The organism is Mesorhizobium sp. B3-1-6 (assembly GCF_006439555.1).
GTDB lineage: Bacteria > Pseudomonadota > Alphaproteobacteria > Rhizobiales > Rhizobiaceae > Mesorhizobium.
The window spans coordinates 1-46,595 of sequence record NZ_VFTM01000043.1; the positions used below are offsets into that span (position 1 = coordinate 1).

41 protein-coding genes, 1 tRNA gene and 2 pseudogenes are annotated in these 46,595 nt (G+C 61.2%); 25 read left to right on the forward strand and 19 right to left on the reverse strand.

Annotation, left to right across the window (positions count from 1 at the left end; all coding sequences use genetic code 11):
* Positions 1-299: 299 nt before the first annotated feature.
* Positions 300-374, forward strand: a tRNA-Glu gene (locus tag FJ414_RS28080).
* 1,087 nt (positions 375-1,461) lie between these two features.
* Here FJ414_RS28080 and FJ414_RS28085 read toward each other — a convergent pair.
* The 3 genes from FJ414_RS28085 to FJ414_RS28095 all read right to left on the reverse strand — a co-directional run bounded on the left by FJ414_RS28085 (position 1,462) and on the right by FJ414_RS28095 (position 3,893).
* Complete coding sequence (locus FJ414_RS28085) at positions 1,462-1,755, reverse strand: hypothetical protein (protein WP_140647620.1); 294 nt, start codon at positions 1,753-1,755, stop codon at positions 1,462-1,464.
* Between the two features lie 150 nt (positions 1,756-1,905).
* Positions 1,906-3,150 carry an ATP-binding protein gene (locus tag FJ414_RS28090; protein WP_140647621.1) on the reverse strand — a complete coding sequence of 415 codons (1,245 nt, stop codon included), beginning with the start codon at positions 3,148-3,150 and terminating at the stop codon, positions 1,906-1,908.
* A complete protein-coding gene (locus FJ414_RS28095) occupies positions 3,147-3,893 on the reverse strand; it encodes a response regulator (protein WP_140647622.1) in 747 nt (248 codons plus the stop codon). Before FJ414_RS28095 ends, FJ414_RS28090 begins: the two co-directional genes overlap by 4 nt.
* Before the next feature lie 241 nt (positions 3,894-4,134).
* On the opposite strand from FJ414_RS28095, the gene FJ414_RS28100 reads away from it, so the two are divergent.
* The 8 genes and pseudogenes from FJ414_RS28100 (at position 4,135) to FJ414_RS28135 (ending at position 13,508) form a co-directional block, all read left to right on the forward strand.
* The gene (locus FJ414_RS28100; RefSeq protein WP_140647623.1) at positions 4,135-4,797 is read left to right on the forward strand and encodes a hypothetical protein; all 663 of its coding nucleotides are present in this window, start codon (positions 4,135-4,137) and stop codon (positions 4,795-4,797) included.
* Positions 4,798-4,904: 107 nt separating this feature from the next.
* Positions 4,905-5,108, forward strand: coding sequence for a hypothetical protein (locus FJ414_RS28105; RefSeq protein WP_226891765.1), 204 nt, complete (start codon positions 4,905-4,907; stop codon positions 5,106-5,108).
* Positions 5,089-6,246 carry an efflux RND transporter periplasmic adaptor subunit gene (locus FJ414_RS28110; protein ID WP_140647624.1) on the forward strand — a complete coding sequence of 386 codons (1,158 nt, stop codon included), beginning with the start codon at positions 5,089-5,091 and terminating at the stop codon, positions 6,244-6,246. Before FJ414_RS28105 ends, FJ414_RS28110 begins: the two co-directional genes overlap by 20 nt.
* Positions 6,247-6,266: 20 nt before the next feature.
* Positions 6,267-6,773: pseudogene (locus FJ414_RS28115) on the forward strand (efflux RND transporter permease subunit); the annotation flags it as partial.
* A complete protein-coding gene (locus FJ414_RS28120) occupies positions 6,757-8,049 on the forward strand; it encodes an efflux RND transporter periplasmic adaptor subunit (RefSeq protein ID WP_140647625.1) in 1,293 nt (430 codons plus the stop codon). The pseudogene FJ414_RS28115 and the gene FJ414_RS28120, both read left to right, overlap by 17 nt.
* 4 nt (positions 8,050-8,053) lie before the next feature.
* Complete coding sequence (locus FJ414_RS28125) at positions 8,054-11,197, forward strand: efflux RND transporter permease subunit (RefSeq protein ID WP_140647626.1); 3,144 nt, start codon at positions 8,054-8,056, stop codon at positions 11,195-11,197.
* Positions 11,198-11,210: 13 nt separating this feature from the next.
* Positions 11,211-12,704, forward strand: a complete 1,494-nt coding sequence (locus tag FJ414_RS28130) for an efflux transporter outer membrane subunit (RefSeq protein WP_140647627.1) — start codon at positions 11,211-11,213, stop codon at positions 12,702-12,704.
* A 117-nt stretch (positions 12,705-12,821) separates the two neighbouring features.
* Positions 12,822-13,508 (forward strand): aspartyl/asparaginyl beta-hydroxylase domain-containing protein, encoded by a 687-nt coding sequence (locus FJ414_RS28135; protein WP_140647628.1) that lies wholly within the window; start codon positions 12,822-12,824, stop codon positions 13,506-13,508.
* A 32-nt stretch (positions 13,509-13,540) separates the two neighbouring features.
* Here the strand turns inward: FJ414_RS28135 and FJ414_RS28140 are convergent, their stop codons facing one another.
* Positions 13,541-13,846: a DUF982 domain-containing protein gene (locus tag FJ414_RS28140; protein WP_140647629.1), complete on the reverse strand. Its 306-nt coding sequence runs from the start codon at positions 13,844-13,846 to the stop codon at positions 13,541-13,543.
* Between the two features lie 206 nt (positions 13,847-14,052).
* On the opposite strand from FJ414_RS28140, the gene FJ414_RS28145 reads away from it, so the two are divergent.
* On the forward strand, positions 14,053-15,096 hold the full coding sequence (locus tag FJ414_RS28145; RefSeq protein WP_140647630.1) for an ABC transporter ATP-binding protein: 1,044 nt from the start codon (positions 14,053-14,055) through the stop codon (positions 15,094-15,096).
* 1 nt (position 15,097) lies between these two features.
* Here the strand turns inward: FJ414_RS28145 and FJ414_RS28150 are convergent, their stop codons facing one another.
* The 4 genes from FJ414_RS28150 to FJ414_RS28165 form a co-directional block, all read right to left on the reverse strand.
* Complete coding sequence (locus FJ414_RS28150) at positions 15,098-16,717, reverse strand: iron ABC transporter permease (protein WP_140647656.1); 1,620 nt, start codon at positions 16,715-16,717, stop codon at positions 15,098-15,100.
* Between the two features lie 140 nt (positions 16,718-16,857).
* A complete protein-coding gene (locus FJ414_RS28155; protein ID WP_140647631.1) occupies positions 16,858-17,832 on the reverse strand; it encodes an ABC transporter substrate-binding protein in 975 nt (324 codons plus the stop codon).
* A gap of 146 nt (positions 17,833-17,978) precedes the next feature.
* Entirely contained in the window at positions 17,979-18,215 is a 237-nt protein-coding gene (locus tag FJ414_RS28160; protein WP_140647632.1) for a hypothetical protein, read from the reverse strand.
* 113 nt (positions 18,216-18,328) lie between these two features.
* Entirely contained in the window at positions 18,329-18,661 is a 333-nt protein-coding gene (locus FJ414_RS28165) for a hypothetical protein (RefSeq protein WP_140647633.1), read from the reverse strand.
* 232 nt (positions 18,662-18,893) lie between these two features.
* Here FJ414_RS28165 and map point away from each other — a divergent pair, with 232 nt between their 5' ends.
* From map to FJ414_RS28180, 3 genes are all read left to right on the forward strand, one after another.
* Entirely contained in the window at positions 18,894-19,721 is an 828-nt protein-coding gene (gene map / locus FJ414_RS28170) for a type I methionyl aminopeptidase (protein WP_140647634.1), read from the forward strand.
* Between the two features lie 32 nt (positions 19,722-19,753).
* The gene (radC, locus tag FJ414_RS28175; protein WP_140647635.1) at positions 19,754-20,413 is read left to right on the forward strand and encodes a DNA repair protein RadC; all 660 of its coding nucleotides are present in this window, start codon (positions 19,754-19,756) and stop codon (positions 20,411-20,413) included.
* A 147-nt stretch (positions 20,414-20,560) separates the two neighbouring features.
* Positions 20,561-21,814 carry a tyrosine-type recombinase/integrase gene (locus FJ414_RS28180; protein WP_140647636.1) on the forward strand — a complete coding sequence of 418 codons (1,254 nt, stop codon included), beginning with the start codon at positions 20,561-20,563 and terminating at the stop codon, positions 21,812-21,814.
* A 307-nt stretch (positions 21,815-22,121) separates the two neighbouring features.
* On the opposite strand, the gene FJ414_RS28185 is transcribed toward FJ414_RS28180, so the two are convergent.
* Both FJ414_RS28185 and FJ414_RS28190 read right to left on the reverse strand, forming a co-directional pair.
* Positions 22,122-22,646 (reverse strand): helix-turn-helix domain-containing protein, encoded by a 525-nt coding sequence (locus FJ414_RS28185; protein ID WP_246672517.1) that lies wholly within the window; start codon positions 22,644-22,646, stop codon positions 22,122-22,124.
* Between the two features lie 106 nt (positions 22,647-22,752).
* Positions 22,753-23,397, reverse strand: coding sequence for a hypothetical protein (locus FJ414_RS28190; protein WP_181181736.1), 645 nt, complete (start codon positions 23,395-23,397; stop codon positions 22,753-22,755).
* Between the two features lie 173 nt (positions 23,398-23,570).
* Between FJ414_RS28190 and FJ414_RS28195 the strand changes: the two genes are divergently transcribed.
* Positions 23,571-23,825, forward strand: a complete 255-nt coding sequence (locus tag FJ414_RS28195) for a transcriptional regulator (protein WP_140647637.1) — start codon at positions 23,571-23,573, stop codon at positions 23,823-23,825.
* Positions 23,826-24,024: 199 nt separating this feature from the next.
* On the opposite strand, the gene FJ414_RS28200 is transcribed toward FJ414_RS28195, so the two are convergent.
* Both FJ414_RS28200 and FJ414_RS28205 read right to left on the reverse strand, forming a co-directional pair.
* Positions 24,025-24,321 carry a hypothetical protein gene (locus FJ414_RS28200; protein WP_140647638.1) on the reverse strand — a complete coding sequence of 99 codons (297 nt, stop codon included), beginning with the start codon at positions 24,319-24,321 and terminating at the stop codon, positions 24,025-24,027.
* Positions 24,322-24,357: 36 nt separating this feature from the next.
* Positions 24,358-25,869: a Gfo/Idh/MocA family oxidoreductase gene (locus FJ414_RS28205; RefSeq protein WP_181181737.1), complete on the reverse strand. Its 1,512-nt coding sequence runs from the start codon at positions 25,867-25,869 to the stop codon at positions 24,358-24,360.
* A 266-nt stretch (positions 25,870-26,135) separates the two neighbouring features.
* On the opposite strand from FJ414_RS28205, the gene FJ414_RS28210 reads away from it, so the two are divergent.
* Positions 26,136-29,777 carry a hypothetical protein gene (locus FJ414_RS28210; protein ID WP_140647640.1) on the forward strand — a complete coding sequence of 1,214 codons (3,642 nt, stop codon included), beginning with the start codon at positions 26,136-26,138 and terminating at the stop codon, positions 29,775-29,777.
* A 256-nt stretch (positions 29,778-30,033) separates the two neighbouring features.
* Here FJ414_RS28210 and FJ414_RS28215 read toward each other — a convergent pair whose 3' ends face one another.
* Positions 30,034-30,339 carry a hypothetical protein gene (locus FJ414_RS28215; protein ID WP_246672518.1) on the reverse strand — a complete coding sequence of 102 codons (306 nt, stop codon included), beginning with the start codon at positions 30,337-30,339 and terminating at the stop codon, positions 30,034-30,036.
* Between the two features lie 1,288 nt (positions 30,340-31,627).
* On the opposite strand from FJ414_RS28215, the pseudogene FJ414_RS28220 reads away from it, so the two are divergent.
* Positions 31,628-32,356 (forward strand): annotated as a pseudogene (locus FJ414_RS28220) (IS110 family transposase); the annotation flags it as partial.
* 478 nt (positions 32,357-32,834) lie between these two features.
* Here the strand turns inward: FJ414_RS28220 and FJ414_RS28225 are convergent.
* The 5 genes from FJ414_RS28225 to FJ414_RS28245 all read right to left on the reverse strand — a co-directional run bounded on the left by FJ414_RS28225 (position 32,835) and on the right by FJ414_RS28245 (position 38,227).
* On the reverse strand, positions 32,835-33,074 hold the full coding sequence (locus FJ414_RS28225) for a hypothetical protein (protein WP_140647642.1): 240 nt from the start codon (positions 33,072-33,074) through the stop codon (positions 32,835-32,837).
* Entirely contained in the window at positions 33,061-34,107 is a 1,047-nt protein-coding gene (locus FJ414_RS28230) for a hypothetical protein (protein ID WP_140647643.1), read from the reverse strand. The genes FJ414_RS28225 and FJ414_RS28230 overlap by 14 nt, the downstream gene beginning before the upstream one ends.
* 261 nt (positions 34,108-34,368) lie before the next feature.
* Positions 34,369-36,213, reverse strand: a complete 1,845-nt coding sequence (locus tag FJ414_RS28235; RefSeq protein WP_140647644.1) for a serine protease — start codon at positions 36,211-36,213, stop codon at positions 34,369-34,371.
* Positions 36,214-36,353: 140 nt separating this feature from the next.
* Positions 36,354-37,130, reverse strand: a complete 777-nt coding sequence (locus FJ414_RS28240; protein ID WP_140647645.1) for a hypothetical protein — start codon at positions 37,128-37,130, stop codon at positions 36,354-36,356.
* A gap of 41 nt (positions 37,131-37,171) precedes the next feature.
* Positions 37,172-38,227, reverse strand: coding sequence for a hypothetical protein (locus tag FJ414_RS28245; RefSeq protein ID WP_140647646.1), 1,056 nt, complete (start codon positions 38,225-38,227; stop codon positions 37,172-37,174).
* A 208-nt stretch (positions 38,228-38,435) separates the two neighbouring features.
* Between FJ414_RS28245 and FJ414_RS28250 the strand changes: the two genes are divergently transcribed.
* Together FJ414_RS28250 and FJ414_RS28255 are read left to right on the forward strand one after the other, a co-directional pair.
* Positions 38,436-38,891: a MucR family transcriptional regulator gene (locus tag FJ414_RS28250; RefSeq protein WP_140647647.1), complete on the forward strand. Its 456-nt coding sequence runs from the start codon at positions 38,436-38,438 to the stop codon at positions 38,889-38,891.
* 348 nt (positions 38,892-39,239) lie between these two features.
* The gene (locus FJ414_RS28255) at positions 39,240-39,662 is read left to right on the forward strand and encodes a hypothetical protein (protein ID WP_140647648.1); all 423 of its coding nucleotides are present in this window, start codon (positions 39,240-39,242) and stop codon (positions 39,660-39,662) included.
* 229 nt (positions 39,663-39,891) lie between these two features.
* Here FJ414_RS28255 and FJ414_RS31600 read toward each other — a convergent pair whose 3' ends face one another.
* Positions 39,892-40,101, reverse strand: a complete 210-nt coding sequence (locus FJ414_RS31600; protein ID WP_181181738.1) for a hypothetical protein — start codon at positions 40,099-40,101, stop codon at positions 39,892-39,894.
* A gap of 61 nt (positions 40,102-40,162) precedes the next feature.
* On the opposite strand from FJ414_RS31600, the gene FJ414_RS28260 reads away from it, so the two are divergent.
* The 7 genes from FJ414_RS28260 to FJ414_RS28295 all read left to right on the forward strand — a co-directional run.
* Positions 40,163-40,423: a hypothetical protein gene (locus tag FJ414_RS28260; RefSeq protein WP_140647649.1), complete on the forward strand. Its 261-nt coding sequence runs from the start codon at positions 40,163-40,165 to the stop codon at positions 40,421-40,423.
* A 506-nt stretch (positions 40,424-40,929) separates the two neighbouring features.
* The gene (locus FJ414_RS28270; protein ID WP_140647650.1) at positions 40,930-42,477 is read left to right on the forward strand and encodes a hypothetical protein; all 1,548 of its coding nucleotides are present in this window, start codon (positions 40,930-40,932) and stop codon (positions 42,475-42,477) included.
* 704 nt (positions 42,478-43,181) lie between these two features.
* A complete protein-coding gene (locus FJ414_RS28275) occupies positions 43,182-43,973 on the forward strand; it encodes a hypothetical protein (RefSeq protein WP_140647651.1) in 792 nt (263 codons plus the stop codon).
* Between the two features lie 210 nt (positions 43,974-44,183).
* A protein-coding gene (locus FJ414_RS28280) for an IS630 family transposase (protein WP_246672519.1) occupies positions 44,184-45,132 on the forward strand; the annotation gives its coding sequence in 2 pieces (ribosomal slippage) (positions 44,184-44,527 and positions 44,526-45,132; 951 coding nt in all).
* 505 nt (positions 45,133-45,637) lie between these two features.
* Positions 45,638-46,018 carry a hypothetical protein gene (locus FJ414_RS28285; protein WP_140647652.1) on the forward strand — a complete coding sequence of 127 codons (381 nt, stop codon included), beginning with the start codon at positions 45,638-45,640 and terminating at the stop codon, positions 46,016-46,018.
* A gap of 97 nt (positions 46,019-46,115) precedes the next feature.
* Entirely contained in the window at positions 46,116-46,331 is a 216-nt protein-coding gene (locus tag FJ414_RS28290; RefSeq protein ID WP_140647653.1) for a hypothetical protein, read from the forward strand.
* A 9-nt stretch (positions 46,332-46,340) separates the two neighbouring features.
* A partial coding sequence (locus FJ414_RS28295) for a hypothetical protein (RefSeq protein ID WP_140647654.1) occupies positions 46,341-46,595 on the forward strand: 255 nt, incomplete at its 3' end.

Here is a 46,595-nt window from a genome sequence, read left to right on the forward strand (position 1 = left end):
TGTCCGAAAGGACGACCAGGATTCATTCGGTCTCCTTCCCACTTCAAACCATACACCAGAACCAACACACAGGATTCTATGGTCTGCGCCGCGTCGCTGCGCTCCTTGCTCCGCCATAGAATGACGACCGCGAGGGATGTCCCGGCTAATCTCCAAGGGTGCGCCACCAAGCGAGGCCGCGAAACGCACCCTGGCTCGCCGAAAGAGCGCCTTTCCCGCTTTCGAAAAAAGTTGTCGCATGTGGCTGCGGATGGGTTGCCGGTTGGCAACAACGCAATTATAAGCCGCTTCGTCTGAGCGCGCCCATCGTCTAGCGGTTAGGACACCGCCCTTTCACGGCGGTAACAGGGGTTCGATTCCCCTTGGGCGTACCAGTCTTTTCAAAGACATGTGAGGACCGTCGAGCGGCGATCAGGGGCTTAACGCTTGAGGACTATCTGAGGCAGAAGCTACCGACCGATCCGCTCAACAGCCAAATCGGCAGTTTCATTTCTGTGTGCGATCGCTTCGATGAGCCTTTGGATAGCCTCACCGGAGGCGGCGCGGCTGGAAACTTCACCCCGGATCAGACCTTCATGCAATTGATGAAGCAGCCAGAAACCCTCTTGGGGTTACATCCGTGGTTGGGTTGGCAAGGGCCTGGCCACATGGCAGCCGGGCCGTCGTTTCACTTTGCGGAATTCATCAGGACTTCTTGTTGCCGTCGGGATTTGGTGCCGGTGCCTCTCGTACGTCTCGCGGTGGCTTATCGACATGTTCAGGCTCTGGCGATCCTTCCTGATCGGGAACAGGGCCCTTTTTCTGGTCGGACTTCGGCTGCGGTTCTTTGACCTTGGTAGGCATATCGACGTAACTGGTTAACCCGCACTCTCGTTCCGCTTGCGGAGTGAAATTGCACGTACAGATGGCCGAGAGATGCCCATTGTACTCCCTCTCGACGGAACAGGCCTCGGACGTCTTGTTCGCTTCGGATTGGCAACCGACAGGAGGCGTCATGGAGCGGCCAGGTCTGGTTCATTGCGGCAGTCGGCGCGACAATGGGCTCTCGGGGGGCAGAAACCCGCCGTTAACGCCATTCACGGCTGACGGGGTGTAGGCTCCCAACCGGAGGTGTAGCTTCTCCCCGCTCCCAACCGTGGAGGCAAGAATGAACTTGCTTCGGATAGCGCTGCCGTGCGCGGCGATAATTGGCCTGGCAGGCACTTCGCCTGTTCGCGCCGACGATCAACCTGTCCAGCCGAATAGCCAGCCAGCGACGGAACCATCGCCGGCAATTCATTGCGAGGGGCAAAATTGCCTGCCCCCGGCCGAGGATCCGGTCCTCGACTGCAAGGGCCCGGATTGCACGCCGGCTCCGGCGACTGACCAGACGCCTGCCCCGGAGATGCAAAAGGTCAAGTAAATGGCATCAGCCGGCGTCTGGGATTACGTGCAAGCCGGGAAAGCGGCGCTGGCTGCCGATCAATCCGGAACCATGGGCGCCGGCTCTTCGCACCGATAAACCATGCACCGACCGTCGCTCGCCGGGACATAGTCGACCATCGGCACGTAGGGAGCATCGCACTCGTTGCCGAACTGGCGGACATAGCGATCATAGGTGTTCGCTCCGGTGCTCAGCACCGCCGCATGCCGGCTCTGGATCAGCGCCTGGGTCTGCGCGCAGGTCATCTTGCGTGTGTCGGGCCTCGCATCGGCGAAATTTGTGACGGCAACGATCATCGCTGCCGCGCAAAACGCAATCTTGCGTATGGGCATGGTGGCATCCTCGCAAAACATCGTATCGCAAATTCGCATCTTGCGACGCCGCTCCGCAACAGCGGTGCGGTCACGATGCAGCGAGCAAAGCCTTGAAAAAGCGTTTGAAAGCCGCGCCAAGGGTCTGGAATTGCCGGAGGACGAACGACGTCAGGTTGTTGCAAACACCACCGTCTGCAGTAACCCTCCCCCCTGCCTGTTCTCCAGCGTGATCGTGCCGCCGTAGCGCTCGATGATCTCCTTCGCGATCGCGAGCCCCAGCCCCGCGCCCGGAATGAATTGCGTGCGCGCCGGATCGACCCGGAAGAACGGCTCGAAGGCCTTGTTCAACAGGTCCGGCGGAATGCCGGGGCCGCGGTCGGCGATGGTGAGAACCGCTTGGCCGCCCCGCCCCGCAAGCGCGACGGAGCAGCTCTTGCCGTGCGTGGCGGCGTTGACGATCAGGTTGCGCAGCGCGCGGCGCAAGCCAAGCGCGCCGGCTTTGACCGATACGTGATCAAGGTGGTCGATCGTCACCGCGTGGCCAAGCGAGACCATCTCGACCTCGATATCGCGGACCAGCCTGTCCAGTTCCACCGGCTCGACCGCGTCCTGGTTCACCTCCTCGCGCACCAGGCGGATGGCGCTGTCGGCGATGCGATCGAGCTCGTCGAGATCGCTCAGCCATTTTTCGCGGTCTTCGTCGAGGAACTCGGCCCTGAGCCGCATCCTGGTCATCGGCGTGCGCAGGTCATGACCCGCGGCCGCGACAAGGCGCATGCGGCTTTCCATCGCGGTCTTGAGCCTTTCCGACAGCTCGTTGAGCGCACGCGCCGTCGCCCTGACTTCGGCGGGTCCTTTCTCCGGCACAGCCGCCAGCACCCCATCCGATCCGATCTTGCTGACGGCGGCTTCCAGCATTTCCAGCGGCCGCACCAGCACACCGGTAAAGTAGATCGACACCGGCGTGGCGCCGAGCACGATCAGCGCCATCCAGCCCGCCAGCCCGTACCAGACATCGCGCGGCGGACCGAAATCGGGAACGTCGACGATCATCCAGCGATTGCCAGGCAGAGCGACCGAGGCGACCATGCCCGGCCCGCCGACGTTACGGGTGACGACAGCCGAAACATCGACGCCGTCATGCTGCAGGATATCGTTCAGCACGCGCGTGTGCTTGCGGTCCTCGATACCGGGGGCCGGACTGCCGCTGACGGTGATCGGCGCGTCGCGCGCGGTCTGCGCGTGGCCGGGAGCCAATTGCACCATATACTGGATCTGGTGGGCCAGCGGCCCCATGATCAGTTCGGGCGACGGACCGCCGAGCACCTTGACGGCAACGAATGTCGCGAGGCCCACGACACCGAGGATCGAAACGACGAGGAGGATGATCAGCCGCCGGCGCAGCGAGGTCATGTGCCCGCCTCCGTCGTCGGGGCGCGGTACTCCATCGTCTCGACGCGCGCGGTCAGCTGATAGCCGCCATTGCGCACCGTCTTGAACAGCGCCGCCTCGCCCGCTTCGGCAAACTTCTTGCGCAGCCGGCTCACCAGCACGTCGACGGAGCGCTCCAGCGGATCGCGCTCGCGGCCCTGCGTCAGGTCGAGCAACTGGTCGCGCGACAAAAGCCGGCCGGGACGGTCGAGGAAAACCTGCAGCAGGTCGAACTCGGCGCCGGTAAGATCGATCAAGGCGCCATCGGCATCCATTACCTTGCGCGTGTCCGGCTCCAGCCGGTAGCCGGCGAACTGGTAGACGCGCACCTTGGGCGGAGCGGCCTCCTCGGGCGCCGAGCGCCTGAGCACGGCGCGGATGCGGGCCGACAGCTCGCGCGGGTTGAACGGCTTGCCGAGATAGTCGTCGGCGCCGAACTCCAGCCCGATGATGCGGTCGACATCCTCTTTCAGCGCCGTCAGCAGGATGACCGGGATGTGCGGCTTGCGGTCACGCAGGCTCCTGCAGATGTCGAGACCCGAGCCATCGGGCAGCATGACGTCGAGCACGACAAGATCGAACTGGCCGGCGCCCAGCTTCTGCTCGCACTCGCGCCTGTCCGCCGCCACCGAGACGCGAAAGCCCTGGCCGTCCAGATAGCGCCCGAGCAGCGTGCGGATCTCGCGGTCGTCGTCGACGACGAGGATGTGGGGTTGTGCCTGCATATCCGGCCCGTTTCACCTTGCCCGTTGTCGTTGCCCGTCTGTCACTGCTTGTCCCTGATTATAGGAAGTGCCGCGCGCCAACGGCACGAAAAATTGCAACCGAACGTTTCCCGCAAGGCGCCGGAAACGTTCGGAAACAAATCTCCTTTTTGCGGAAACCTTCGGCAACACGCCGACGCGAAGCGGCAAAAGTCCCTTCCTATCCTCCCTGCATCCGAAGCATGCAGGAAAGGATAACGTCATGCGAAGCAGACTTTTGGCGCTCGGCCTGTTCTCGGTCGCGGCGATCCACCCGGTGCTGGCCGCCCAGCCCGAGCCCGGCGCACCGGGCGACCAGCCGCCGGCCTTCGATCGGCAGGACGATGCGGGCCCAGGTCCGATGCGCTGGCACGGACAGCGCTGGGCGATGCGGCATGGACCGGAGGATTTCGGCCCTCGTCGCATGGGACCGCCGCCCGAAATGCTCGCGGCGCACCTTTCGTTGCTGGAGACCCGCATCGGCATCCGCTCCGAACAGCTTGACGCCTGGCGCGATTACACCAGCGCGCTGCAGGCGGTGCTGGCGCCGCCGGCACGACCGGACTTCGGCCTGGGCGGCACCGGCGGTCCGGGTCCCGACAGACCTGCGCCAGGTGCTGCCCGCGATCCCTTCGCGTTCCAGGAAAAGCTGGCCGACGATGTCACGACGCGCGCCGCCTCGGCGGCCAAGCTGAAGGACGCGATCGCTGCGCTCCGCTCCAAACTGACACCCGAACAGCTTGAAATCCTCGCTTCGGCGGATCGGCCGCATGGCCCGCCCCCCGGCCCGTGGGGTGATCCGCCGGATGCAGCCGGCCCCGGAGGTCTGCCCGATCACGGCGGACAGCTCCCTCCACCCCTACCCCGGAATGGCGAGCAACTCTGACCGGCTGCGCCGGCCGGCCCCCTGACCCACCCGTTCAAGGGCCGGCCGGTACTTTCTGCGAGTTGGCGGACGCGTCCGCGCGACCGCCAACTCGCATGGAACGCATTATGATGTGGGAAGCCCTGATGATGCTGCGGCTGCTTGCCTCCCTGGGCTCGCCCTTGACGACCCGCCCCGGCGCCGGCGCCAGGCAGCAGATCCTGTCGAAGCAGGTGCTGCAGGGGGCGATCCGGCTGAGCTTCGCCGCTTACCGCCTGTCGCTTCCGATCTCGCCTTCGAACACCGAAAATCATGACCAGAAAATTGCGTAAAAGCCATCTTCTCCTCGTCGCCATACTGGTCGCGGCCGCTGTCGCCGCGATGCTGAAGGCCTATGGCCGCGGCGCGCCGGAGCCGGACGTCGGGAAAGCCGCGCCTGCTCAGGCTGCCACGCTCACCGTTTCGGCGGAGCGGGTCCATCCCGAGGCGGTCACATCTTCCGTCAGCGCCACCGGCACGGTGGCAGCCTGGCAGGAAGCGATGATCGGCGCGGAAGAGAGCGGCCTGCGCCTGACCGAGGTCCTGGTGGCCGAGGGCGACCGTGTGAGGGCCGGCGATGTCATCGCCCGGTTGGACGACTCGCTCCTCAAGACCCAGCTTGCCGAGCAGAAGGCGGCTGTCGCCCAGGCGCAGGCGACGCTCGACTCCGTGCTGTCAGCCGCCGCGCGCGCCGACAAGCTGCTCGCCAGCAATGCCGTCAGCGCGGAGACCGCCGAGGAAAAGGCAACCGCCGTCAAGACCGGTAAGGCAGGTGTCGAGCAGGCCGAGGCCGCCGCAGACAGGTTGCAGGCCGAGCTCGACAGGACGACTATCCGCGCACCGTTCGACGGCATCGTGTCCAGCAAGCCGGCCGTGACGGGCTCCATCGTCCAGGCCGGCACTGAGTTGATGAAGATCATCCGCGACGGCAGGCTGGAGGTCGGCGTCCTCGTCCCGGAAAAGGATCTGGCGGCCATCTCGGTTGGCCAGGCGGCGAACATCGTCGACGCCTCGGGCCGCGCTTTCTCCGGCAGCGTTTCCTCGATAGCGCAGACGGTTAATGCGACCACCCGGCTCGCCACCGTCTATGTCGCGGTCGGCGAAGGTTCCGGGCTGAAGCCCGGCATGTTTGCCCGCGTCACGATCGAGACGGCGTCGTCCCGGCGGCTTGCCGTCGCCGAGACGGCCCTGGTCTGGCATGACAGCAAGCCGGCCGTGTTCGTCATTGACGGTGAAAGCAAGGTCAGCGCGCGTCCCGTCGCGACCGGCACGCGCCAGAACGGTCGGGTCGCCATCGAAAGCGGCCTGTCGGAAGGCGACCAGGTCGTCGTCGCCGGCGCCGGCTTCCTCAATGACGGCAATCTCGTGCGCGTCGCCGCCGGCGAAGCGACGGCTGTCGATGCCGCAAGCGCGGCGGAGCAGACGCAATGAACGCCATCTCCTCCTGGTCGATGGTGGCGCTGCCGCTGTCGGTTGGCGGCGCGCTTGGCTTCCTGCTCGTCACGGGCAAGGCACTTGGCATCTCGCCGTTGATCGGCATACTGATGCTGATGGGCATCGCGGCCAAGAACTCGATCCTGCTCGTCGAATATGCCCTGGTCGCCGAGAAGGAGCATGGCATGAGCCGCTTCGAGGCACTGCTCGACGCCGCCCGCAAGCGAGCCCGGCCAATCGTCATGACATCGATCGCCATGGGCGCCGGCATGTTGCCGGTCGCGCTTGGCATCGGCGCCGACGCCGAGACCCGGGCGCCGATGGCGATCGCCGTGATCGGCGGTCTCATCTCCTCGACCGTGCTCAGCCTCGTCTACGTGCCGGTGGTCTACACTTTCATGGACGACATCCAGGGCTTCCTCGCCCGCCATCTCGGCAAGCTGTTGGTCGAAGCGCCCGGCGCGACCGGCCAAGCGGGAACCGCAACTCCAGCGAAAGATCCAGCCAATGCATATCAAGCCTGATCGCTCTCTGTTGCTGGCGAGGCCTCGCCGCCTGTCTCCCTGGGCGGGAATTCTGTGCGCCGCGCTTCTCCTGGCGGCCTGCTCGCAGGAAAAGAGCCAGGTGCCGGCCGGCATGGGTGGCGTCGGCAGGCCCGAGGTCGGCGTCGTCACGCTGCATCCGCAATCGGTTGCGATCACCGCCGAATTGCCGGGCCGCACGGCTGCCTCTCTCATTGCCGAGGTGCGCCCGCAGGTCGACGGCATCATCCAGCAGCGCCTGTTCCAGGAAGGCGCCGAGGTGGTGGCGGGACAGCCGCTCTACCTTATTGACCCGGCGAGCTATCAGGCGGCCTATGACAGCGCCGTCGCCACCCAGCAGAAGGCGGAAGCCGCGGTGCCCACCGCGCAGGCCAAATTCGATCGTTATTCCGGGCTGCTGAAGCAGAACGTGGTCTCGAAGCAGGATTACGACGATGCCGCCGCGACCCTGGCGCAGGCCCAGGCCGATGTCGCGTCGGCCAAGGCCAGCGTCGAGACCGCGAAGATCAGCCTCAACCGCACCTCGATCACCGCGCCGATCGCCGGCCGGATCGACAAATCGTCATTGACGCCGGGCGCGCTGGTCACGGCCAACCAGGAGACGGTGCTGACCACCATTCGCTCGCTCGACCCGATCAATGTCGACGTCACGCAATCGAGCACCAACCTGCTCAATCTGCGCCAGGCGATCAACGAAGGCCGGCTGAAGTTCAGCGGGGCCAATGTCAGCGTCAAGCTGAAGCTCGACAACGGCACCATCTACGCCCAGGACGGCAAGATGGAATTCGCCGGCGCCAATGTCGACCAGTCCACCGGCACCTTCGCGCTCAGAGCCCAGTTTCCCAATCCCGACCGCCTGCTCTTACCCGGCATGTATGTGCGCGCCATCGTCGAGGAAGGCGTAGCCCAAAACAGCTTCCTGGTGCCGCAGCGCGGCGTCACCCGTGATCCCAAGGGCCAGGCGACGGCCATGGTGGTCAATACCCAGGGCAAGGTCGAGCAGCGTACGCTGAGCGTGCGCAACAGCGTCGGCAACAACTGGTTGGTGGATTCCGGCGTCGGCGACGGCGACCGCGTCATCGTCGAGGGCCTGCAGCTGGTGCGCGCCGGCGGCGACGCGACGGCGGTCGAAGTGACCATCGACGAAACGACCGGCGAGATCAAGGACCGCGAGCAGAACTCCGCCTCAGCCGCACCGGCGGGCGGCAATGCCGCCGGTGCCGCAAAGCAGCCGGCCTCCGGCGCAACCGGGAACTAAAGCGATGTCGGGTTTCTTCATCAACCGGCCGATCTTCGCCTGGGTGATCGCCATCGTGATCATGCTGGGCGGCCTGCTCGCGCTGCAATCGCTGCCGATCTCGCAATATCCGCAGATCGCGCCGACCACCGTCAACATCAGCGCCACCTATCCCGGCGCCGATGCCCAGACCGTCGAGAACTCGGTGACCAAGGTCATCGAGCAGGGCATGACCGGCATCGACAATCTCGATTACATGACGGCGACGTCGACCTCGACCGGTCAGGCTTCGATCACGCTGACCTTCACCAGCGCCGCCAACGCAGATACGGCCCAGGTTCAGACGCAGAACAAGCTGCAGCTGGTGCAGTCGCAGCTGCCCCAGGTCGTCCAGAGCAACGGCATCACCGTCTCCAAATCCTCGACCGGCTTCCTGATGGTCATCGGCTTCGTCTCCAGCGACGGCAAGATGAACTCGACCGACCTTGCCGATTATGTCGACAGCACCGTCAACGACACCCTGAAGCGCGTCGAAGGCGTCGGCTCGACGCAGCTCTTCGGCTCCGGCTATGCCATGCGCATCTGGCTCGACCCCGACAAATTGGCGCAATATGCGCTGATGCCGAGCGATGTCGCCACCGCCATCGAGGCGCAGAACACGCAGGTTTCGGCGGGCCAGCTCGGCGGCTTGCCGGCGCGCAAGGGCCAGCAGCTCAACGCCACGGTGACGGCCAAGAGCCGGCTGCAAACCGCCGAACAGTTCCGCAACATCATCCTCAAGAGCAATACCGACGGCTCGCTGGTTCGGCTGAACGACGTCGCCAAGGTCGAGATCGGCGCCGAAAGCTACACCACGCAGGCCCATTACAACGGCAAGCCTGCCGCCGGCGTCGCCATCAACCTGGCGACCGGCGCCAACGCCATCAGCACCGCCGAGGCGGTGCGCGCGACGATCAATCGCCTGAGCTCGACCTTCCCGCAAGGCGTCGAGGTCGTCTACCCATACGACACCTCGCCCTTCGTGCGCCTGTCGATCGAGGAAGTGGTGAAGACGCTCGCCGAAGCGATCGTGCTGGTTTTCCTGGTGATGCTGCTTTTCCTGCAGAACCTGCGCGCCACCATCATCCCGACGATCGCCGTGCCGGTGGTGCTGCTCGGCACATTCGGCGTGCTTTCCTTCTTCGGCTATTCGATCAACACGCTCACCATGTTCGCCATGGTTTTGGCCATCGGCCTGCTCGTCGACGACGCCATCGTCGTGGTCGAGAATGTCGAGCGCGTGATGCAGGAGGAAGGCCTGCCGCCGAAAGAGGCGACGCGCAAATCGATGCACGAGATCACGGGCGCGCTGATCGGCATCGCCACCGTGCTGTCGGCCGTGTTCGTGCCGATGGCCTTCTTCGGCGGCTCCACCGGCATCATCTACCGGCAATTCTCCGTCACCATCGTCTCGGCGATGGTGCTCTCGGTGCTGGTCGCGCTGGTGCTGACGCCGGCGCTATGCGCCACGATCCTGCGCCCGGCCAAGAACCATGCGACGCAGAAAGGTCCGTTCGGCTGGTTCAACCGCGTCTTCGATCGCGGCACGATCGCCTATCGCGACGGCTCGCACGGCATCATCAACCGGTCGTGGCGCTTCCTTGCCGTGTTCCTGGCCATCGTCATCGCCATGGGCTGGATGTTCGCCCGGCTGCCGAGCTCGTTCCTGCCGGACGAGGATCAGGGCATCCTGATCACCAGCGCATCGCTGCCGGTCGGCGCGACGCAGGATCGCACCGAGCGCGTGCTGGCTGAGGTGACCAACCACTATCTGAACGAGGAGAAGGACGCGGTCGAAGGCGTGTTCACCGCTTCCGGCTTCGGCTTCGGCGGCGCCGGACAGAATGTCGGCATCGCCTTCGTGCGGCTGAAGGACTTCGACCAGCGCAAGACGCCGGCTCTCGCCGCATCGGCGGTCGCCGGCCGCGCCATGGGCGCCTTCTCCAAGATCAGGGACGCGCAGGTTTTCGCGCTCGCCCCGCCCGCCATCCAGGGGTTCGGCAACACCAACGGCTTCGATTTCTACCTCCAGGACGTCAATGGCGCCGGCCATGAAGCGCTGATCCAGACACGCAACCAACTGCTGGGCTTGGCCGCGAAGAGCACGCTGCTCGCCAACACCCGTCCCAACGGCCAGGAGGATCAGCCGCAATTCTCGGTCGATATCGACCAGGAAAAAGCGAGCGCGCTGGGCATCAGCCTTGCCGACATCAACAACACGCTGTCGACCGCCTGGGGCAGCGACTACGTCAACGACTTCATCGATCGCGGCCGGGTGAAGCCGGTCTATCTGCAATCGGACCCGGACTTCCGCATGCAGCCGGAAGACCTCGACAAATGGCAGGTCCGCAACTCCGGCGGCGCCATGGTGCCGTTCTCGGCCTTCGCCTCCAGCCACTGGACCTACGGATCGCCCCGGCTCGAACGCTACAACGGCTCGGCCGCGGTGGAGATCCAGGGCGCGGCCGCGGCGGGCCAAAGCTCCGGCGCGGCGATGGACGAGATCGACAGGCTGGTCGCGCAACTGCCCGCCGGATATTCGCATGAATGGACCGGGCTGTCGCACCAGGAGAGGCTTTCCGGCAACCAGGCGATGTCGCTCTACGCGATTTCGGCGCTGGTCGTCTTCCTCTGCCTTGCCGCGCTTTACGAGAGCTGGTCGATCCCGTTCGCCGTCATGCTGTCGGTGCCGATCGGCATCTTCGGCGCGCTGGCGGCGGCAAGTCTGTTCGGGCAGACCAACGACGTCTATTTCAAGGTCGGGCTGCTGACCACGATCGGTCTTGCCGCCAAGAACGCCATCCTCATCGTCGAGTTCGCCATTGAGCGGCAGTCGGCCGGAATGGGATTGGTCGAGGCGACGCTCGAGGCGGCGCGACAACGCCTGCGGCCGATCCTGATGACGTCGCTGGCCTTCATCCTCGGTGTCACGCCGCTTGCGATCGCCAGCGGCGCCGGCTCGGGCGCGCAGAACTCGGTCGGCATCGGCGTCATGGGCGGCATGATCGCGGCGACCGCGATCGGCGTCTTCCTCGTGCCGCTGTTGTTTGTCACGGTGCGCCGCATCTTCAGGGGCAAGGCGGCCAAGCAGGATATGGGCGGGACACAAGCCACAGCCACTCCGGAATAAAGGTTTCTCTCAAATGTTTGATTTTGAACGCGGTTTCGCGACCGCGAAGGGACTCTTTTTGCCCGCGCTTGCCGCTGCCGTGCTCTCGGGATGCGTCGTCGGTCCGGATTACCGGAAGCCTCTGCTGGCAATGCCGGCGAGCTGGAGCGGGCAGAAAGCGGCGAACCCGGCCAAGCCGGCGCAATTGTCGAAATGGTGGCAGCGCCTGCGCGACTCCGAGCTGAACGCGCTTGTCGACGAAGCGGTTGCCGGCAATCTCGATGTCGCCACCGCCAAGGCCAAGATCCGCGAGGCGCGGGCGAGCTACCGCCAGTCGGTAGGCACATTGCTTCCATCCGCCGACGGTTCGGCCTCGGCCACCCGCAACAGGGTCTCGGCCGCCACTGCCGGAACGACGGCCAGCGAGACCTACAGCCAGTACCAGGCAGGCTTCGATTCCAGCTGGGAACTCGACCTCTTCGGCGCCAACCGCAGGGGCGTCGAGGCGGCGAGCTACGGACTGGACGCCTCCGAAGAAGAACTGCGTTCAGCCCTTCTCACGCTGGTTGGCGACGTGACCTCGAACTACGTCCAGGCACGCGGCTATCAGGCCCGCATAGCGCTTGCCCGGCGCTCTGCAGCGTCGCAGCGGCAAACCGCCCAGCTCACCCGCACGATGGCTCTGGCCGGCTCGGCGACCGCGGCGGACGTCGCCAAGGCGGATGGACAGGCCAGCGGCACGGAAGCCGGCATTCCGAGCCTGGAAGCGAGCTATGCCGAGGCTGTGCATCGCCTTTCCGTGCTGACCGGGCGGCCGCCGGCGGCGCTCACCGAGCGCTTGAAGCGCGCCGGACCGATCCCGGCGCCGCGCCTGCCGATCCCGACCGGCATCCCGGCCGACATCCTGCTCACCCGTCCGGACGTGCGCTTGGCCGAACGGCAATATGCGCAGTCCACCGCCAAGATCGGCCAGGCCGAGGCGGCACGTTATCCGAGCGTCAGCCTGACCGGCGACATCAGCACCACGGCCCTCAAGCTCGGCGATCTCGGCAAGAACTCCACCATCGGCTGGTCCTTTGGCCCCACGCTCAGCGTGCCATTGTTCAACGCCGGCCAGCTGCAGGCGGCCGTGGACGTCGCCAAAGCCCAACGCGACCAGTATTTCGTCGCCTACAAGTCCGCCGTGCTGACGGCTCTGGAAGACGTGGAAAACGCCACGGTTTCGCTGTCGCAGGAGCGCATCAGAAACGGCAAGCTCGCCTCCTCCGCGAAGTCCTATGGCGATGCCGCGCGGCTTGAAGGAACGCTCTACAAGGCTGGAGAGACCAGCCTTCTCGATGTGCTCGATGCCCAGCGGTCGGCCTATTCCGCCGACGACTCCGTCCTGCAAAGCCGCGTCTCGATCGCCACCGATTATATAGCCCTCAACAAGGCGCTCGGCGGCGGCTGGAACGGCGCGATCGACACCGCCAGGCCCGAAATCATCGATGTCCGCACCGGTCCGCGGCTGGCATCGAAGACGCAATGACCGGTGAGCCGTGCTGCCTATCCGTCACGAACGGCCCGAACAAATTCCCGTGAGCCATGCCCGCAAGCAATATCCCACTATATACCCACTACATAATAGCGTCGTTGAGGTAATGAGATGTCAGGCGCCTACGATCTGGGAACCAATCTGGTCCGCCGTATCTATGAGAAGCGCATAGATGCACCGGCCATTCTTGATGCCGGCACGCATTTTTCCAATGCCGCGAAGTTCACCGCCGCCTGGCGGGATATCCGCGACGAGGCGCTGGCGGCGAAGCTGAACAACGCGCCGCGCTTCCACGACATCATGCCGGAGCAGGCCGATATCTCGGCCAATGACGGTCTCGACTGGCGCATGTTCGTGCTCAAGGCCTATGACATGACGGTCCCGGAAAACCTCGCGCGCATGCCGGTCCTGAGCCGGCTGCTTGCGGAGTGCCCGGAGGTCAAATCGGCAGCTGTCTCATTCCTGGCCCCGCGCAAGCACATCCCGGCGCACCGCGGACCTTTTCGCGGCATCATGCGGTTCCATCTTGGCCTGGTCATCCCGAAACAGCCGGACGGCCGTCCGGCAACGATCATGATGATCGATCACGAGGAACGGCGCATCGCCGACGGCGAGTGCATGCTATGGGACGACACTTTCGAGCACGAAGTTATGAACAACTCGGATCAGCCCCGCGTCGCTCTCCTCCTCGACGTGTGGCGTCCGCAGATGCCGCTGGACATGGAAATCCTGTCGCGCGTGATCGTGCGCGGCGTGCAGGTGGGGATGCGCTATCGTGGCGTGTCGTTCGGCGGCTGAACCAGTTGCAAAGGCTCAAAGCACGCCGCGCTTTAAGCGCGCGCCTCGCGATACGTCCCTGTCGCGCTGCCACGCTTGCCGGGAAACATCGCGTCCCTCGCCAGCAATCCGCTGACGCGGCAGAAGGTAGCGAACGCGCGGCAGGCTTCCTCGGCGCTGGCCACGTCGACCGTCGCGCCGAAACAGGCGTTGAACGCGGCTTCGTAGACCTTGCCCTGCCGGCGCTTCGGCCAATCCTGCAGGAAATCGAGCGCCTGCTCGACGCTGTAGATTTCCTCGACCGGCAGGCCGGGCGCGGGCGTGATGCGCACCGGCACCTCGAATTGCAATCTGTCCATTCCCTGTCTCCCGAACTGGCGCAGCCCTGAGCAACGCCGCTCGATGTGAAAAGTTGCTTTTGCGGCCTTCTGACTCGCAAATGTGACCTCAGTGCGATGAAGAGTCGGTGCGGCGGATCGGCGTCAGTCCGGATCGGTACCGGCTGCATTGCCAATGCCGGATTTCCACCGTATTGCCGGCCATTACAGCTGCCGCGGGCGAAAATATGAGCGAAATCCGGGTCGAGTCTCTGGTCAAGCGCTATGGCGGCACCACCGCGCTGGACGGCGTTTCGTTGGCCTTTCCGCAGGGATCTTTCACGGCGCTGCTCGGCCCTTCCGGCTGCGGCAAGACGACGATGCTGCGGTTGATCGCCGGCTTCGAGGCGCCGAGCGAAGGCCGCGTTTTCCTTGGTGATGCGCTTGTCGCCGACCCGAAGCGGCAGCTGCCGCCGGAGGCGCGCAATGTCGGCGTCGTTTTCCAATCCTACGCGCTGTGGCCGCATATGGATGTCGCCGAAAACGTAGCCTATCCGCTGAAGGCCAGGCATGTTCCCTCCGCCGCCATCCCTGCCCGCGTCGCTTCGGTCCTCGATATCGTTGGCCTCGGCGGTTTCGCCAAGCGCCGCATCGACGAGTTGTCGGGTGGTCAGCGGCAGCGCGTCGCGCTGGCCCGCTGCCTGGTCGCCGAGTCCGGCATCATCCTGTTCGACGAGCCGCTCGCCAATCTCGACATGCATCTGCGCGCGGCCATGGTCGACGCCTTCCGCGATATCCATCGCCGCACCGGCGCGACCATCGTCTATGTCACGCATGACCAGGCCGAGGCCCTGGCGCTTGCCGACCGCGTCGCCGTGATGAGCAAAGGCCGACTGCTGCAGGCGGCACCCCCGCGGGAAATCTATCGCTCTCCCGCCGACGCCGCTGTCGCCGGTTTCGTCGGTCGCGGCAGCCTGGTCTCAGGCAACACCGTCGGCCATTCGGACAAGGCCTCGATCATCGATATCGCCGGCCACCGGCTCACGGCGCGCAGCCACGACAAACCGGCCGGTGCGGTCAAGGTCCTGCTACGCCCGGAAGCCTTGCGCATCGCGGCCGAGGGACTGCCCGCGACGGTGCTGGACAGCGTCTACCGCGGGCCGGTGCATGAAGTGCGGCTGGCGCTGGCCGAGCCCGGCCAGCACCTGCTCGTCGACAGCGCGGAGGCACTGGCGGCGGGACAGCGCGTGCATGTCGCCGTGTCGGACGCTTGGGTGGTACCGAGCGCCTGATTTAGCGCCAGGGCAACACGCCGGCCGGCAAGCGGCGCCCGAACCGATCAAGCGCCAGAAGCAGCGCGATCACGACGATGATCGTGGATACCGCGATTGCCGCTGCCTGCGTGCCGAGCCCGGCCTCTTCCAGGCTGAACAGCACGACGCCGAGCGTTTCCTTGCCGCTCGACCAAAGCAGCGCCGAGACCGTCAACTCGTTGAAAGCACTCATGAACACCAGCAGCCCGCCCGCCACGGCCGCGGGCGCCGCGAGCGGCGCGGTGATCGTTGCGAGCCGCCGGAACGGACCAGCGCCGGACACCGCCGCCGCCTCTTCGAGATCACGCGGAATCTGCCCGACGGCCGTCGTCACCGGTTTCATTGCCAGCGTCAGGAAGCGCATCGCATAGGCGACGAGGATGATCGACGCGGTCGCATAGAGGCTGCCGATCAGCGGCAGCGGCCGCAAGAACAAAAGGATGCAGGCGATCGCCAGCACCACGCCGGGGATCGTGTAAGGCAGGTCGACGATGCCGCCGAGCACACGCCGCCAGCGCTTGTCGAAACGTTCGAGCCGCGCGGCCATCGGAATGACGCCAAGGGCGAGGATAAGCGCCGCGCCGCCGGCAAAGAGCAGTGAATTGCGGAAGGCCCGCGCCGTCGACGCCTGCCGGACAAGCACTTCCACATAGTTGGCGATCGTTGCCGTCCGCGGACTGAGCGGCACGCCGAAGGACGGCACCAGCGACGTCGCCAGCAACGCGCAGGCCGGCAGAATGAGGATCAGGCCGATGACAAGCCAGCCCGCGCCGGCGAGCGGCATGCGCAAGCCTCCGAGCTCGAATTGCGCCGGCGTGCCGGCAACGATGCGATGCCCGGTGCCGCGCAGCGCCAGCGACTGGAAGACCATGCCGGCCAGCGCCAGGGCGCCGACCAGCACCGACAGCGCCGCGATCTGCGGCAGCACGCCGGGCCCGAAGCTCGACAGGTCCTGGTAGATCAGCGTCGGCAAGGTCAGATAGTTGACGGGCATGCCGAGCAGCGCCGGTATGCCGAAATTGCCGACGCCGGAAACGAAGGTGAGTGCTGCGGCCGCCACGACATAAGGGCGTACCACAGGCAGCACGATGGTCCGCAACACGGCGACAGGCCTGGCGCCGCAGGATCGCGCCGCCTCGACCAGATCGCGCGGCATCCGCGACAGACCCGCCCGCATGGTGATGAAGACGATCGGCGCATGCTGGACGCCGTAGAGAAGGATGATGCCGCCACGGCCAAGCATGGGATTGCCGGCCCCGGGCGCAGGCGCCAGCCCAAGCATACCGAGCAGCGTGCTCGACGGGCCGAAGAGATGCAGCCAGGCGAGCGCGGTGACCTGCGGCGCGATCATCAGCGGCAAAAGCAGAAGAAACCCGAGGATCTTTCGTCCCGGCAGATCGGTCATCGTCACCGCGACGGCGAACGGAATGCCGAGGCAAAGCGCCAGCAGCGCGCCGAAAAAAGCCGTGTCCAGCGTGTGCCACATCGCCTTGAGCGCGGCAGGGCTGGCAAGCCGCCCGGCGAAGGCGGCGAAATCGGCCTCGCCGCCCGGCGCGATCGCCGCAAGCACGAGACGCGCCATCGGCAACAGGCAGAGCATGGCGATGACCAGCAGGACGGCCAGCGCCGACAGACGCTGGCCGAATATCGGGCCCGGCACCGTGAAGCCCCCCGCCTGCGGCGACGCCACGCCTCGCCTGGCGATGTGATGTTCCGCGGAGGCCAAAGTTTCCAGGCCGCTTACTGGCTCATCACCGCGCTGAACTTTTCCTTGTTCTGCGCATCGTTGGCGAGCGCGGCCGCCGCATCATAATCGAGCACCTTGATCGAGGCGCGGTCCGGATAGCCGGCCGGCAGCGCGACGTCGGCGCGCGCCGGGATGTAGCCCATCTTGGCCGCCACTTCCTGCCCGTCCTTCGACAAGAGGAAATCGACGAAGGCCTTGGCGGCTTCCTTGTTCTTGGCGGTGGATAGGATAGCGACCGGTTCGGTGACGGCGGACACGCCTTCCTTCGGGAAGACGAACTCTACCGGCGCGCCCTTGGCCTTCTCGCGGATCGGCATGTAGTCGACGATCATGCCGAACAACTTGTCGCCGCCGCTGACGGCCTTCAGCACGTCGCCATTGCCGCCGCTGGCCTGCGCGCCGTTCTTGGCGAGCGCGCCATAATAGTCCCAGCCCTCCGGCAGCTTGCCGGTCAGCGTCACCGTGTGGATCATCGCCGCGCCCGAGGTCAGCGGACTGGGCATCGCGATCAGGCCCTTGGCTTCCGGCTTCTTCAGGTCTTCCCAGCTTGTCGGCACGAAAGGCGCCTTGGTATTGTAGACGATGCCGGTGGTGATCAGCTTGGTCGAGAAATAGGTCTTGTCCTTGTCGTAGAGCGCCGCGTCGAGGCCGTCGACTTTGGCCTCCGGATAGGCGAGCAGCCGGCCTTCCTTCTTCAGGCCCTCCATGGTCACGACATCGGCGATCAGCAGCACGTCGGCCTGCGGCTGGCCGGCCTCGATCTCGGCATGCAGCTTGGCCAGGATCTTCGGCGTGCCGTCGCGCACCCAGTCGACCTTGATCCTCGGGTTCTTCGCCATGAAGGCGTCGACGGTCTGCTGGGCGTCGGTGTTCGGCTGGCTGGTGTAGAGCACCAGCGTGCTGTCGGCGGCGGCGGCTCCCGCTACGGTGGATGCCAGCAACATGGCGGCGAAAACGATCTGGCGCATGGAAATACCTGTTGTTGATCAAGGCTGGGCGAGGTCCGGCAGGCGCCGGGGCTGGAAAACCTGAGTAAGGCCGCAGGATAACCATTGTGTGACAGGGCAACGCAACTCGCATCGCCCTGCCTTGCGCCTGCTCCGTATCACAGGTGCTACTGGTTGGCCGGGTCGGTCTCGGCATCATAGGCCATGCGGGTAACCACCATCAGCACATAGGCCGACGGCAGCGCGAAGATGGCGCCGAGCATGATCGCCGCCGTTCCTTCCATGCGAAGGGTGGCGGCAACGGCCCAGTAGACGGTGCCGATGCAGATTACCGCCTGGACTGCCAGAAAAGAGGCCGCGGCAGCCGCGCGGGTAAGCGTCTTGAATGTCTTGATGCGTTGCATTGAACGGAATCCGAACTGACGCGCACGCAACCGGCGGACAGCCAGCGGCCGTCGCCGGATCGCGACGCGAAGGAATGTCTTTGGTTTGAATGCCGCGCTCGGCGGCCAAGGCCTTACGCGGCGGGCGGCGCGCGTGGCTGGTTGGCGCGCGAAGCTGCTGCGCTTGCCGATACCGGAGCGACGCCCATTTCGGCCGGCAATACATGGCCGATAAGCAGGAAATCGGATGCGGGCGCGAGCACGCCGGGATTGCCGCTGACGAGTTTTATCGGCAGTGGCCGGCCGGCCCGGATTTCAAGCGCCTGCGCCTTGCCGGTCGTTCTGAGCAGCGCGATCGTGTCGCCCTGACGAGCGGCGCTGACGCTGGAACTGCCCGGGAGCGAAACGGCCGACGCAGAAATTTCGGCCTGCGCGAAGCCCAGCAGCGCGAGCATCAGCAGCGCCATCAGGCCCGCGCAGGCTGTCCTGACCGGCAACAGCATCGGTCTTTCGCGTTCAGGTGCCGTCAAGGCAATCTCCGGACATCAGGACGGACCTAACCGATGGAATGGCCGAAGGAAAGCCGCAATGGACGCCGCAATCGCACTTCGTCCTTGAACCTTGCGGCTTCCGGTGCCAAATCTGGAGCAGATTTTCGCATTCGGCTCCTTTGGAGCCAACGCCGGCAAACGGACAAAAATGGTTACCTATCTCGACGCCTCCACGGCCCCCCTTCGAAACACCGGCCAGATCCGCCTCTATGGCGAGGAAGGTTTTGCCGGCATGCGCAAGGCCTGCGACCTCACGGCGCGCTGCCTTGACGAACTGGTGCCGATGGTGAAGCCCGGCGTGACGACGGAAACGATCGACCGCTTCGTCTTCGAATTCGGCATGGACCATGGCGCGCTGCCGGCGACGCTCAATTATCGCGGCTACACCAAGTCGTCCTGCACCTCGATCAACCATGTCGTCTGCCATGGCATTCCCGACAACAAGCCGCTGAAGGAAGGCGACATCGTCAACATCGACGTCACCTATATCCTCGACGGCTGGCACGGCGATTCCTCGCGCATGTATCCAGTGGGCACGATCAAGCGCGCCGCCGAGCGCCTGCTCGAGGTGACCTATGAGTGCCTGATGCGCGGCATAACCGCGATCAAGCCCGGCGCCCGCACCGGCGCCATCGGCGCCGCGATCCAGACCTATGCCGAGGCCGAGCGCTGCTCGGTGGTCCGCGATTTCTGCGGCCACGGCGTCGGCCAGCTTTTCCACGACGCCCCGAACATCCTGCATTACGGCACAGTCAATGAAGGCGTCGAGATGCGGCCGGGCATGATTTTCACGGTCGAGCCGATGATCAATCTCGGCCGCCCGCATGTGAAGGTGCTGTCCGACGGCTGGACGGCGGTCACGCGCGACCGCTCGCTGTCGGCGCAATACGAGCACACGATCGGCGTCACCGACACCGGCTGCGAGATCTTCACGCTGTCGCCGAAAAAGCTCGACCGCCCCGGCCTGCCAGCCTAGTTTCAGCCGAAGCCTGAGGGGAGCGGGCGAGCATGGGGAAAGTCGAGGACGAGCGGGCGTTCTTTTCCGAAGGCTGGATCGAGCCGCCCAAGACGGCGCTGAAAAAGGCCACGGCAGCAGAAAAGCCCCATTATCACGGCCATCGCGACCGTCTGCGCGAACGCTTCGTCGCCGGCGGACCGGACGCCCTGCCCGACTATGAACTGCTCGAACTGCTGCTCTTCCGGCTGATCCCGCGCGTCGACACCAAGCCTATCGCCAAGGCGCTGATCGCCCGCTTCGGCTCGCTGGCCGAAGTGCTCGGCGCGCCGGCACCCTTGCTTGAAGAAGTCAAAGGCATCGGGCCGACCGTCGCGACCGATCTAAAAGTCATCGCCGCCACCGCCCAGCGCATGGCGCGCGGCGAGGTGCGCGGCCGCGAAGTCCTGTCCAACTGGACGCAATTGCTCGATTATTGCCGTTCGGCCATGGCCTTCGAGGCCCGCGAACAGTTCCGCATCCTGTTCCTCGACAAGAAGAACGGGCTGATCGCCGACGAGGTGCAGCAGACCGGTACCGTTGACCATACGCCGGTCTATCCGCGCGAGGTGGTGAAGCGGGCGCTCGAACTCTCCGCCAGCGCCGTCATCCTGGTCCACAATCATCCCACTCGCCCCTTTTCGATCACGCGCCATCACGCTCTAGCACATTGATGCATAATGTTTTCCCGGCTTGTCGTAGAGTCGGATATTGTGGCATATTGGGATCGGTTTTAGGGGGATCGAAGCCCGTTTTGAACCCAACCGCAGACCCCTACTACCCGTCAGCCGATCCCACTCGAAAGCCTACGGGAGATCCCAGTGCCAAGCCTTACCGATGGAGAAATTCGCCGTGCTTTGAAGCAGGTCGAGGAAACCGGAAAGCAACAGAACCTTGTCGATGGCGAGGGCCACGGAACAGGCCGCCTCGTTCTCGTGGTGAAGCCAATGCCGACCCGCGTAACGGCGGACTGGATGGCCCAGCAATGGCGAGACCAAAAGCGTCTCAAGAAAAAGCTAGGCTCGTATCCGTCAATGGGCCTTGGCCAAGCTCGCGAGATTTTCAAACGCGACTTCGCCGATATGATCCAGAAGGGACGCAGCATCAAGATTGCGGGCGACACGCGACCCGGCACCATCGCCGATCTGTTCGAGGCTTATGTCGCATCGCTGAAGGCAGATGGAAAACCGTCTTGGAAGGAGGCTGAAAAGGGGTTGAACAAGATCGCCGACATGCTCGGCCGCAACCGCCCGGCCCGCGATATCGAGCCTGAAGAGATCAGGGACATCATTCGCCCGATTTACCAGCGGGGCAAACGGTCCATGGCCGATCATGTTCGTAGCTATATTCGATCGGCTTACAGTTGGGGACTGAAATCCGAGCACGACTACCGCTCGACCTCTGTCCGTCGCTTTCGTCTCATCTACAATCCGGCTGCTGGTATTCCAACAGAACCAAAAAACGTGGGAACGCGCTGGTTGGACGAAGAGGAATTTGTCCGTCTCTATCGCTGGCTCGAATATCCCGATACGCCGGTCCATCCCCCCTACACGCGTGCCGTAAGAATTCTTATGCTGACCGGCCAGCGCGTCGAGGAGATCGCTCGGCTACACGTCGATCAATGGGATGCCGCTGAGCGCATCATCGACTGGTCCAAGACCAAGAATGGAAAGCCTCACGCCATCCCCGTGCCCAAAATCGCGGCCGAGCTTATCGGGTCGATCAAGCCAAATGAATTTGGTTGGTTTTTCCCATCCGCAACCGACCCGTCCAAGCCTGTCAGTCATGGAACGCTCTATTCGTTCATGTGGCGCCAGCGCGATCGCGAGGTCATTCCCGTCGTGACAAACCGCGATCTCCGGCGAACCTGGAAGACGCTTGCCGGCAAGGCAGGTCTCTCGAAAGAGATCCGAGACCGATTGCAGAACCACACCCTGCAGGACGTCAGTTCCAAGAGCTACGATCGCTGGAACTACATGCCTGAAAAGCGCGCTGCCATGGCTAGGTGGGATAAGTTCGTCCGCGAACTCCTGACGAAGAAGAGGCGTAAAGCCGAGCTCAAGGAAGCTGCATGAGCTAACATCCTCACCGCCATCACCGACGGAGGCAAAGCTCACCGTGGGGGACCAGACTACGAATCTGGGGTCAGGAGTTCGAATCTCTTCGGGCGCGCCATTCCATCCAATTGATTTCCAACGGCTTTTTGACCTACCCGGCGAACCGGCACCGGCTTGATTTTCGGAATTCAGCCGGCTTTTCAGCCGGTTTTGGACAGTCGGCTACTCCCGGCGACAAAATCGCACCACAGGTGGGGTGCCCTGTCGCAATGGCGGTTATTTCAGCGCGGCGGCAGCAGATTCGCTTGCGTGACCGCCTGTCGGCCTAAGCCGTCTTGCCCGCGTCCAGCGCCGGTTCTCCGATCGTGACGCTGCCCCGGTCCGTATCGAGGATCGCCACTTCTTCCCTCAACGCGGCGATCAAGGCCGCCATCCGGCCGCGCACGCGCGGATGAAGATTCATCAAGCCCTCGATGAGACGCCGGCCTTCCGCACTGGCGATGAAGTCTATGCGCTCGTCCACCGGCAGAGGTCCAGTTTCCCGGGCGGCGTCGTTGCCTGGCAGGCCTTCGAAGAAGCGGCTGACGGGAACGCCGAGTGACGTGGCGATCTCGTAGAGCATGGAGGCGCTGACGCGGTTCCTCGCGTTCTCGTATTTCTGAAGTTGCTGGAAGCTGATGCCGACAAACCGTGCAAGTTGCGCCTGCGACACGTCTGACTGCACACGGACCGTCGCGATCTGCCTGCCGACATGCATATCTGCGGAATGAGGGCTCGCAGGTTTATGCTTTGCCCATATCATCACAGCAGGAGGGCGTTTCGATTCCAACAAGGCGTCTCGCTTTTGCATCTGTTCACTTCCGGGAATGTGAGCCTGTGGCGGTGCGCCGCCGGGAATTCAGCAAATTTCCGATGAATGGGGAGTTGCAAAACGGCGCGAAACACTATGAGCGCCTTCAAGTCGGCTCTCCCGGTCGGCTAATTCCATCAATATCCTTGAGGACTGAGCGGATTTGAGGCCAGGGAAACTCGGTGTCGCCTTCCGAAGGCTGACCTTCTTTAAGTACGGCATCCAGCTTGGCCGCCACACCGGCAAGGGTAGTCGCAGGCGTTTCGGACAATACCTCAAGCAACTCCTCCGCTCGATCAGCGGCTTCGCGTTCAGCGCGCAACGCGGCGGAATAGCCGATGTCTTCAGCAGCGGCATCCCAGCGAAGCTGATGGGCCGCGAAGTCGGCTTCGGCCTTCGCACGGACTGTTGCGTCGATGGAATCGGCGCTTGGCAATTCGCGAATTGCCTTCAGAGAATGCAGTGTCAGGCTCTCACCATTGGCCTGCAGGATCATCGCGCACGGAAAACCAATAGTTTCGGCGAGTTTCCGCTCTAGGCGCTGTTGCTCTCGGCACAGCCGTTCGGTCAAGTTGTGGGCATCCTGCCACTCGCGCCACACAGGTACCACGCGATCGGAAGTTTGGTCCTTTTCCAAGTCGGCTCGCGCAAGCTCAGTGGACTGTGGTCGCAGCTCTACATTTGCCGTTCGCGCAAGTTCCTTCCTGTGCGTGACGAAAGGCAAAGGCGTGGTATTGTCGGAATCACCCATGATCCGAGCTCCCAACAGCTTGGCGTGGTTAGGCTGGGCTATGTGCAGTCGCACATCGCCTGGCCGTACTTGCGCGCAACCGGCACCTGCAGGGCGTTGAGTCAACTGCAGCCGGTTCGTGTGAATGTCTGTCATAATCTAGCCCATCAGAGATTACTTTGCAATCACATGATATGAAAGATATCACTGGCGCGCAGATGCGAGCAGCACGCGCGCTGGTGCGTTGGAGCGCAAAGGATCTGGCAGACGCCGCCAGCGTGGGGGTTGCGACTGTTAGACGCGCGGAATCCGACGACGGCATGCCGGCTATCACCTCCGCGAATCGAAAGGCGATTCGCAGTGCACTTGAGGCGGCCGGCATCGAGTTCATTCCAGAAAATGGCGGCGGCCCAGGTGTAAGGCTTGCCCGTCGATTTGATGGCGGATGAACAGTAGACAGCGCTACCGCTTTCGAGCGACTTCGCAGTCGACCAACGCGTCATGGGTCTAACCCCGCGACAGTTCCGGACATTGTGGGCCAAAATAGAAACGTCCGCATCTGGGCCGGTAGCGGACTGACCGCTGTCAGTATCCGCGCGTCGAACTGGGGGTAATTCGGTTGGTCGAGGAGGTCGGCAAAGGCATCCGCTAGGTCGTTTTCGCCCGGGCGCGATGGTGCGCGAGCGAACGCGTGCAAATCATGCTTTCCTGGATTCGTACCGCGCGGGGCGGCCGAAACCACGCCACGTCGAGTGCGGCTGCCGCGAGGTAGGCGTGGCCGAGGTGTCGGCTGTCGAGGCCGTAGGCCCGACGAAGGTCATCTGCCGCCACATAGAGCGTGTTCTTCCCGGCAAACGCATTGCGACGGTACTCGAGGCGCGGCTGAAACCGCGCCATCAAGCTCTTGCAGGCCGAGGTCTTCCCTCTGAGATCGATGCCTTCCACAAGGAAGAGCTTTCCGGTCTTGCATCTGGGCCTCAATCATTCGGACCATTCGACGCGGACCATTCCGGCGCCCATGCGGTCCGGGCCCCGGCGGATGTGGCTTTCGTACGCCGCCGCCATGATCGCGACGCCCAGCCGGTGCGTCGAGAGATCCGAGGTGAGCTGCGCGACCGGCAGACGCCCCTCTGCACATGCGACGAACTCGGTCAAGGACGCCATCTTCGCCCGTTCCGACAGCAGATGTTCGCCCGTCTCGCCGGCAAAAGTCGCCGCGCTGTAGCGCGACAGCCGGTCCGCACCCTTGATGAGCCCGCTGTTCTGTACGCGGACCAGTTCGAGGTGGTTCGGGTCCCCGAGCTGGTCGCCTTTCGCTTCGGCTCGGTCATGCCGGTCTTCGGCCTGGAGGGTCTCGATACGCAGACCCTGCATCGGTCCCTGGTCGATGTGCCACAGCTCGCGTTTCAGCCGGCCGGAGCCTTTGTACCAATTCTTCGGCGGGTCCAGGGTCGCGCGGGCGGAGACCGTGTCATGTTGAAGATGAAGGTTGACGGTGGTCATCACGCTGCCGTCGCGGATGGCCTCCATTGAGACATGGGCGTCGACCTCACCCATCCGGCGGCCAAGCATCACCAATTCGGCGTCGTCGTAGTCTTCCAGGCTCGCGTGGCTGCCGCCGATGAGCTTGTGCCACCCCAGCCGCGGCATGGCGGCAACCAGAGCATCGGGCTGGCGAAGGCTGGCATGCACGAGCAGATAGTCGGGCCGGGCGTGGACCCAGGTCCCGGTCTTGAGCAGGCGGGCGATGACATCGATCACGTGGTAGCCCGAATGGGCCAGCTTCCCGCTGCCGGTGCTGTAGCCGTGGTAGGCAACATCGACAAGCTCGCCGCCGACCCGCATCTGGCCGTCGGCATGGGCTGCGGTAATGTTCGTCACGGGCTGCCCGGTCGCTTCGCGGACCTCCGCTACACAGTCGAAGACCTTGGCGAAGACCGGCATGAAGGGCCGCTGCGCGTTCAGCATCGCGCAGACCGGATGCTCTTGCTGGGCGCGGGCGTAGGCCAGGGCCAGTTCATCGAAATCCGACAGGATCCCGCGCGCCGCCGACAACGAGGTGACTGCGTTGGGCCGGGTGGTCACCGGCTTGTCTAGAAACAGGTGGAGTCCCCTCTGCAGCGCCCAGAGCGCATAGGCCAGATGCGCCTCGGGCGGCACGCTGACCGCCACGGCGCTGATGCCGTGCTTCCGGACGAGCCGATCGAGCTGGGCCTCGGTCCGGGCGTCAAGATGGTAGGGAGAGATGGGCTCCAGATAGACGATCTCATGGGGACGGCCGTCTTGAATTTCCGACAGGCGCGCCTCGACGGCGGGACCAGCGGATGCCAGTTCCACCGCGGCCGGGCAGGTGACATCATAGCCCTCTGCACGAAGCTCCTGCAGGTGCTTGCGAATGGTCCGGACCCAGTGCGGCCCGAGACCTATCTGAAGCAGGACAACCGGGCGCAGAAGCGCTTGGGCCGAGGCTGCAAACTTGGGGGAGTGTTTCATGGCGGTCAGTTCCGTTGGCCGATTAGCGCGGCCGAGCGGTTGGGGACCCATTCACCAACTGCCCGGAGCCTGCGGCAGCGCCGAACAGACCGCAGCCAACGGGGTGTCAAGGAGGTGTAAAGACCGCCGATCCCGGTGAGGTTTGAGTGATCGGGGAGAACTTGGCCCAACATGGCTGGAGCCCAACTGCGGCCTCGCACTATGGACAAACGAGGAAAGAGCAATGAACATTGATTAAATAAGTTTGCTAGGAGCCCCCTTCGGGCATGTATAACGGACCCCCCTTGCCGCCGGAGCGGGAGCTCCCCCTCAGCCTTCTTGTAGAATTCCTGATGGCGGCCGGGGCCGGCAGGGACGACCAAGAATTCCTTTCACTTCCGTGGACGGATACGGAACTTCAGCAGGCCCGAGTGGCAAGTCGTCAAGGAATTCGAGATTTCTTGGAGGAAGGTACGGCAGGATCGACTTTTGCCGGCGGGTTGTTCACCGCCCTCACGGATAATGAGGACCCGGCGATCCTCGACCAGCTAAAGTTGGCGCAGAAGACTTGGGTGGCAGCATCGCCGACCGAGCGTAGGCAGCGGGTGAAGGATGCCGTCGCCAGCTACGGGCTGCCGGAGACGTGGCAAACGCGGCGGTCCGTCTTTTCACAATGGGCTCGCCGACTGCGTGAGAAGCCCTATAAACTCCAACTCGCTCTTCACGACCTTTCCATGATTGGGTTCGCCGACGCGCGCAGCCCCTATCGGCTCGTGAAAGGCTTCAAGAAGTTTCTTGACCAGGACGCGCTGCCCTATTTTTCCAGGGACTATTACATGGAAGACATGGGGGCGCAGGGCGAGGTTTTCTCCGAGACGGACCTAATTCGAAAAATTGACGAGGCGGACGAAACCCGCGCGATTCTCATTCACGGACCCGGCGGGCACGGAAAGACCCGTTTGGCCCATCAACTTTGCAAGGCGACCAAGGCAGACCTTGCATTGCTGATCGAGCCATTGGCGGCTGACTACTTGAAACTGAAGGATTACCTAAAAGGATTTAGGGAGGGCAGGCGCGAGCCAGCCGCGTTGAGACATGTTCTGCTGTTTCAAGACTATGCGGAGAATGTCAGGACCGCGACGCCTGTCAGGTCTTTCTGCGACGTTGTCCGAAATGACCTCGACATTCGTACCACGCTCATACTTTGCAGCCGTTCGAGCGGTGTGCGCCTCGTCGAGCAGACCTACGACGATTTCGAAATCGATGCGTATTCCGTGGGAGTTCAAAAGGACAATGGCACAACTTACGAACATTGGCTGGTCGCGCAGATTCTGAAGCACTTCGACCTGGACAACGACGCCGGTCTGGTTGCGTTGACTCGGGACCTTCCTTTCCTTGCGGCATTTGCGGGTTTCCTAAAGACGGAACATCCAAGCCTATTCGACAAGCAGTTTCGAATTTCGGTCGACAACCAACATTTCGCGGCTTGGGCCCGAAAGCGGGCTGATTCACTTGCTGGCCTCGAATCGACCGCGAGGCGACGCTTGGCGGAAATCGCCCTGGCCCTCCCCGTGGCAAAGGCGGAGGTGGACCACATCACGGAAGACCGGAACGAGGTCGGCACAAAGATATTCGAAGCTCTTGAGGGGGACTTCTGGATCGAAGAAGAGGCGGACACCTACGCCCCTGTGCACGACGCCTTTGCCGACGCGCTTGTGACGCAGCATCTGTTCGGCACGGAGAAGCCAGCTAACCGGATGGCCGAATTACTCTCTACGGCTTGCGAAAAGGAGTATTTTGGCAGGGCCCTGCATGCCTTAGGCCGTGTGTCCGGGGCGGAAGAGTTAGAGGTGATAGACCCGGTGTCCGTTCTCGCCAAGCTCGAGAAAAAGCACGCCTTGGCTATTCAGCAGAACGCATTGGAGGTGGTCAGCAGCGCCTTGGTGCCGACGCAGAGGCTTCCATCTGTGCTAAACGCAATCGACAGTCTTTACGAAGGCTTGCGGGGCGATCTCGAAGCTTGTCGCTTCCTGAGCCATTCCGTCGCTTCCCTTCGCAAGCGGGAGAGGGCGACCGAAGCGGAGACGTGTCCCCGGCTCGATGATCTGCTCAAAAGCATTTCATTCGATTCCGATCTGCGGATCATCTCGAATCTTGTTTGGCACGATCCAGGTTCATATCGGGAGAGCGCGACAGCGCTTATGCTGAAATCCGCCGATGACTGGGACGTCTCGTATCTGATTGGTGCTGTCCTTGCGAATGGTGGGTCACTTCAGCGGGTGGGTCCTAGTGTTCTGCGATGGCTCCAGCGCTTTTCCACCGCGTCTGCAACGGCGTTCGTTCTAGTTGCCTGGTTTGAGGCAGTCAAAGAACAGGCCCAAGAGGCGGACTCTGCTGGCACGCCGGTGAATATCGTCTCTGGGAAGGTTGCCAATTATCTTGCGCCTTGGTGTCTCCTGCACGGTCGGAAGTACTTTGCGGCAAAGGTCCTGGCTGCCTGGGCGTCCGAATCGCGGGGATCGACCCAGGCGATGTCCGCGTTGGACGACTGGCTTGACCTGTACGCCGATCGATTTATGGCAACCCACGTGCTTCAAACCGCACTCAAGCTTGGCAGGAGTCTCGACGCGAAGTTTCAGGATTACGTCAAAAGGTGGCTATCCGAGAACAGCCGACTTTCCCCGGTTGCAACGTTGTATTTGTTTCGCGAATTGAGGGATGCGGGCGTGTCTTGGCGCGCCTTTTCGTCAGAAGCGCTTGCCTTTATCGGATCGGATCTCCCCCCCAAAGCGCACCGGGATATGTGCATCTACTGGCTCCAGATGGGTGGAGACGCTGACTCGATCAGAGGCCCGTTGCGTAGCGCCGTTGACCTAGATCCCCTTGATGAGCACGTGAGATTCGTGTTCCAGACTTGGGAACTTGCCGCGCCCCGAGATATGGGTTTCTGGGCCTCGAACATGGTGCTCTGGCTGAGGGGGCATTTTGCCCACCCGCGGGCAGCTTATGTTTTCAATCTCTGGTACAAGCACAAGCTCGGCGTGGCGGCTGTGCGCGCACCTCTGATTGCATGGCTGAAGCACAACGGGTCGGACCATCAGTATCCGGTCGTCTTATCCAATCATTACCGGCAAGAGACGGCGTCGAACCCCGAAGTTTTTCCTTTTGCCGAGCTCGCGCTGTTCTGGTTAAAGACCCATGCTGGGCATCCTCATTCCAGCTTCCTTTTCCTAGCTTGGATTCATAGAAGGCAAGATCTTACGACCATCCGGCTAGCCCTTCGTACCTGGCTCGGGCAGAATGACGAACATCCGGCCTTTCCCGGCTTGCTGGCAACATACGCCCTAGATCCGGCATCCCTCGAAGAGATCGGCGTCTCGGAGGATCGCGCGCGAGCATTCCTAAAAAGGAAAAGGTTCAGCAAGGCCGACTGCCGGCTCATTGAATTCATTCTGTCATCCCCCTTCGGTTCGAATCCACAGTCGGAAATCGGCAGGACAGCGATCGAGGGCGCACAAGACTATCTTCAAGAGTTCGGCTCAGACATCGGCAGTGCGTTCTTGATTGCAAAGGTTATTCGTTTGATTGGTGCGGAGGGCTGGATTATTGCGGTGGCAGCGACTTGGCTTGAAAGTTTCAGCCTGCGCCACCGAGCCAACCTCGTGCTTCAGGCTCTGCTTACCGTGAATCCACGAGCGTCGACCTACGAAGCTCAGGTAAGGTCGTGGCTGACCCAGAACCAGGAATACATATTTGCCGGGGCCTTGCTGCTAGAATGGGCGCGCGCGGGAGGGGATGTTATGCTTTTTCAAAGGCAAGCCGCCGCTTGGATCGATACAGCTCACGCGCAAGATGACTTTCCTGATGTCGACGAGGTAGAGCGTCTCTACTGGCAGGCGAATATCCAGATGAGCCGGGATCAGGGCTGACGACCGGATACAGGTCAACAGGCTCCTGAAACTTCGCCGACCACCCAGCGGCAAGGTCAGCCTGTCCTGACGCGCGGCCAGTGACCGCTTGTGGCGCCAATATGCCGCTTCAGCCGTCCGTTTCATGTCCGCGTAGGCGGTACGGTATGGTTATCCTGCTTAACGACCGACTTGAAGGCGCATCGCCGACATTCCCGGTCTGACCGGCTACGCGCTCGGAAGTCTCATCACTTTACATCGTCGAGCGGAGAACAGCCTAGATATGTTCCGCGAGGTCGAGCTCGCCGTGCGCCTCGATCTCCAAAAGATAGTGAGCCTTGGTCAAGCAATCGCCTTCCCTGAACGCGGGATAGGCGCAGATCGCCAATAGCGCCATCTCCTCCTCTCGGGCAGCCTCGATGTGCTGGCGGCTGCGGCTGCCCCTTTCGTGGACGGCCTTGCCGAACGCTGCGTATGCTGCCTTGTGCGCCTCAATCAGCGCCGGCAGGTCGTTGGATGGTTGCCGGTCACGGCTCAGCGGCTCGGTGCCGAGAGCGTTTGCTGTAACGGTCGAGGCGACCACTGCGCTGCCGGAGTGGAAGAACAAGGCGCGGCGGTTGGTGACCTCACCTCTTCACTTCACGGCAGGCCAGAGCGATGCGTGAAACTCACCGGCACCGTAACACGACGGTTCGCGCATTCATGTCAGGATGGAAAGCCCGCGATGGCCCTACAGCTTGCCAGCGAGGCTGATGCGTCGAGGCATCCGCATCGTCAGTGGGCGTGCCACGCGCTCGGCGTCCAGGTAGCAGGCTCAGACCCACGGCAAGCTTTTGCCCTGAACGGAGCGCCTCAACGCGGATGAAGAAACTCGGCAACCTTCTCTGCGAGAGCGACAACCGCAGCAGACAAGCCAGCGCTCGGCCGCCATCCTACGGCCGACGCTGGCGGCTCGGCGCCACCCGGGTCGCAGACGGGGGCGCCGCGCCAACTTTATCGACAGCCATAGCGAGCAAAGCACGGCCATGTCCTGACGCGATCAACCTCGCAACTCAGTGACGCTCCGCTGAAGCCCGTCTCAAAGAGATCTTGTCCGCACGCCGCTATCGGCCATGGTTGCTGTTGATCATGCCGAGGCACTGCACCCTGCGCTAAGCCGCTGTAACGAATGAAAAAACGCCGTTTCCGCAACGTGCGCACTATGCGCACACATTGCGAAATCTAAACGCAACTAATTGAAAATAAACAACCGCCAAGGGGCAGCACATTTCTGCCTTTTATCCTGCCATCCTAATCGGTTGTTCTGCGCGACACTTGGCATACATCGTCGTTTTTCCTTGTCGCTACGATAATATACGAATCTGTTCTCTGGGTTACGATCCCGCGTTCTGGCGTTGAGCTCCGATGCGCCGAGCAGTCCTCCGCGCTCTGCGACGAGATATTTAGGCTGCAGCCTTGCAGCGCTCGAGTCGTCGCGGCGCACTTTTCCATCGCACTGACGGAAGCAGCGTCACAGGCAATCGAGCGCGATCCGGCCGTCTTGCAATCGGCGCGGCCGCAGGCAAGGTAACGTGCGTTCCGTCGTTGTTGGTCTGCATCGGTCCTCATCCGCCGGGGCGGATTCCTATGTGTCAGTTGGCGCCGCTCATCGTGCCGACGCCATGCGTTTCAATTTCCGTCGCGCCGCTCATCGATGCGCTCCCAGCAGACGCCGGTCCTTGGTGTGGACGCGTTGCGCGGCCGCGGTCTCGGTAGCAGTCGCATCGCCGACATAGAACGTGCCATCGCTCCACATAATGGAATGGACCGGCCGCGCTGCGACGGCGCGACGGCAATGCTGCAAGCGCAGCTAATCGCAAAAGGAGCACGCCATGTCTGACATCGCTCGGTATGCCGAAAGTGTCGCCACGATCGGTATGGATCTCGGCAAGAACAGCTTCCATCTCATCGGAATGGATGCGCGTGGAAAAGTGATCATGCGCGAGAAACTGATGCGTGGACGATTGGATCGGTATATGGCCAACCTCCCGCCGTGCCTGGTGGGTGTCGAAGCCTGTGCAGGCGCACACCACATTGGCCGTCGACTGGGAGCCTTCGGACATGACGTTCGGCTGATCCCGGGACAGTACGTCAAGCCCTTCCGGAAAGGGCAGAAGAACGACTACCGCGACGCCGAGGCCATCGCCGAGGCGGTGCAGCGGCCCACTATGCGCTTCGTTCCAATCAAGAGCGCCGAGCAGCTCGACCTTCAGGCCCTGCATCGGGTTCGCAGCAGGCTCGTTGGCCACCGCACCGCGGTCATCAACCAGCTTCGCGGTTTCCTCCTCGAGTGCGGGGTCATTGTACCGCAAGGGCCTGCGAGACTGCGCGAAATACTTCCATCGGTGCTGGCTCAGCGCACCGACGTGCTGTCGCCGCGCATGGTTCGTCTTGTCGAGGAATTGGCGCAGGACTGGCGCCGGCTCGACGATCGGGTTGATGCAGTGACTGGCGAAATCCAGACGCTCGCGCGCCAAGACGAAAGCTGCCAACGTCTGATGAGCGTTCCGGGGATCGGCCCTATGACCGCGAGCGCAATGGTCGCCACGATCGGCAATGGCGCAGCCTCGGCGCTGACCGTCGGAGATTTCGGGAGGCGCAGCATACTGTGTTGGATGCCGCACATGGCCCATGTCGAAAGGCAGCTGCTCGGCCGGGCCGAAATGCGTGTTCATCACCGGCATCATCGCCTTGAACGTCAACGCCCGCAGCGCGTAGCCGTACTCGATCATGACATTGGGATTCGGGATGAGCTTGCCAGCCTCTGTTTGCGCAACAAACGTCACGTCGGGAACGAAAACGTCGGCCGTGGCGATCTTGGCCAGGATCGTCTCGGTAACCGGCGGCGTTCCGACGACGCCCTCGGTATCGGCATCGATCATGACGTCGACCCCAGGCTCGGCGTCCGACGTAATCCGTCCTGCCGCTTCGTCCAAAGCTCCGCGTATGAAGTTCCTATTGATTTTCGTCGGCCGATCACTCTGCCAGGCGTAGAAGACGGTGATTTTGCGACGTGTCATTTCGCTCTCAATACGACGGTCAGCGCAAACGCACGCCGTCGATGAAGATGTTCCTGGTGATCCGGCTCCAGCCGGGGTTCATTCGCACGCCGCTGCGTGGTCGTGACTGCAGGAAGTCAGCAACGTCATCTAGGCTTGCCAGCTGGGTCGGGGTCACGTTCGAGCCAAAGCCGTGGCAAGCGAAGAGGCCGTCGGAACCACGTTCCACACGTCCTGTCACGATGCCTCCGACAACGCGCTCAATTTTAGCTACGGGCATCGCCTTTGTCTCCCTTGGCTTTGCCAGCCGGGCTTCCGATCATCTTTCGCAAGGCGGTCCGGTCTAAGCGCACCGAATTGCTATGTCGCTCGAAGTGCAGCAGTTCAATGCCGAGCACTGAGAGGGCCTGGACGATAGGTGCAGGGGGCGCCTCCGGTAGCACCATGATCTTCCGACACACTTGACCGCTGAGATGCTCGTAGAGCTGAAGCTGTCCGAGGGCTCGCTGAATGTCGGAAGCCGAGGCGTCGGCCTTGATCTCGAACAGAAGCGAATCCTTCGGCGTCTGCGCGAAGAGATCAGGACCATAGCGACCAAACCGGCTGTTCGCGTATTCTACGCCGAGAGCATCAAGCTCCTTTGCGAGCGCGTGCCAGATGTCCGCGTGCCTCCTCTCGGCCTTCCTAGCCGGCAGAGGAGGCAGGGAATATGCACCCTGACGCTCCGGACTCGATGACGCTTCAGCTGCGTTGATCCGTTCGAACATCCGCCGCGCAGCATCACCAAGCTGATAGTGGACCCGAACGCGGGCGCAAAGATCGACGAATTGGGCAAGATCAATCTGCACCTGGTCGCTCGATTGGTCGAGGTCGGTAACAGGGTGACAGGCTGCAACCGCACCGTCGGCGTAACGGACCTTCACCCGCCGTTTGGTAGCAACGCTGTCGAACATGTCCTCGGTTATACGAATGCCACGCGGATGGAGGCGCCCTTGGTGAAGCAGCCACCGGTGGCGGCGGTCGTCCCTCGCCAGAACGCCCTGTCGGTTCAGGTTCTTTCCGCTGCCGGGAGGATTTATCTCGACGAGCATATTCTGGCGGAGGCGCACGGGCTGCTGCCCGAAGACATTCCAGTACTTGTCGGGTGGCGTCCGCCGTCCGCTTTCCGAAAAATGACCCCAGATCCCGAGCCGCTCCTGCCAAATCGCGCCAGTCCCCAGCCCAGGGATTGTGCGGCCTCGAGCGGCGAACTTGCGCTCGAAAAGGTTCATGCTGGCGTGGATCGCGGCAGCCGCTTCGATGGCCTCAAGCATCGCATTTCTCTTTCACCGCCTGCCCCGCGAAAGCCGCCGGAAAAGCATCCTTGATGTCACCAAGACGCCAAGCAGACGGTGCCGCGAGGCTATGAAATTCCTCGAACTGCCATGCGGACGATACGGCTCGGGAGCCCAGCGACAACCGCCCACAGAGTTTGATTGATCGCAAGATGGTCTCCACGCAGTCTATCCCCTTGTTTATCGACTGGCAGTTGATCGGACCGCAGCAATACGATTCCAGTGATCAACTCGCTTCGATCACTGCATCGGAGGCCTGCATTCGATCGGAACGGAAATGGATTGGGCCTTTGCAGCCAAATCCTCCGGAGCTAGTTCTTGGTGAGCGGGTTCTGACGAGAATTGAACTCCACTTGCCTGGAGGAAGCTCTCAACAATCGAAGCCTTGACGGCGAAATTCACGTTCTGGGCGATGTCATCCGTGATCGAAGCAAGCTTTAGCGCATCGATCTTAGATACCACTATCCCAACAACGTTGCCGTTCCGGTCAACAAGGGGTCCTCCGCTGTTGCCGGGCTGAACCGGAGCCGAGATCTGGAAATATCGGGAGTCGTCGCCCAATCCCGCCATGGCCGTAACCGTGCCCCTGGTAAAGTTGCCGGAGCTTGCCAAAATGCCTCTGAGAGGGAAGCCGAACACGGCTATGTCCTCACCCAGTCTGACGCCTCCCCTCAATTGTGCGACAGCCGTGCCGGCGATGTTCACCTTCACTAAAGCCAGGTCATTGATTGGGTCCCTCGCCATAACCTTTCCAGGAGATCGTATCCCACCGATGGAAGTATCGACGTCGTCGCACCCTTTGACTACATGGGCGTTGGTGAGCAGCTGGTCGCCCGAAATAAAAAAACCGGTCCCCGATGTTCCGGTCGCCGTCGTTTCGCCCTGTGGCGGACGAGGCGTGCTCGGGGCACTAGCTGAAGCCGGCGCGGGGGCGTTCTCAACATATGCACGCGCGTACGCGGCTTCCTGGAGATGTTGCGATAAACCTTCAGGAAACGGAAGGACTCGCTGCTTGTCCAACGGACACTTGGCTATAGGCTCGTCGATCTCGCACTTGCTGACTCCAAAGTCCGTGTCACGCTGGTATGCTTGGAGCATTTTGTTCCATGCATCGACCCCTTCGTCTATCCTAACCTTGTCGGCTACCCAGGCAGCCAGAAAGCCGTTCTTGCTCCAGAGCGACGAATCCAGCTTCGCCATAAACTCAAGGCCCCGGGTGTCTTGAACCAATCGCGGCCGCGACCCGATTTCCAGCGAAACATCTCGAAGGCTCCCGCCAACCAACTTCTTGATGAGTATTGGCTGAAACGACTCTACATATGGCGCGAAGAGGTACAGGAACCCATTGTCGCCGTGAACGATTTCAGCGACCCCGTCGCCATCGACATCTTCAAAATCAGGACCTCCGGCGTCGAGCGTCTCCAAATCGACGACCGCCCAGTGGCCAGCCAAATCCGGCGTGACGGCCATCGTTTGTACGCAGCAGTGGGCTCCCCCGGTGTTTGCGTCGAACACCACATCGGGGAACTCATTGTCCTTGTTCAAATGGACGAGTTGGAGCGTAGAGGGATAGTCCGCGGCCGTCTCGAACGTATAGCTTAGGTCAAAGGCCTGCCTGCCGTCGATCTGGCCATTCAGATGCGCTGTCCATCCATCGTGATCCATCCTCCGCTGGGCTACCACCGTCAAACGGCCGGAGGTCACCACGGCCGAACGTTCACCCGTCAACGTGGTTTGGGCAAGAACCGCATCTCTCGGAGCCCAAACTATTTCGGTGATGAATTTTCCATCCGCAAGGAACGCGTCAACGGGGAGTTGCAGCCACGCCTGCTTCTTTCTGATCTCTTGGATCGTGCCCTTCTGCGGTTCAAGAACGACGGCGAACCATCCATTCCTTGTTCGAACCGCCCGCGCGTCACGACCGAAGTATCGCGCTATGCCGATTGCGTTGTTAATGTCTTGGGTGCTCGCTACCGCCACCCAATGCTCGCCCTTGGGCGCCTTGAAATCCTGAGCGGGGGCAATTGAAATCGTCGCCATCCAGAGCGCGATCAAAAGCGGAAGACAACATAGGCGGGTGTTCATTCTACGCAGCCCCTCAACACCTGCTCTTCAACCACCGGATATTAAACCTTCGAACCTACAAAAACTCAACTTGGAACGAGGAGCTTTCCCGCATAAGGTTATATGAATTCGGTGATCGACTGCTCAGGGCTGCCTATCTCCTACCCGTCCAGCTGTTTTTCGATTTCCTCATCGTCTGCCGTCTGAATTCCAGCCAGCCGATTGTTGCGAAAATAGTAGTCCTCCTTTGGGTTCTTTTTCCACGCGCCGGCGATTTCTTCCGCCGTGCGGTATGTTCCTTCCGGCATAATTTCCGCCTTGGTTGCCGTCAGCAAAACAAGGTCTAGTGACAGTGGCAAATGGTTTCTGTATTTCGGCCAAGGGATGTTGAGACGGCCGTTTTCAATCACAGGCCTATCACCGGCGGCAGTGCGGTCAGAATCAGAAAATGCAAACGCGCCGTAGCCTTTTTGCTCTCGCGTGATCTCAGCCCAATCTTCAAGCAGCTTGGTCCGAGCCGCTGCGTCCTTGTTGTCGAGGAAATCGGGCGACGTCAGAATTGCGACACAGCCCCAACTGGCGGAGATCATGCCATTGCCTTTCGGTTGCTCTGCTTTCCAGAGCTCCCTGGCCTCCCGCATTAGATCGTCGATGTCGTTGACAGCATTGCGACAGTGGATTGCTTTGCCGACCCCAAGGCGCGAGCCAAGCTCGGGTGAGAAAACCATCGTGTAGGTATTGCCACGACTCTCTGACAGCCGTCCGTACCGTATAGGGACGCGAACGTATTGCGTCGACCGCTTGTCTACTTTCAGGCGTGTCTTCCGCCAGTTCGAGCGAATCGGGTCTGGCGTTCCAACAAAAGCGCCGCCGTAAATAGTGCTCTCCCAATCGAGCGAACCGACGACGAGTACCCCGGTGCGTAGATTGAGCGGCATGGCTATTCCCCCGACGGACTTTGGTTCCACTTCACGTTCAGTCACATGGCAATAGCATTCTGGATTGCCTTGCGAGCGATGTCATACACACTCTTGCGGCCGTGACATCTTACATGAGACCAACCGTTTTCGATCGGGCCTTGGTAGAAGGCGAGACCTGATAGCAGGCAGTCAACCGGTCTGATCCGGCCCTCGGGCTCTTGTTTCAGCAGGATTTGCCAGAGGCCCCCACCGCTTGTCCCACCAATATTGTCCGGCATCGGCGAATTCGGTCCGTGGGGGATCGGAAAACTGAGGTAGTCATGATTTTTAATAGGAGGTGCCTCATTAACCCATCCAATCGGACAAAAGCCTGCAAACCGCTTTAGCTTTTTGAAGCCCAGCGCGGGCTCGAAGTCGCGTGTCAGTGCATCCTGAAGGCCGCAAAGGCACCACAGACCATCCCTCAGATCTGGTGGTCCGCTCGACATCCGCTCCCAATGCTTGTCCAAATTCGCAAACGACTTTTTTGCCGTAAGGCTGGATGGAAGGACAGCTGGAAGAATGACTGCCCCCAAGTCAGGTCCCTGCTCGTCTTCTCTCCCCCGAGCAATCTTTAGATATTGAAGGGCTTCAACCTCCACCGTGTGGGCACCCACATGCGGAGACATGATCAGTCCCAACTCGCCTGATCTGGGAAGCGCGTCGAGCACATGATGGGCCGTCAAGATTGCTCTGGTGCTCCCTACCTGGACAAGGGTGCCCGAGCCTCGAAGATAGGCATCCAACTGGTTCGATCTTCTACTCGCTTGAGCGAATCCGATCGAGAAGGCAGCTACGAGTTGCCCAATCTCGGAAGCGAGCGACTGGGACAAGTCACTGGGTACCAACTCGGCCACTTCGGATCTTCCTCGCCGGGCAAGACTATGAATGGTTTTGCCACGATCGCACGGCCCGGTCGCTTCATCAATCGAGGTCGCGTTCGGAACAGGGTGGCCGGCGATGCACCAGCCGCGCTGCGACAGGACCGGAGAGGTGAGCGAACATGTCCAGTTTCGGGCAATAGCAAGTTCGATCTCTACGACCGACACGAAGGCCCAACGCGGCTGTTCAAACACGGCACTTAGGAGTTCGTGCTCGCGCTATCAGGCGCAACGTGCCAGAAGGCGATGCCTTCAAAGCCATCTGAAAACCGAATCTAGTGTCCAACTTTGTCCATGAGCATCCAACAGTATCCGCTGGTGGAATTTCTCTCGGCATCGCTCAAAATTGCGGTATACGACAGATGCGTGGGGCGAGCTTTATCCCTATCGTAGGAGCTGATACTTGAGCGATCAAAACGAAGCCCAAACGGCCGATCTCGTCGGGCTGACTGCAGACATTGTCTCTGCCTATGTAAGCCAAAATCCACTACCCGTTGCTGGGTTGCCAGATCTCATCGCGTCGATCCATTCGTCACTGACAGGCCTTGGCCAGCCGAATGTGGCCGAGCTGCCGAAACAGGAGCCAGCCATCAATCCGAAACGGTCGGTAGCGCCGGACTACATCATCTGCCTCGAAGACGGGAAGAAATTCAAATCGCTAAAACGGCATCTCTCGGTACACTACGGACTCTCTCCGGACGAATATCGCGAGAAATGGGGATTGAAGCCGGATTACCCGATGGTTGCGCCGAATTACGCGGCTCAAAGATCAACGCTTGCGAAGGCGGCGGGGCTAGGACGCAAACCGCAGCCGGTCTCTGCTAAAAAAGTTTCTGCCAAGCGCAAGTCCAGGGCCTAGTAGAGACAATCTTCTGGAGCGTCCCACCTCGGGCGCTCTGGTTTTTCGACCAAAACGACCCTCCGGCGACGTGCCGGGGGTGCACCACCTTATACCAGGCGCTCTTCGACGTTTAAATTCTCGACTGAGCATCGCCGATAGTAGAAGAGTGCTTCCTCGATAGTGGGTCTCGCTGTGTAGCGCTCTCCCGCTACTATCGCTTTCAGCAGCGAATTCAAGCTGTCGGTGGTTTGGTCTCCTCGCAAAGCCGCCAGTTTCTTGTTGCGCCGTGTTGCAATCAGCTTCCGTTGATTTCCAACAATTTCCTGCCACTATCGGTTCGTCCGTACGATACGGGATGCGACATAGATGGCACTCGACTATCACTTTCAGACAATAGGCTTCATTCTGAAGGGCCTTCTTGATCACGGTCTTCGTAAGGTCGAGTATTCCGAGGAGAATTCTATGGAGGTTATGCTTTATCGCGAAGGTGATGAGAACGAGGTTCACGCGACCTTCAACGATGTGCTGCACTGGATAATCGACGAAGGCCTAATCCGAGCCGACAGCATTCAAACCGGTGACGTCTGCGACTATTTCGTTGGAGCGCAACTCACCTCAAAGGGTATCGCCGTGGTTCAAGCCAAGCCACCGGAGGGCTCGGATCTGGATCATTCATTCAAGAAAACAATCCAGGAACCACCAAAAGGCGGATTAGGCGCCGACGTGTACGGAAAAATTGGGTCATTCGTCGGCGGCATTTTGGGTGGCTTTGGTCAATCATTTGCTTGAAGAAGTTGCAGTCTAGACAAGCAAAATGTGGGGACATTGGAAACAGGGCAGTTGATATTACGTCGCGGAACGGGCGTAGTGAAAGAGTTGCTACTCTATGGGGGATAAGGTCGATGGCCAAGAAAGCAAATGAGACTACGAGCAAAAAGGTTGCCTCAATGGCGTCCAAATTGCTTCGCTCCAAGAGCTCGTCCAAGGCGGTGAAGTCAGTTGCAGCCTCTGCATTGACTCAGAAGGTCAAAAAGAAAAAGTAGGCATAACGTCTGGCAGTGTTGCGGCTCATCGCTGCCTTGGCGATAGCCGGCATTTTGATGCCGGCACATCCGACGTCGATCATCAGGCGCCCGGATTCTTCAACCAATATTCCTTGGTCGACCATCCCAGTCGGGGGCTGCTGCAAAACCTGTTCGGTGGGCAAGGCATGCGGTGACAGCTGCATCTCGAGGGAAAAGCGTTGTCACAAGGCGCCAGGTTGCGCCTGCGATGGATAGGGGGCGGAAATGTTAAAATGGGGATTGGTGCTACTCGGAGCGGTTTGGTGGACGGCCGCCGGCGCGCAGCAAACCTTCGGCGGTTACGATTGCACGGAAGACTGCTCCGGCCACAAGGCTGGCTACGATTGGGCCCAGCAGAATGGTGTGAGCGACAGGTCGGACTGTTCCGGCAACAGCCAATCGTTTGTTGAGGGGCGCGAAGCCTATGTCGAGGATCCCAACCGTGGATCCGACGAGGACGATGACGGCAATGACATCGATAACTGAGCCATGAGTTCCATTGCGGGTCACCTGATCGCCGTGGGCTTGATGACGTTCATCGTGTCGACGATCGGTTTGTCGTCATTCGTCGGAGTCGCCGTTTGCTCTGACGGGTGGCATTCAATGTCGATCGGGAATCGCAGCGCTTGCTCCCTGGCATGGGGGGCGTGGGCGGATTGGGTCATGGCAGCAGAGACGGAGAGCTCTTTCCGATGTATGGCCCGACCGACCAGCAAAGCGAAGAGCGGGCAAACCGGATCAAAGCACGTTGGCGTTATCGCTTGGAGCGGGGATGCCGATCCGGCGCTCGGAGACTTGGTCCGCCACACACCCGATATGTCAGCGGCAATGTGCCTGACATGGGGTGTGAGTAAAGCCTCGATGTGCGGACGCCACACCAGTTATCTGCCTTGGTCGGAAAGCGGACAGTAATGATTGAGGATGTCATCGTGCCTAGCGTTGGTAGCCGCCGCGGCCGGTCAGTTCTGGCAGAAAATGGCATGCGGTGAGAGATGAGCGAGGAGTTGGAGCCCAAAAACTCAGTCGTCCCAAGCGCTCTGGCCGTTCATCTTGACGCGCTGGCTCGTAACTTCAGAAACTGGGCATCGCGCAGATTTCCCTCGCTGATCGATTCCTCGAATATTAAACGCAGCCGGGAGTATTACCGGCAGAGGGATCTAGAGCTGATTCCGGCCAGTATCCCTGCTGCAACTCAACACGTAGCGCTCAAGAGGGTTTTCGCCGCAGAATTCTACACGCCTGCACATGCGGAACGTCTCTTCCAAGCGTTTGAGAAGCTGGGTTGGCATTCAGCGGCGACCTCTAGCTTCCACCGGAACAGCGCCGAATGGGTAGCGCGCTCTCGGCGAGCCTCAGAGGGCGGAGGCTGGATCAATCTTGGTGCGATCGTGCGGCCGGGAAGCCATCAGCGTTTCAGGGACGCTGCAGAGGTCGAACTCCCGAATGGGTTCGAGGACGCACATGCCGAACTTTTCTCCATCAGTTCATCGCTTAGCTGTATTGTCGTTACTTTCAATGCGGCTAGAGAAGTCGAGGACCGCTACGAGCAGATTGCCGGGGCATCTCTGGGCACCGAGCTACCCAGGACGAAACGTGGCTATTCGATAATTGATCCTAAGAGCCGCAAGCGCCGGGCGATCGCAGAGGCTCGCGACGGCTTTCGTCGCGACATCCTCAGTTGGTTCAAGGCTAACGTGCCGGGTGCCTTCGCAGCCAGCGGAAACTTGGAGCTTCTTCCGACCTGCGAATTACTATTCCTCGATGGGATTCGAACGCAAGAGGATCCGGCGAGCCGAAATCTCTGGCTCGATTATCTCGGTCTGGACTACGGAGGCGAAAACTGGGCCAGCACCAGTCTGCCTGGCTTGAGGTTCAGCCATCCAGTCTCCCATGTCGATAGCCAGAAAGGGCACGCGGTACTTTCCGTGGAACGGCACGACCTCCGGGCCATCGACAATACCATGTACGGCGGTGATGACGATCGCGCCTACCTGAACATGCTCTCCGTAGACCTGCCGGGCTGGGTCTGCCAGTGGGCGATCCCCGCTCTTTTGCGGCTTTACCGAGAGGAATTGAACGTTGTTCGCGACAGCCGATCCTTCACGGGACAGTCTGAGAATGCTACGAGCGTGTTGAAGCGGCTTCGAAGGGTCACATCCAATAGCATAGACATCTCTCTCTTGGCCGCAGAATTGCCGGGTGCCCTCCAATTTCCTATCTCGGATGGCTGGGACTTCTTCCTAGAGGCGGAAAAGAAGGAAGCGATCAGCCTGGGCTCCGCGTTGAATCGAAGGTCGACCGACCTGGTTGATCAACTCGCAATCTCCGACCGAGCGATCCGGGATCTCCTGCTTCAGCAGGGAAACCTCGTGAACGCGTTGGAGGCCATCCAAACGCAACGCACAATGTCTAGATTGACCGTTGTCATGACCGTTTTGACCATTGCAATTTTGATTTTAACGGCGGTAATGGCTGTCCCAATTCTGCTCCCCCAAGCTCCCGAACAACCCGCAAAGAACGCAGAGCACGGCGCTCAATAGTTTTTTGCCGTGTAGGTATGCGGTCACCCTACGACGCATGGCGCACGAATCTTGGTTCTGAGAGCTGCCTGCCGGGTAACGACCAATTTGAAACGTGCAACACGTTGCTGGGTGGGGTGCTGGCGCCGCCGACAGGTCCCAGGTCTTTAAAGCGCAAAAAGCCGCCCCGGTTAGACCGGGACGGCCAGTGATTTATGATAAAATTGGTTGCGGGGACAGGATTTGAACCAACTGGCCTCGATTGCGAAGTCGCTTCAACAGACGAACTTAGTTGCGGCGCGGTATTGGTGGTACCGCTCTCTCGCTACCATTCGTTAATAATATCAATAAGTTAAGTGGGCAATCGTTACCGCCAACCACACTGTGCAATCCTGGGGTTGCCGAACCAGTACTTGCCCTTGGACTGCAGCTCCGATCGCAACAGCGAATTCCCTACCGCTATGGCCTCCGAAGCCCGGCCAACGGTCGAGCTTCAGTGGCTTCGGGGTCTTTTGTACACCCGATCAGAACAAGGACACCTATGACCGGTATCGCCAAAATAAGGAATTCAAATTACGCGCTGCAACTATTGCGCGCCAATTGTCATGGTGTATATTCCAAAAAAAGCACTGTGGAACACACCACGGGTGATGTGATGCGGTAAAGTACAATATCCGACAGGTCTAGTTCAGCCGTCGGCAGGCCGTACGCAGCAGGTGAGCAGGATGATATTCCATTACAATATACTGTTTCGAATCATTTATTGGATAATCGGATCGATCGTGATTCTATGGCTGCTATTCTTTTTTGTGCATCTTTTCGTACCTACCCAGAGACTGAACGACGTTTCGACTCTGGCTGCCGACATCTCAGATCATCTATTCGGTGAAGTCCAAGCGCAGAAGCGGGATTATCCGCGCGGGCAGTCATTGGACGCAGTGCAAATCTGGATTGACGCATGTTATCCACCCGGCGTGGCTGAACGAACTAATGCCGAAAAAAATCTCAACTCACAAGAGATTATAGTTTACAGAAATCTTGGCAATCTGGTTTTTCGCATGGGAGACGATCAGTCTACTGCAAGTAAGGTTATCGAAGCGGTACAGAGTAACGGAAATATATTATCCATCGCGTTAATCGGCCTCGGAATGCTGACGACGATCTTCTCAGCTATCAATTCTTCCGAGATTGGCACTGGGAGCGGCAATGTCGCCATAACAGTTAAAATATTGGCCATCGTGTTTCCTGCATTGGTAACAGCGGTTGCATCCCTCAACTCGATTTACGCGAATTCAGAAATCGCAGCCCGCAAAGCCCGGATGAACTCGTCGATGATTGGGCTTGCGACAGATATGAGTACGGGCCTTCTAGGCAAGCCGTGCATTGGTGTGGAGAACAAGGTCGAAGACGTCGTAAAACTCGCGAAGGACTGGAACCAAAAATATTCGGACATTTTAAGCTCCAGCCTCGTGTCATTGGGAACTGGGCAAGGTCCGTCCGCTCCGCAAAAAAAGTAGGACATGGCCTGTGGTTCGCGTGGAGAGGTATTAATCCAGCCCATATACTTACGCCGCATAGGGTTGCGTTTTCGTCAGCAGCATAACTAGGGGGAAGAAACTTGAGAGGTGTTGCACTAGAGCATAATCTGACCTGATGGAATCGCGAGGGATTCCCATCGGCGAGAATATCTGATTCATCATGTCTGCTGGATATGGAGGCCAGCAGGCATGGTTAGAGCCATATCGGAGGATTTGCGCTCGCGAGTGATCGCGGCGGTTGAGGGTGGCCTGTCGCGGCGGGCCGCGGCGGATCGTTTCGGTGTTGCGGTGGCAAGCGCGGTGCGCTGGGTCCGCGAATGGCGAGAGAGCGGCGCGACGCGGGCAAAGCCCCAAGGCGGAGACAAGCGCTCGCGGCGGATCGAAGCCTATCGGGATACGATCCTGGCGGCGATCGAAGGTCAGGACGACATCACGCTGGTCGAGTTGGCTGAATTTCTCAGGGCGGAGCATGCGGTCGTGTTCGCGCCGAGCACGATCTGGCGCTTTCTCGACCGTCACTCGATGACCTTCAAAAAAAACAGCGCACGCCAGCGAGCAGGATCGGCCCGACGTGCTCGCGCGGCGACGCGCCTGGTTCAAGGCCCAGCCTGATCTCGATTCCGAACGGTTGGTCTTTATCGACGAGACCGGCGCGTCGACGAAGATGGCTCGCCTGCGTGGACGGGCAAAGCGGGGCATGCGGTGCCGGTCTCCGATCCCGCACGGGCACTGGAAAACGACCACTTTTACAGGCGCATTGCGCCTGACGGGCATGACTGCGCCGATGGTCCTCGACGGACCGATGACGGGTGAATGGTTCGCCGCTTATGCCGAGCAGGTACTGGCGCCTACGCTTCGAGTTGGTGACATCGTCATCCTCGACAACCTGCCCGCCCACAAAGTCACCGCCGCCCGCCAAGCGATCGAAGCGGCCGGCGCGCGAATGCTCTTCCTGCCACCTTACAGCCCCGACTTTAACCCGATCGAAAATGCCTTCTCGAAGCTGAAGTCGATCCTCAGGAAAGCCGCCGCCCGCAACATCCCCGAGCTCTGGGACACTATCCGCGACGCGCTGCCCCGCTTCACCGCCGAGGAATGCACAAACTACTTCAGCGCCGCAGGTTACGAGCCAGAGTGATCAGATTCTGCTCTAATTAAGGACCCGACTCTATCGGCCGGCAAGCAACCGTAGTACTGCCCCAAGATGCCCAAAACGAGCTACTCGCGCGGAGCCGGCGAAGACATCCGCAACAACCGTGAAGCCACCGGTGAAGAAACAGCGTAGGGCACCTGTTAAAGCGTAGTTTTCCGCACCGGACGAAGGATGGATGGGAACTAGAAAGGCAACTATCGTCCTAGGAATTTATCGCAACCAAGCGTGTCTTAAGGATGAGCTGGTCATGCTCATGTTGAGCGGAAACCACTAGCAGACGATTTCTAAAATAGCGCTGTATTGGCGGTAGCCCTCTCCCGCTACCAAAACTTTCGATAGCAAAATCAGGCGGTTGACGGTTGGCTCAAAAAGCCAAGCCGTCTATCTCTTGTTGCGCCCTGTTGCAATTAGCTTCTGTTGATTTCCAACGAGTTCCTGCGACTATCGGCAGGTCCACGCGACATGGATTGCAACATGCAAGGGGAAAATGATGAGGAGTGCGCCGCTATCTCTTTCGGGTTGTTTTGGCGCTCATCGTGTCGTGGTCGCGTTGATGGGCAGTCTTCTCCTCAGCAGTCCGGCAAGCTCGGCGAATGAAGGTGCCCGAGACCAATGCGCCGCAGCGGCTTTCTTTGCCAACTGCATAATGCGCGGAAGGCAGTCAGGCGCGTCGCTTGAGGACGTTCGAAGCTACGCCGACAAGGAACTTGCTCGGTTCGGTGCGCCACCAGCAGCCAAAGCCTACTATCGGAGCATTGTTAGCGAGGCCTTTAGGCATCCTCGCTACTCTAAGAAGGCCGCACAATCCGAGGCGATGAAAGAATTCAGCGACTTTGTCTTCGCCGATTGCATCAAGCTGCTGGGTCGCTAGGTGCTCTCAAGCCCGGCCTTCGTGAGACAACTTGGCACCCGCTCGACTCGCGCCGCATGTGGTGCTTTGATTGCCTCTCCTTGGGGAGGGGCAAATCATGTTTCGGATCATCGCCGCGGTGGCGATCGCCGGCATTTTGATGCCGGCCGATCCGGCGTCGATCATCAGGCGGCCGGATCCTTCGGATATTCCTTGGTCGACGATCCCGGTCTGGTGCTGCAAGACGTGCTCGGCAGGCAAGGCATGCGGCGATAGCTGCATCTCGAGGGAAAAGCGTTGCCACAAGGCGCCAGGCTGTGCCTGTGATGTATAGGGGGCGGCAATGGCGAAATGGGTCTTGGTGCTGATCGGCATGGTTTGGTCGACGACCGCTGACGCGCAGCAGACTTTCGGTGGCTACGACTGCACCGAAGACTGCTCCGGGCACAAGGCCGGCTACGATTGGGCGCAGCAGAACAGCGTGAGCGATACGTCTGACTGTTCCGGCAACAGCCAATCGTTCGTGGAGGGCTGCGACGCCTATGTCGAAGATCCCAACCGTGGATCCGATGAAGACGATGACGGCAACGAGATCGAC

What these genes read in the sequence shown, in the direction of transcription:
- FJ414_RS28085 (WP_140647620.1), bottom strand. Translation starts at nt 1,755, where the DNA reads ATGCCCATACGCAAGATTGCGTTTTGCGCGGCAGCGATGATCGTTGCC.
- FJ414_RS28090 (WP_140647621.1), bottom strand. Translation starts at nt 3,150, where the DNA reads ATGACCTCGCTGCGCCGGCGGCTGATCATCCTCCTCGTCGTTTCGATC.
- FJ414_RS28095 (WP_140647622.1), bottom strand. Translation starts at nt 3,893, where the DNA reads ATGCAGGCACAACCCCACATCCTCGTCGTCGACGACGACCGCGAGATC.
- FJ414_RS28100 (WP_140647623.1), top strand. Translation starts at nt 4,135, where the DNA reads ATGCGAAGCAGACTTTTGGCGCTCGGCCTGTTCTCGGTCGCGGCGATC.
- FJ414_RS28105 (WP_226891765.1), top strand. Translation starts at nt 4,905, where the DNA reads ATGATGTGGGAAGCCCTGATGATGCTGCGGCTGCTTGCCTCCCTGGGC.
- FJ414_RS28110 (WP_140647624.1), top strand. Translation starts at nt 5,089, where the DNA reads ATGACCAGAAAATTGCGTAAAAGCCATCTTCTCCTCGTCGCCATACTG.
- FJ414_RS28120 (WP_140647625.1), top strand. Translation starts at nt 6,757, where the DNA reads ATGCATATCAAGCCTGATCGCTCTCTGTTGCTGGCGAGGCCTCGCCGC.
- FJ414_RS28125 (WP_140647626.1), top strand. Translation starts at nt 8,054, where the DNA reads ATGTCGGGTTTCTTCATCAACCGGCCGATCTTCGCCTGGGTGATCGCC.
- FJ414_RS28130 (WP_140647627.1), top strand. Translation starts at nt 11,211, where the DNA reads ATGTTTGATTTTGAACGCGGTTTCGCGACCGCGAAGGGACTCTTTTTG.
- FJ414_RS28135 (WP_140647628.1), top strand. Translation starts at nt 12,822, where the DNA reads ATGTCAGGCGCCTACGATCTGGGAACCAATCTGGTCCGCCGTATCTAT.
- FJ414_RS28140 (WP_140647629.1), bottom strand. Translation starts at nt 13,846, where the DNA reads ATGGACAGATTGCAATTCGAGGTGCCGGTGCGCATCACGCCCGCGCCC.
- FJ414_RS28145 (WP_140647630.1), top strand. Translation starts at nt 14,053, where the DNA reads ATGAGCGAAATCCGGGTCGAGTCTCTGGTCAAGCGCTATGGCGGCACC.
- FJ414_RS28150 (WP_140647656.1), bottom strand. Translation starts at nt 16,717, where the DNA reads ATGCTCTGCCTGTTGCCGATGGCGCGTCTCGTGCTTGCGGCGATCGCG.
- FJ414_RS28155 (WP_140647631.1), bottom strand. Translation starts at nt 17,832, where the DNA reads ATGCGCCAGATCGTTTTCGCCGCCATGTTGCTGGCATCCACCGTAGCG.
- FJ414_RS28160 (WP_140647632.1), bottom strand. Translation starts at nt 18,215, where the DNA reads ATGCAACGCATCAAGACATTCAAGACGCTTACCCGCGCGGCTGCCGCG.
- FJ414_RS28165 (WP_140647633.1), bottom strand. Translation starts at nt 18,661, where the DNA reads ATGGCGCTGCTGATGCTCGCGCTGCTGGGCTTCGCGCAGGCCGAAATT.
- map (WP_140647634.1), top strand. Translation starts at nt 18,894, where the DNA reads ATGGTTACCTATCTCGACGCCTCCACGGCCCCCCTTCGAAACACCGGC.
- radC (WP_140647635.1), top strand. Translation starts at nt 19,754, where the DNA reads ATGGGGAAAGTCGAGGACGAGCGGGCGTTCTTTTCCGAAGGCTGGATC.
- FJ414_RS28185 (WP_246672517.1), bottom strand. Translation starts at nt 22,646, where the DNA reads ATGCAAAAGCGAGACGCCTTGTTGGAATCGAAACGCCCTCCTGCTGTG.
- FJ414_RS28190 (WP_181181736.1), bottom strand. Translation starts at nt 23,397, where the DNA reads ATGGGTGATTCCGACAATACCACGCCTTTGCCTTTCGTCACGCACAGG.
- FJ414_RS28195 (WP_140647637.1), top strand. Translation starts at nt 23,571, where the DNA reads ATGAAAGATATCACTGGCGCGCAGATGCGAGCAGCACGCGCGCTGGTG.
- FJ414_RS28205 (WP_181181737.1), bottom strand. Translation starts at nt 25,869, where the DNA reads ATGAAACACTCCCCCAAGTTTGCAGCCTCGGCCCAAGCGCTTCTGCGC.
- FJ414_RS28210 (WP_140647640.1), top strand. Translation starts at nt 26,136, where the DNA reads ATGTATAACGGACCCCCCTTGCCGCCGGAGCGGGAGCTCCCCCTCAGC.
- FJ414_RS28225 (WP_140647642.1), bottom strand. Translation starts at nt 33,074, where the DNA reads ATGCCCGTAGCTAAAATTGAGCGCGTTGTCGGAGGCATCGTGACAGGA.
- FJ414_RS28230 (WP_140647643.1), bottom strand. Translation starts at nt 34,107, where the DNA reads ATGCTTGAGGCCATCGAAGCGGCTGCCGCGATCCACGCCAGCATGAAC.
- FJ414_RS28235 (WP_140647644.1), bottom strand. Translation starts at nt 36,213, where the DNA reads ATGAACACCCGCCTATGTTGTCTTCCGCTTTTGATCGCGCTCTGGATG.
- FJ414_RS28240 (WP_140647645.1), bottom strand. Translation starts at nt 37,130, where the DNA reads ATGCCGCTCAATCTACGCACCGGGGTACTCGTCGTCGGTTCGCTCGAT.
- FJ414_RS28255 (WP_140647648.1), top strand. Translation starts at nt 39,240, where the DNA reads ATGGCACTCGACTATCACTTTCAGACAATAGGCTTCATTCTGAAGGGC.
- FJ414_RS31600 (WP_181181738.1), bottom strand. Translation starts at nt 40,101, where the DNA reads ATGCAGCTGTCACCGCATGCCTTGCCCACCGAACAGGTTTTGCAGCAG.
- FJ414_RS28260 (WP_140647649.1), top strand. Translation starts at nt 40,163, where the DNA reads ATGTTAAAATGGGGATTGGTGCTACTCGGAGCGGTTTGGTGGACGGCC.
- FJ414_RS28270 (WP_140647650.1), top strand. Translation starts at nt 40,930, where the DNA reads ATGAGCGAGGAGTTGGAGCCCAAAAACTCAGTCGTCCCAAGCGCTCTG.
- FJ414_RS28275 (WP_140647651.1), top strand. Translation starts at nt 43,182, where the DNA reads ATGATATTCCATTACAATATACTGTTTCGAATCATTTATTGGATAATC.
- FJ414_RS28285 (WP_140647652.1), top strand. Translation starts at nt 45,638, where the DNA reads ATGAGGAGTGCGCCGCTATCTCTTTCGGGTTGTTTTGGCGCTCATCGT.
- FJ414_RS28290 (WP_140647653.1), top strand. Translation starts at nt 46,116, where the DNA reads ATGTTTCGGATCATCGCCGCGGTGGCGATCGCCGGCATTTTGATGCCG.